At 70.1% G+C, this 51,297-nt stretch carries 44 protein-coding genes (1 of these 44 running past the window's edge); 17 read left to right on the top strand and 27 right to left on the bottom strand.

Going from position 1 to position 51,297, the window contains the following annotated elements:
- Nucleotides 1-307: 307 nt before the first annotated feature.
- A complete protein-coding gene (gene helR / locus ACIRGA_RS18090) occupies nucleotides 308-2,485 on the top strand; it encodes an RNA polymerase recycling motor ATPase HelR (protein ID WP_400942421.1) in 2,178 nt (725 codons plus the stop codon).
- Between the two features lie 57 nt (nucleotides 2,486-2,542).
- Here helR and ACIRGA_RS18085 read toward each other — a convergent pair whose 3' ends face one another.
- The 5 genes from ACIRGA_RS18085 to cbiE are packed head-to-tail and all read right to left on the bottom strand — an operon-like array spanning nucleotide 2,543 to nucleotide 9,310.
- On the bottom strand, nucleotides 2,543-5,647 hold the full coding sequence (locus ACIRGA_RS18085) for an arabinosyltransferase domain-containing protein (RefSeq protein WP_400942419.1): 3,105 nt from the start codon (nucleotides 5,645-5,647) through the stop codon (nucleotides 2,543-2,545).
- A 33-nt stretch (nucleotides 5,648-5,680) separates the two neighbouring features.
- The gene (locus ACIRGA_RS18080) at nucleotides 5,681-6,424 is read right to left on the bottom strand and encodes a cobalt-precorrin-6A reductase (protein ID WP_400942428.1); all 744 of its coding nucleotides are present in this window, start codon (nucleotides 6,422-6,424) and stop codon (nucleotides 5,681-5,683) included.
- Nucleotides 6,421-7,416 (bottom strand): Gfo/Idh/MocA family protein, encoded by a 996-nt coding sequence (locus tag ACIRGA_RS18075; protein WP_400942418.1) that lies wholly within the window; start codon nucleotides 7,414-7,416, stop codon nucleotides 6,421-6,423. The genes ACIRGA_RS18080 and ACIRGA_RS18075 overlap by 4 nt, the downstream gene beginning before the upstream one ends.
- Nucleotides 7,413-8,174, bottom strand: a complete 762-nt coding sequence (gene cobM / locus ACIRGA_RS18070) for a precorrin-4 C(11)-methyltransferase (protein ID WP_400942416.1) — start codon at nucleotides 8,172-8,174, stop codon at nucleotides 7,413-7,415. The genes ACIRGA_RS18075 and cobM overlap by 4 nt, the downstream gene beginning before the upstream one ends.
- On the bottom strand, nucleotides 8,171-9,310 hold the full coding sequence (gene cbiE, locus ACIRGA_RS18065; protein WP_400942415.1) for a precorrin-6y C5,15-methyltransferase (decarboxylating) subunit CbiE: 1,140 nt from the start codon (nucleotides 9,308-9,310) through the stop codon (nucleotides 8,171-8,173). Before cbiE ends, cobM begins: the two co-directional genes overlap by 4 nt.
- Nucleotides 9,311-9,371: 61 nt before the next feature.
- Here cbiE and ACIRGA_RS18060 point away from each other — a divergent pair, with 61 nt between their 5' ends.
- The 5 genes from ACIRGA_RS18060 to ACIRGA_RS18040 are packed head-to-tail and all read left to right on the top strand — an operon-like array spanning nucleotide 9,372 to nucleotide 15,069.
- The gene (locus ACIRGA_RS18060; RefSeq protein ID WP_400942413.1) at nucleotides 9,372-11,321 is read left to right on the top strand and encodes a putative cobaltochelatase; all 1,950 of its coding nucleotides are present in this window, start codon (nucleotides 9,372-9,374) and stop codon (nucleotides 11,319-11,321) included.
- Nucleotides 11,321-11,935 (top strand): cob(I)yrinic acid a,c-diamide adenosyltransferase, encoded by a 615-nt coding sequence (gene cobO, locus ACIRGA_RS18055; protein ID WP_240594838.1) that lies wholly within the window; start codon nucleotides 11,321-11,323, stop codon nucleotides 11,933-11,935. The genes ACIRGA_RS18060 and cobO overlap by 1 nt, the downstream gene beginning before the upstream one ends.
- Nucleotides 11,929-13,263, top strand: a complete 1,335-nt coding sequence (locus ACIRGA_RS18050) for a cobyrinate a,c-diamide synthase (protein WP_400942411.1) — start codon at nucleotides 11,929-11,931, stop codon at nucleotides 13,261-13,263. Before cobO ends, ACIRGA_RS18050 begins: the two co-directional genes overlap by 7 nt.
- The gene (gene cobC, locus ACIRGA_RS18045) at nucleotides 13,256-14,377 is read left to right on the top strand and encodes an Rv2231c family pyridoxal phosphate-dependent protein CobC (RefSeq protein WP_400942410.1); all 1,122 of its coding nucleotides are present in this window, start codon (nucleotides 13,256-13,258) and stop codon (nucleotides 14,375-14,377) included. The genes ACIRGA_RS18050 and cobC overlap by 8 nt, the downstream gene beginning before the upstream one ends.
- On the top strand, nucleotides 14,374-15,069 hold the full coding sequence (locus ACIRGA_RS18040) for a hypothetical protein (protein WP_400942408.1): 696 nt from the start codon (nucleotides 14,374-14,376) through the stop codon (nucleotides 15,067-15,069). The genes cobC and ACIRGA_RS18040 overlap by 4 nt, the downstream gene beginning before the upstream one ends.
- Here ACIRGA_RS18040 and ACIRGA_RS18035 read toward each other — a convergent pair.
- The 3 genes from ACIRGA_RS18035 to ACIRGA_RS18025 all read right to left on the bottom strand — a co-directional run bounded on the left by ACIRGA_RS18035 (nucleotide 14,982) and on the right by ACIRGA_RS18025 (nucleotide 17,525).
- A complete protein-coding gene (locus ACIRGA_RS18035; protein ID WP_400942406.1) occupies nucleotides 14,982-15,728 on the bottom strand; it encodes an adenosylcobinamide-GDP ribazoletransferase in 747 nt (248 codons plus the stop codon). The genes ACIRGA_RS18040 and ACIRGA_RS18035 overlap by 88 nt on opposite strands.
- Nucleotides 15,725-16,738 (bottom strand): nicotinate-nucleotide--dimethylbenzimidazole phosphoribosyltransferase, encoded by a 1,014-nt coding sequence (gene cobT / locus ACIRGA_RS18030; RefSeq protein ID WP_400942404.1) that lies wholly within the window; start codon nucleotides 16,736-16,738, stop codon nucleotides 15,725-15,727. The genes ACIRGA_RS18035 and cobT overlap by 4 nt, the downstream gene beginning before the upstream one ends.
- A gap of 181 nt (nucleotides 16,739-16,919) precedes the next feature.
- Nucleotides 16,920-17,525, bottom strand: coding sequence for a bifunctional adenosylcobinamide kinase/adenosylcobinamide-phosphate guanylyltransferase (locus ACIRGA_RS18025; protein ID WP_400942403.1), 606 nt, complete (start codon nucleotides 17,523-17,525; stop codon nucleotides 16,920-16,922).
- 36 nt (nucleotides 17,526-17,561) lie between these two features.
- Here ACIRGA_RS18025 and ACIRGA_RS18020 point away from each other — a divergent pair, with 36 nt between their 5' ends.
- Nucleotides 17,562-18,494, top strand: coding sequence for a cobalamin biosynthesis protein (locus ACIRGA_RS18020; RefSeq protein WP_400942402.1), 933 nt, complete (start codon nucleotides 17,562-17,564; stop codon nucleotides 18,492-18,494).
- Complete coding sequence (locus tag ACIRGA_RS18015; RefSeq protein ID WP_400942400.1) at nucleotides 18,491-19,948, top strand: cobyric acid synthase; 1,458 nt, start codon at nucleotides 18,491-18,493, stop codon at nucleotides 19,946-19,948. Before ACIRGA_RS18020 ends, ACIRGA_RS18015 begins: the two co-directional genes overlap by 4 nt.
- Here the strand turns inward: ACIRGA_RS18015 and ACIRGA_RS18010 are convergent.
- Nucleotides 19,945-20,706, bottom strand: coding sequence for a CbtA family protein (locus tag ACIRGA_RS18010; RefSeq protein WP_400942399.1), 762 nt, complete (start codon nucleotides 20,704-20,706; stop codon nucleotides 19,945-19,947). The two genes, ACIRGA_RS18015 and ACIRGA_RS18010, sit on opposite strands and share 4 nt — an antisense overlap.
- 15 nt (nucleotides 20,707-20,721) lie before the next feature.
- A complete protein-coding gene (locus ACIRGA_RS18005; protein WP_034312940.1) occupies nucleotides 20,722-20,928 on the bottom strand; it encodes a CbtB-domain containing protein in 207 nt (68 codons plus the stop codon).
- Nucleotides 20,929-21,157: 229 nt separating this feature from the next.
- On the opposite strand from ACIRGA_RS18005, the gene ACIRGA_RS18000 reads away from it, so the two are divergent.
- Nucleotides 21,158-22,051, top strand: coding sequence for an ROK family protein (locus ACIRGA_RS18000; protein WP_400942426.1), 894 nt, complete (start codon nucleotides 21,158-21,160; stop codon nucleotides 22,049-22,051).
- On the opposite strand, the gene ACIRGA_RS17995 is transcribed toward ACIRGA_RS18000, so the two are convergent.
- From ACIRGA_RS17995 to gltB, 4 genes are all read right to left on the bottom strand, one after another.
- The gene (locus ACIRGA_RS17995; RefSeq protein ID WP_400942397.1) at nucleotides 22,041-22,826 is read right to left on the bottom strand and encodes a DeoR/GlpR family DNA-binding transcription regulator; all 786 of its coding nucleotides are present in this window, start codon (nucleotides 22,824-22,826) and stop codon (nucleotides 22,041-22,043) included. The two genes, ACIRGA_RS18000 and ACIRGA_RS17995, sit on opposite strands and share 11 nt — an antisense overlap.
- Before the next feature lie 128 nt (nucleotides 22,827-22,954).
- Nucleotides 22,955-24,367, bottom strand: a complete 1,413-nt coding sequence (locus ACIRGA_RS17990) for a Dyp-type peroxidase (protein WP_400942396.1) — start codon at nucleotides 24,365-24,367, stop codon at nucleotides 22,955-22,957.
- A 300-nt stretch (nucleotides 24,368-24,667) separates the two neighbouring features.
- A complete protein-coding gene (locus ACIRGA_RS17985) occupies nucleotides 24,668-26,119 on the bottom strand; it encodes a glutamate synthase subunit beta (protein ID WP_400942394.1) in 1,452 nt (483 codons plus the stop codon).
- Complete coding sequence (gltB, locus tag ACIRGA_RS17980) at nucleotides 26,112-30,650, bottom strand: glutamate synthase large subunit (RefSeq protein WP_400942392.1); 4,539 nt, start codon at nucleotides 30,648-30,650, stop codon at nucleotides 26,112-26,114. Before gltB ends, ACIRGA_RS17985 begins: the two co-directional genes overlap by 8 nt.
- A 552-nt stretch (nucleotides 30,651-31,202) precedes the next feature.
- Between gltB and ACIRGA_RS17975 the strand changes: the two genes are divergently transcribed.
- Nucleotides 31,203-31,832: a YigZ family protein gene (locus ACIRGA_RS17975; protein ID WP_400942391.1), complete on the top strand. Its 630-nt coding sequence runs from the start codon at nucleotides 31,203-31,205 to the stop codon at nucleotides 31,830-31,832.
- A gap of 178 nt (nucleotides 31,833-32,010) precedes the next feature.
- On the opposite strand, the gene ACIRGA_RS17970 is transcribed toward ACIRGA_RS17975, so the two are convergent.
- From ACIRGA_RS17970 to ACIRGA_RS17960, 3 genes are all read right to left on the bottom strand, one after another.
- Entirely contained in the window at nucleotides 32,011-32,577 is a 567-nt protein-coding gene (locus tag ACIRGA_RS17970) for a GNAT family N-acetyltransferase (protein ID WP_400942389.1), read from the bottom strand.
- 41 nt (nucleotides 32,578-32,618) lie between these two features.
- Nucleotides 32,619-32,888: a hypothetical protein gene (locus ACIRGA_RS17965; RefSeq protein ID WP_400942388.1), complete on the bottom strand. Its 270-nt coding sequence runs from the start codon at nucleotides 32,886-32,888 to the stop codon at nucleotides 32,619-32,621.
- A gap of 132 nt (nucleotides 32,889-33,020) precedes the next feature.
- Nucleotides 33,021-33,500 carry an Lrp/AsnC family transcriptional regulator gene (locus tag ACIRGA_RS17960; RefSeq protein ID WP_016332097.1) on the bottom strand — a complete coding sequence of 160 codons (480 nt, stop codon included), beginning with the start codon at nucleotides 33,498-33,500 and terminating at the stop codon, nucleotides 33,021-33,023.
- Between the two features lie 111 nt (nucleotides 33,501-33,611).
- Between ACIRGA_RS17960 and ACIRGA_RS17955 the strand changes: the two genes are divergently transcribed.
- Nucleotides 33,612-34,670, top strand: a complete 1,059-nt coding sequence (locus ACIRGA_RS17955; RefSeq protein WP_400942386.1) for a Glu/Leu/Phe/Val dehydrogenase dimerization domain-containing protein — start codon at nucleotides 33,612-33,614, stop codon at nucleotides 34,668-34,670.
- Here ACIRGA_RS17955 and ACIRGA_RS17950 read toward each other — a convergent pair.
- From ACIRGA_RS17950 to ACIRGA_RS17920, 7 genes are all read right to left on the bottom strand, one after another.
- Complete coding sequence (locus tag ACIRGA_RS17950; RefSeq protein WP_400942385.1) at nucleotides 34,612-35,862, bottom strand: ABC transporter substrate-binding protein; 1,251 nt, start codon at nucleotides 35,860-35,862, stop codon at nucleotides 34,612-34,614. The two genes, ACIRGA_RS17955 and ACIRGA_RS17950, sit on opposite strands and share 59 nt — an antisense overlap.
- A complete protein-coding gene (locus ACIRGA_RS17945) occupies nucleotides 35,859-37,016 on the bottom strand; it encodes a branched-chain amino acid ABC transporter permease (RefSeq protein WP_400942383.1) in 1,158 nt (385 codons plus the stop codon). Before ACIRGA_RS17945 ends, ACIRGA_RS17950 begins: the two co-directional genes overlap by 4 nt.
- Nucleotides 37,009-37,887 carry a branched-chain amino acid ABC transporter permease gene (locus ACIRGA_RS17940; protein WP_400942381.1) on the bottom strand — a complete coding sequence of 293 codons (879 nt, stop codon included), beginning with the start codon at nucleotides 37,885-37,887 and terminating at the stop codon, nucleotides 37,009-37,011. The genes ACIRGA_RS17945 and ACIRGA_RS17940 overlap by 8 nt, the downstream gene beginning before the upstream one ends.
- Nucleotides 37,884-38,660, bottom strand: a complete 777-nt coding sequence (locus tag ACIRGA_RS17935) for an ABC transporter ATP-binding protein (RefSeq protein ID WP_400942379.1) — start codon at nucleotides 38,658-38,660, stop codon at nucleotides 37,884-37,886. Before ACIRGA_RS17935 ends, ACIRGA_RS17940 begins: the two co-directional genes overlap by 4 nt.
- Entirely contained in the window at nucleotides 38,657-39,466 is an 810-nt protein-coding gene (locus ACIRGA_RS17930; RefSeq protein WP_400942377.1) for an ABC transporter ATP-binding protein, read from the bottom strand. Before ACIRGA_RS17930 ends, ACIRGA_RS17935 begins: the two co-directional genes overlap by 4 nt.
- A 179-nt stretch (nucleotides 39,467-39,645) precedes the next feature.
- Nucleotides 39,646-40,287: a response regulator transcription factor gene (locus ACIRGA_RS17925; RefSeq protein ID WP_172843603.1), complete on the bottom strand. Its 642-nt coding sequence runs from the start codon at nucleotides 40,285-40,287 to the stop codon at nucleotides 39,646-39,648.
- A complete protein-coding gene (locus tag ACIRGA_RS17920; protein ID WP_400942374.1) occupies nucleotides 40,257-41,435 on the bottom strand; it encodes a GAF domain-containing protein in 1,179 nt (392 codons plus the stop codon). Before ACIRGA_RS17920 ends, ACIRGA_RS17925 begins: the two co-directional genes overlap by 31 nt.
- 94 nt (nucleotides 41,436-41,529) lie before the next feature.
- On the opposite strand from ACIRGA_RS17920, the gene ACIRGA_RS17915 reads away from it, so the two are divergent.
- Entirely contained in the window at nucleotides 41,530-44,295 is a 2,766-nt protein-coding gene (locus ACIRGA_RS17915) for an FAD-binding and (Fe-S)-binding domain-containing protein (RefSeq protein ID WP_400942373.1), read from the top strand.
- Between the two features lie 100 nt (nucleotides 44,296-44,395).
- Complete coding sequence (locus ACIRGA_RS17910; protein WP_400942371.1) at nucleotides 44,396-45,598, top strand: cytochrome P450; 1,203 nt, start codon at nucleotides 44,396-44,398, stop codon at nucleotides 45,596-45,598.
- Here ACIRGA_RS17910 and ACIRGA_RS17905 read toward each other — a convergent pair.
- The gene (locus ACIRGA_RS17905; RefSeq protein WP_400942370.1) at nucleotides 45,579-46,481 is read right to left on the bottom strand and encodes an aminoglycoside phosphotransferase family protein; all 903 of its coding nucleotides are present in this window, start codon (nucleotides 46,479-46,481) and stop codon (nucleotides 45,579-45,581) included. The two genes, ACIRGA_RS17910 and ACIRGA_RS17905, sit on opposite strands and share 20 nt — an antisense overlap.
- Before the next feature lie 41 nt (nucleotides 46,482-46,522).
- Nucleotides 46,523-47,089: a TetR family transcriptional regulator gene (locus tag ACIRGA_RS17900; protein WP_400942368.1), complete on the bottom strand. Its 567-nt coding sequence runs from the start codon at nucleotides 47,087-47,089 to the stop codon at nucleotides 46,523-46,525.
- 112 nt (nucleotides 47,090-47,201) lie between these two features.
- Between ACIRGA_RS17900 and ACIRGA_RS17895 the strand changes: the two genes are divergently transcribed.
- From ACIRGA_RS17895 to ACIRGA_RS17885, 3 genes are all read left to right on the top strand, one after another.
- Nucleotides 47,202-48,392, top strand: coding sequence for a cytochrome P450 (locus tag ACIRGA_RS17895; protein WP_400942367.1), 1,191 nt, complete (start codon nucleotides 47,202-47,204; stop codon nucleotides 48,390-48,392).
- A 2-nt stretch (nucleotides 48,393-48,394) separates the two neighbouring features.
- Complete coding sequence (locus ACIRGA_RS17890; RefSeq protein ID WP_400942365.1) at nucleotides 48,395-48,610, top strand: ferredoxin; 216 nt, start codon at nucleotides 48,395-48,397, stop codon at nucleotides 48,608-48,610.
- A 69-nt stretch (nucleotides 48,611-48,679) separates the two neighbouring features.
- Nucleotides 48,680-49,900, top strand: coding sequence for a GNAT family N-acetyltransferase (locus tag ACIRGA_RS17885; protein ID WP_400942363.1), 1,221 nt, complete (start codon nucleotides 48,680-48,682; stop codon nucleotides 49,898-49,900).
- Here ACIRGA_RS17885 and mtnA read toward each other — a convergent pair.
- Nucleotides 49,897-50,862, bottom strand: coding sequence for an S-methyl-5-thioribose-1-phosphate isomerase (gene mtnA / locus ACIRGA_RS17880; RefSeq protein WP_400942362.1), 966 nt, complete (start codon nucleotides 50,860-50,862; stop codon nucleotides 49,897-49,899). The two genes, ACIRGA_RS17885 and mtnA, sit on opposite strands and share 4 nt — an antisense overlap.
- A 57-nt stretch (nucleotides 50,863-50,919) precedes the next feature.
- On the opposite strand from mtnA, the gene ACIRGA_RS17875 reads away from it, so the two are divergent.
- Nucleotides 50,920-51,297, top strand: partial view of a RidA family protein gene (locus ACIRGA_RS17875; protein WP_400942360.1) — the 5' portion only. Its footprint extends 21 nt past the window's final position; only the first 378 of its 399 coding nucleotides appear in the window; the start codon lies at nucleotides 50,920-50,922; its stop codon lies beyond the right edge, outside the window.

Below are 51,297 nucleotides of genomic sequence, written 5' to 3'. Positions count from 1 at the left end.
CCACGGTTTGGATGAGCGACTGCCGCTATGGCGCCCCCGAAACAGCCCCCCCCGCCCGCCTGGGTACGGCGTCGCGAAAGCCACTTTCGGGACATCGCACGTCGCGAAAGTGGCTTTCGCGACACGTCCAGAGCACGCGCGCTCGCAACCTGTCGAACTGCGTGGACGTATGGCCCGACGGGGCCGAGAAGTAGACGGAGTAACTCCCTCCGTAATAAACATATAGCGCATGGGGGGACTTGCCACAAGACCCCGGTCATGCTTCAGACTCACTCGCCGTAGCCGAAACCTGGTGAAATGGGAGTCTGTGTCAACTCAGGGTCATGAAGAAGAGCTCCGGTCCGAACGCGAGTACGTCGCCGGGCTCTACACGCGCCTGGACGCCGAACGCGCGCGCGTGAAGGGGGAGTTCCAGGCCGCGCTGGGCGGAACGGGCGGGACGGCCATGGAACGCGACGTCGAGGTGCGCGCGCTGGCCAGGGAGTCACGCCGGTTGGACGTCGTCGACAACGGTTTGTGCTTCGGCAGGTTGGACAGTCTCGCGGGGGAGACGTCGTACATCGGCCGTATCGGTCTCTTCGACGAGGAGAACGACTACGAACCGGTGCTGCTCGACTGGCGGGCCCCGGCGGCGCGCCCGTTCTACACCGCGACCGCCGCGACGCCGGAGAAGATGCGCCGTCGCCGCCAGTTCCACACGCACGGGCGTGAGGTGCTGGGCTTCACTGACGAGGTGTTCGGCCGTCCCGGCGGCGACGCGGACGGTGACGCGGCGCTGCTCGCGGCGGTCAACGCGCCGCGCGGCGAGGGCATGCGTGACATCGTCGCGACGATCCAGGCCGAGCAGGACGAGATCATCCGGCACGAACACCCCGGCGTGCTGGTGATCGAGGGTGGTCCGGGCACCGGGAAGACCGTGGTCGCTCTGCACCGCGTCGCGTACCTGCTCTACACGCAGCGCGAGCGGATGGAGCGCCACGGCGTGCTCGTGGTCGGGCCGAATCCGGCGTTCCTGCACCACATCGGCCGCGTCCTGCCGTCGCTGGGCGAGACCGACGTGGTGTTCATGACCACCGGTGATTTCGTCCCCGGCAAGCACATCACCGCCGAGGACGGTCCGGAGGCCACGCGGCTCAAGGGCTCGCTGAAGATGCTGGACGTCCTCAAGGCCGCCGTCGCCGACCGGCAGCGGCTGCCGGAGGAGCCGGTGCTGATCGACCTCGCCGACGTCACCGTCCGGATCGACGCCGAGACCGCGGAATGGGCCAGGGACGAGGCGCGCAAGAGCGGCCTGCCGCACAACGAGGCGCGCGGGACGTTCACCGACATCGTCACCTACGTCCTGACCGAACGGGCGATCGCGCGCATCGGCCGCGGCTGGCTCAGCCGGGACGACCGCGACGAATGGGAGCGGCTGCGGAAGGACCTGCTCAAGGAACTGGCGGAGAGCGAGACGTTCACCGCCGCGCTCGACGCGCTCTGGCCGATCCTGACGCCCGAAAGCCTGCTGGGGTCGCTTCTCTCGTCCTCGGAGCGGCTTCGCGCGGCGGGGGCCGGCCAGGCGTTGCTGCGTGCCGACGGGGAAGCCTGGACGGTGTCGGACATGCCGCTGCTCGACGAACTCGTCGACCTGCTCGGCCGCGACAAGCGGGTGGAGCTGGCGGCGGAAAAGGCGCTGGCGCGAGAGAAGAAGGCCGAGGCCGAGTACGCCGAAGGTGTGCTCGACACGATGAAGCTCGACCGCGAGGAGATGGACGAGGACATCATGCTGTCGGCGGAGAACCTGCTCTTCGCCGACGAACTCGCCGACCGGTTCGTCGAGCACGACACGCGCAGCCTTGTCGAGCGTGCCTCGGCGGACCGGGACTGGACGTATCGGCACGTCGTGGTCGACGAGGCACAGGAACTGTCCGAAATGGACTGGCGGGTGCTGATGCGGCGGTGTCCCAACCGATCGTTCACCGTCGTCGGCGATCTGGCGCAGCGCCGGTCCGAGGCCGGGGCGCGTTCGTGGGACGCGATGCTGGCGCCGTACGTGCCGGGGCGCTGGGTCTACCGCTCGCTGACAGTGAACTACCGCACCCCGGCGGAGATCATGGCCGTCGCCGCGTCGGTGCTCGCCGAGTTCGCGCCGGACGTCCGGGCGCCGGAATCGGTGCGCTCCAACGGTGTCCGGCCGTGGGCGCGGCACGTCGACGCGGATTCGCTGGCCGGCGCCATCGAGGAGTTCGTCAAGGACGAGGCCGGGCGTGAAGGCACCAGCGTCGTCATCGGGCCGCCCGGGGTGCCGGGCACAGTGCCCGCTTCGGAGACGAAGGGGCTCGAGTTCGACGGCGTCCTCGTCGTGGACCCGGAACGGATCCTGGCCGACGGGCCGCGCGGTGCCGCTGAGCTCTACGTGGCGCTTACGCGCGCTACGCAGCGGCTCGGCGTCCTGCACGAAGGCCCGCTGCCGGAGGCGCTGAAGGACGCTTTCCCCGCATGAGACGTGACGAAAGCGTCCTTCACCGCGTCACATGCGGTGAAGGACGCTTTCAGCCCACTAGCGTGTCGGGTCCTTGCCGTTCGGTTGGCGCGGGCCGGGACCGGGCGACCACCAGCCGGGGACGACCTTCTCGCCGTGGACGATCGTCGGCGCGATCCCCTCGGTGAACGGTTCGACCTGCAGCAGCTGGCCCCAGGACTGGCTCGGCTGGCCGATCAGGTAGCTGGGCACCTCGGGTTCGGCCGCGACCTCTTCGAGCCAGCCGATCGGGCCGCCGTTGGTGCTGGACGCCCAGTTCGCCTCGTCGGCGACGGCGCCGGCGGTGATCCGGTAGTCGGGCATCTTCGAGATGCCGTCGTGCGAGGTCACCGGCTGCACGCACGGGTACACGAACGACGCCGGCCAGTCGACGTACACCTGCTTGCCCGCGATCTTCTCGGTCAGCGTGGTGAACGTCGGCACACGCGGCGCGGACGCGGCGATCCAGCCGTCCTCGGTGAGGTCGTTGTCGACGATGTTGATCCGCACGGACGTCGTCTCGGCCGGAAGGTCGCGCAGGTTGATCCGGGTGTCGTTCCAGCCGTTGGTCCCGGCACCGGGCGGCAGCACGAACTGGCTGCGGACGACCTTCACGCCTTCGCTGGTGTTGACGCCGTAGTCGAGGCTGACCGACGTCGGCCGTCGGGCCGCGCCCGCGGTGGCGACCACGATCTGGCCGTCGGCGGGCTTTTCGGAGAGGGCGTACCAGTCGCTGCGCAGTCGTCCGGCCCGCGTTTCGGGGTCGAGGAAGCTGCTCCACATCGGCACTTCGTCGGGTTTGAAGCCGTGCGGCGGTTCGGCGAGCGGATCCTTGTCGTCGATCGCGCGAGTGTGGAACCCGGTCTGCACGCGGCCGTTGTCCTTCTCGGGATCGGGCAGCGGCGGCGGGGTCTGCCCGGCGGGCGGCTCCTCCTTCTTCACCGGGACCGTCCGCTGTTCGGGCTGGGCCCGCAGGATGCTGGTCGCGGCGTCCCGTTCCACCATCACGTGGTCGGAGAGGTTGCAGCTCTTGCCGGACAGATGCCCGAAGTTCGCGGCGCCGAGGCTGTAGGAACCGGCCTGGTTGTGGATCGCCCACGCCATGCTGACGAACTCGCCCGTGGCCATCAGACCGCAGACGACCACCAGCGAGAGCGAACCGAGCCGCAGCGACCGGCTCCGCCCTTCCTGCGGTCCCGCCTGCAGGCCGGGCCGGTGCGCGCGGACGTTCTCCACGAACGCGTACACGCCGGAGATCGCGGCCGCGATCAGCAGGATCGTCGACAGCGGGATCCCGCCGATCGACGGCGCCACCGCGGTCCACTGCACACCGAGTTTCGAGACGAACCAGTACGAGTTGGGCCCGGTCGCGGCCAACGCGCCGACCACGAGCAGCCCGGCGAGGAACGCCGCCCGGTTGCGCCGTGACCTGAGCACCGTCGAGCTGGTCGCCAGCGCGGTCAACGCCGCCATGGCCGCGCCGACCGCGGCGAACGCGCCGAAGTGGTGCGTCCACTTGGTCGGGGTCAGCGCGAGCAGCAGGAAGAACAGCGCGACCGTGCCGATCAGGCGGCGGCTGGGGCCGAGCGCGGCGCCGGGGATCCGGCCGCGGCGCAGCAGCACCACCAGGCAGGTGCCGGTGCACAGCAGCACCAGCAGCACGGGGAACCGGCGTGGCACGGAGCCGTCCGGCAGGCTTTCGAAGAGCAGCTGGTAGCGCGCGAGTTCCTGGAACCACGACAGGTTCGGGCCGACCAGGGTGCGGATCCGGGTCGCTTCCTGCACGGTGGCGAAGGTCTGGTCGGCGAACACCACGACCAGCACCAGCAGCCCGGCGGCCAGCACCGGCGCGAGCACCGGCAGCCAGCCGTTCTCGGCGCGCTGGCGGACCAGTTTGTACAGCGGGCGCGCGGCGACCAGGAACGGGGCGACCGCGATCAGCCCGGTCGGCGTCGCGGCCAGGGTGAACCCGGCCGCGGTCAGCCCGAGGCACAACGGCAGCAGACGGCGCGTCACCAGCGCGCGCTCGACGGCGCAGATCGCCAGCAGCGAGCCCAGCGCGGCGACCGGTTCCGGCCGGACCCCGTTGTTGAACGGCATCCACCAGACCAGGAACACCGCGGCGGCGGCCCAGCCGGCCGCGCGGCTAGTGCGGACCTGCGTGCCCAGGCGCGGCATGACCTCACGGCTGATCAGCAGCCAGCTCAGCACGCCGAGCACGAACGACGGGAGCCGGATCCACGGCGGCACCGTGCTGACGTGCGCCATCAGCTGATACACGTGGTAGAACCAGCCGAACGGCGCCTCGGCGACCCCGAACCAGCGGTGGTAGTTCGTCAGGTAGCCGGTTTCTTCGGCCACTCTCGACATCGTGAGGATGTAGCCGTCGTCCGAGGTGACCGGGCCGATGAAGACCCACGCGCCGAGCGCGACGATCACCGTCGCGTCGCGGGCGGTCAGCCGCCACCAGCCGACCGGCGCCCAGCGCGGCGCGCGGCGGGCGAACCCGGAGTCCATCCGCCACACCGCGATCAGGCAGCCGATGAACGACAGCGCCGCGAGGACGCCGACGATCCACTTCCACACGGTCGGCGAGGTCTGGTAGCGGGTGTCCGGGACGACCGAAACGTGCAGACCGGCGATCGGGTCCTTGCCCGCGTTGATCGACGAGTAGATCCCGACCAGCCGCGGCCGGACGTCACCCTCCGCGTGGAACACCACGGTCTCGGCGACGGTGACGGTCATCTGGTTCGCGTCCGCACGGAGCTTGATGTCGCACTTGTTCTCCGGCAGCGGTTGCTGCACGATCTGCTGCCCCTGGCTGGAGGCGAGCAGCACGCCGTTGTCGATGCGCAGCTGCAGGCCGACCCCCTTGCCCGCGCGCGGATCGGTGCGGCCGTCGGGCACGGTGGAGAACAACAGCGCCTGCCCCTGCGAACGCGCGTCCAGTGAACGGACGGTCGTGCACGGCAGGTCGACGCGCAGGTCCTGCGCCCAGTACCCGGTCAAGGGCGCGTTGACGGAGCGGGTGTCGCCGCCCGTTGGCCAGACGACCTCCGCTGTGTCCTGCACCACCGGCAGGAAGGGGAAAGCCAATGCGCACAAGGCGGACAGCAACCCCAGCGTGACAGCGATCAAACGCATCGGCGCAACGCTAACGGGTCTGGTCCGAACGGCTTACGCAGGGCTGCCCTTCACCGTGCCGCCCAACCAGGTTATAGCGCCCTGAACTGTCGTTACGCTGGCCGTTTCCGGTCGTCGCGGCCGTTTCACGACCACCACCGGGAGGCCGAGTCCGCGAGCCGCGGTGAGCTTCGCCGCGGTCATCTCGCCGCCGCTGTCCTTGGTGACGAGGACCTCGACGCCGTGCCGCTCCATGAGCGCGCGTTCGTTCTCCACCGTGTACGGGCCCCGGTCCAGCAGGATTTCGTGACGGTGGGGGAGCGGCGCCTCGGGCGGGTCGACGCAGCGGATCAGGAACCAGAGATCCAGCTCGGCGAAGGCGTCGAGGCCTTGCCGTCCGCTGGTGAGGAACACGCGGTCGCCGAGCGCCGGGAGCAGCCGTGCGGCGTGGCCGAGGTCGTCGGCCCAGTGCCAGGTGTCGCCGGGCTGTTCGGTCCAGCCGGGCCTGGCGAGCCTGAGCAGCGGCGTGCCCGTCGCGCGTGCGGCTTCGGCCGCGTTGGCGCCGATGCGTTCGGCGAAGGGATGCGTGGCGTCGATCACCGCGTCGACGTCGTTCTCGGTCAGCCAGCGCGCGAGACCTTCCGGACCGCCGAAGCCGCCGACGCGGACTTCGCCGTCAGGAAGCTTCGGTCGCGCGACGCGGCCCGCTAGCGACGACACGACGTGCTCGCCGCGTGCTACCAGTTCCTTCGCGAGCTCGCGTGCTTCGCCGGTACCGCCCAGGATCAGCAGCTTCATCGGGTCACGGCCGCGCGCCACCGTTCCAGCGTGCGCAGGTTGGCGAGCGTCTCCGCCCAGGTGAGCTCGGGGGCTTGCCGGTCGGCGAGATGCGTGGCGACATGGTCGGCTTCGCGAGCGAAAAGGCCTTGTGTCGCTTCGACTTCGATCACCTCGGGCTCGCCGCCTTCCGGCGTGAGAACGATCTGCGACGTCTTCGGTTTGCGCATTTCGTGGATCCACGCCGGTTTCGGCACGTACAGCTGCCCGTCCGAGCCGTACACGCGGATGTGGTCGTCCTGCGTCAGCTGGAAACCGCAGGCCAGCTGCGCGAGGATCCCGCCCGGCAGCCGCAGCAGCCCGAACGCGACTTCGTCGACGCCGTTCTCGTCGAGCCTCGCCATCCCGAGCACCTCTTCGGGCTCGACGACGTCCTGTCCGGTCGCGGCCTGGGAGACCAGCCGCGCGAGCGAGGTGCAGTAACAGCCGACGTCGAAGATCCCGCCGCCGCCCAGCGCCGGATCGGTGAGCCGCGGGACGGCGAAGTTGTAGCTGAAGGAGACGTCCACGGCGCGGACCTCGCCGATGGCGCCGCAGGAGATCAGCTCGGCCAGCCGCCGGATCTGCGGATGCAGCCGGTACATGAACGCCTCCATGAGGAAGACGTCGTGCGCACGGGCGGCTTCGATGACCTTCTCGGCTTCGGCGACGGACATCGTCAACGGTTTCTCGCACAGGATGTGCTTGCCCGCTTCGGCCGCGCGGATCGCCCATTCGCCGTGCAGCGGATGCGGTGTCGAGATGTAGATCGCGTCGACGTCCGGATCGGCGAGCAGGTCTTCGTAGGCGCCGTAGCATTTCGGGATCTCGAAGCGGCTCGCGAACTCGGCCGCCCGGTCACCGGATCGTGCGGCGACGGCTTCGAGGACACCGTGTTTGCTCTCTTCGACCCCCGCCGCGAACTCGGCGGCGATGGTCCCGGCGGCCAGCAGGCCCCAGCGAAGGCTTTTCACAACGACTCCGGTTGACTAGCGCGATCCCTGGTGGCCGAGTACAGGAAACTGTCGGGAAACCCTTCGGCCGCAAGGACTTCCCCGACGAAGATCATCGCGGCGCGGCTGATCCCGGCCTCGCGGGCCTGCGCCGCGATGGTGCCGAGCGTGCCGCGCAGCACCTTTTCACCCGGCTGGCTGGCCAGCGCGACCACCGCCGCCGGGCACTCGTCTCGATAAAACGGCCGCAGTTCGTCGACTACTTGCTCGATGCGGTTGATCGCGAGATGCAGCGCGAGAGTGGTTCCGGTGCGCGCGAAGTTCGCCAGCGTTTCACCCGGTGGCATGGCGGTGGACCGAGCCTGGGCGCGCGTGATGACCAGGCTCTGGCCGACCTCGGGCACGGTCAGTTCCCGGTTGAGCAGCGCGGCCGCGGCGGCGAACGCGGGTACACCCGGCGTGACGTCGTACGGAACACCGGCCGCGTCGAGACGGCGCATCTGTTCGGCGACCGCGCTGTAGATCGACGGATCGCCGGAGCAGAGCCTCGCGATCTCGTGGCCGTTCTGGTGGGCTTCGACCATGCGCTCGACGATCGCGGGCAGGTCGAGGTTCGCGGTGTCGACGAGCACCGCGTCGTCCGGGCAGTAGGCGAGCAGGTCCGTGGGTGTCATGCTGCCGGGGTACAGGCAGGTTTCGCAGCGGCCGAGCAGGTCACGGCCCCGCACGGTGATGAGGTCGGCCGCGCCAGGTCCGGCGCCGATGAAGTGCACTGTCAAGGTTTGCTCCACTGGGTGACGACCCGCGCCGGGGTCCAGCCGGTGAACCCGCCCAGCGGCGCGGCCTGTTCGACGGCGACGCGGATCAGCTCCCCGCCGTGTTCGCCGTACGCGCGGGCCAGGGCCTGTTCGGATTCGAGGGTCACGCCGTGCGCGACGATCCGCGCGCCGGTCGCGAGGCAGGCGTCCAGGACGCCGGGCACGGTCAGCCCGCCGCCGACGAAGATCGCTTGCGGCGTGGCCAGTCCTTCGAGGGCGTCCGGTGCCGCGCCGGTCACCACGTCGAGTTCCGGGACGCCGAGCGCGTGCGCGTTCCGGGTGATCCGGGCGGCCCGCTCCGGCGACCGCTCGATCGCGATCGCCCGGTTCGCGGGATGGACCCGGGACCACTCGATCCCGACACTGCCCGCGCCCGCGCCGACGTCCCACAGCAGTTCGCCCGGCGTCGGCGCGAGCCTGGCCAGCGCGGACGCGCGGAGGTCGCGTTTGGTGAGCTGGCCGTCGTGCTCGAAGGCGTCGTCCGGGAGGCCGGTCAGCGGCAGCGCGGGCCCGTCGGCCTCGATGGCGAACACGGTCAGCGAGCCGGGCCCGACCCGTTCGTCGGGGCCGCCGAGGTCGGACAGCGCGGTGACGCGGCTCTTGCCGTAACCGCGGTTTTTGAGCAGGTCGAGCAGGTCTTCGGCGTTCGCGCCGAGGACGAGGATCTTCCGCCCGGGCGTGAGTACGCGGTTCACCCGGCCGATCGCGCGGCCGACGACGGTGACCACCTCGGTCTCCTCCGCCGACCAGCCGAGCCGCGCGCGGGCGAGCGTCACCGAGGACAGCGCGGGCAGGACCTCGACGTCGTAGCCGCGCTGGATCAGCGTCGTGCCGATGCCGGACAGCAGCGGATCGCCGCTGGCCAGCACGCAGACGCGGCCTTCCCGCTCGGCGAGGAAGGCGTCCAGGCCGGGCAGGAGCGGGCTCGGCCAGGGTTCGCTCTTCATCCCGGCGGGCAGGTACGCGAGCTGTCTCGGCGAGCCCACGACCACGTCGGCGCCGAGCAGTGCTTCCTTGGCCCGCTCGGACAGGCCGGGCCAGCCGTCGGCCCCGATCCCGACGACCGTCAGGGGTGATTTTTCGCGCACCTCGGTCACGTTAGATGACGGAATTCCTATGCGATGATCGGCCGGAGGTCGTCGACGATGAGGGAGTGCTGTGAAGCCGTACCCGTTCACCGCCGTTGTGGGGATGCCGGATCTGCGCCTGGCGCTGGTGCTTTCCTCGATCTCGCCCGCCGTCGGCGGGGTGCTGGTGCGCGGGGAGAAGGGCACGGCGAAGTCGACCATGGTGCGCGCGCTGGCCGGTCTCCTGCCCGGCGTCGACGTGGTGGACGCGTGCCGGTTCTCCTGCGATCCCGTCGAGCCCGATCCGGCCTGCCCGGATGGCCCGCATGCCGAAGGGTCGCCCGCGCACCGCCGTCCCGCGCGGCTCGTGGAGCTGCCGGTCGGCGCGGCCGAAGACCGCGTGATCGGCTCGCTGAACCTGGAGCGCGCGCTCGCCGACGGCGTCACCGATTTCCAGCCCGGCCTGCTCGCGGCCGCGCATCGCGGGTTGTTGTACGTGGACGAGGTCAACCTCCTGCACGATCACCTGGTCGACACGCTGCTCGACGCCGCCGCCATGGGCCGCGCGACCGTCGAACGCGAGGGCGTGTCGGTGTCGCACGCGGCCCGGTTCGTCCTGATCGGCACGATGAACCCCGAGGAAGGCGAGCTTCGGCCGCAGCTGCTGGACCGCTTCGGGCTCACCGTCGAGGTCGCGTCCAGCCGGGATCCCGAACTGCGGGTCGAGGTCGTCCGCCGACGGCTCGCCTACGAGGCGGACCCCGACGGTTTCGCCGGCCAGTACGCCGCGGCCGACGCCGAACTCGCCGCGGACATCGAGGCGGCGCAACGACTTCTGCCCTCGGTCAAACTGCCGGACGACGCGCTGCGGCAGATCGCCGAGGTCTGCGCGTCCTTCGAGGTCGACGGGATGCGCGCGGACATCGTGACCGCGCGGACCGCGGTCGCGCACGCCGCCTGGGCCGGGCGTACCGAGGTGACCACCGACGACGTCCGGGTCGCGGCGCGGCTCGCGCTGCCGCATCGCCGTCGCCGCAATCCCTTCGACGCGCCCGGGATTTCCGAGGAGCAGCTGGAGCAGGCGTTGCAGGATGCCGAGCCGGAAGGCCCGGGTCCCGACGACGACGGTCCCGGCTCGGGCGCCCCGCCGGAAGGTGAAGCTCCGCCTTCGGAAGGCGGCCAAGAGCCGTCGGGCGGCGGCCAAGGCGGTGACCAGAAGCCGGCCGGCGCCGGGGAAGCCTTCCGTGCCAGGCGTTTCGAGGTGAAGGGCACCGGTGAGGGTGCCGCCGGGCGGCGGTCGAGGGCGATCACCGACAACGGGCGGACCATCGGCGTCCAGCCGGCCGGGACCAAGGACGGGCATCCGCATCTCCTGGCGACCGTGCGCGCGGCCGCGCCGCACCAGCGGTCCCGCGGCCGCAGTGGCGCCGGACTCGTGGTGCGGCCCCAGGATCTCCGGTTCGCGCGGCGGGAAGGGCGCGAGGGCAACCTGGTGCTGTTCTGCGTCGACGCGTCCGGCTCGATGGGCGCGCGCCAGCGGATGCGCGAGGTCAAGACCGCCGTGCTGTCGCTGCTGCTCGACGCGTACCAGCGTCGTGACAAGGTGGGCCTGGTGACCTTCCGCGCCTCCGGCGCCGAACTCGCGCTCCCGCCGACGATCAGCGTCGACGCCGCGGCGTCCCGTTTGGACGGTCTCGCGACCGGCGGCCGTACGCCGCTGGCCGAAGGGCTTCTTGAGGCGGCGCGGGTTCTGCGGATCGAAGCGGTCCGTGATCCCTTGCGGCGTCCGCTGCTCGTCGTCGTCACCGACGGCCGCGCGACCAGCGGCGCCGACGCCGTCCAGCGCGCGAAGCAGGCGGCCGGGCTGCTGGCCGGGAACGTGACCTCGATCGTGATGGACTGCGAGAGCGGGAAAATGCGCCTCGGGCTCGCCGCCGAACTGGCGGAACACCTTGGCGCGGAACACGTTCCGGTCGCCGAGGTCGCCGCCGACACACTCGCGGGCGCCGTCCGCACGCGTATTTCCGGGAGGGCAGCGTAATGCCACAGGGCAAACCGGAGACGGTGCCGAACGACGGGCTCACCACGCGGCAGCGCCGCAACCGCCCGCTGCTCGCCGTGCACACCGGCGAGATGAAGGGCAAGTCCACGGCCGCGTTCGGGATGGCGCTGCGCGCGTGGAACCAGGGCTGGTCGATCGGCGTGTTCCAGTTCGTCAAATCGGCGAAGTGGCGCGTCGGCGAGGAAGCCGCGTTCCGCGCGCTGGGCAAGCTGCACGAGGACACCGGCCAGGGCGGCGCCGTCGAGTGGCACAAGATGGGCGAAGGCTGGAGCTGGGCGCGCAAATCCGGTTCCGAGGAGGACCACGCCGCCAACGCGCGTGAGGGCTGGGCCGAGATCAAACGCCGTCTGGCAGCCGAAACCCACGACTTCTACGTCCTCGACGAGTTCAGCTACCTGCTCAAATGGGGCTGGCTCGAGGTGGACGACGTCGTCTCGACGCTGAGCGAACGCCCCGGCCACCAGCACGTGGTGATCACCGGCCGGTACGCGCCGCCGGAGCTGATCGAGGCGGCGGACCTGGTCACCGAGATGACGAAGGTGAAGCATCCGATGGACGCCGGGCAAAAAGGCCAGCGAGGCATCGAATGGTGAACCGCGTGGTCATCGCCGCGCCCGGCTCCGGGCACGGCAAGACCACGATCGCCGCGGGCCTGATGGCGGCGTTGCGCGCGCGGGGGCTGAAGGTGTCCGGGCACAAGGTCGGGCCCGACTTCATCGACCCGAGCTACCACGCGCTGGCCACCGGACGGCCGCCGCGCAACCTCGACCCGTTCCTCCAGGGCGAGGATCGGCTGATCCCGTTGCTGCGGCACGGTTCCGCCGGCGCAGACATCGCCGTCATCGAGGGCGTGATGGGCCTGTTCGACGGGGCGCTCGGCACCGAGGGCTATGCGTCGACAGCGCACGTCGCCCGGTTGCTGGACGCGCCCGTGGTGCTCGTCGTGGACGCCTCGGCCGCGTCGCGCAGTGTCGCCGCGACCGTCCTCGGGTTCGCGCAGTACGACACGCGCGTCCGGCTCGCCGGCGTCATCCTCAACAAACTGGGCTCACAGCGGCACGCGGACGAGATCGTCACCGCGCTGGAGGCGACCGGCGTCCCGTTGCTGGGAACGTTGTACCGCAACGAAGAGATCCACGCACCCAGCCGTCACCTCGGCCTGGTCCCGGCGGCGGAGCGGGCGAGCGAGTCCGAACGGCTGCTGCCGGAGCTGGCCGCCTGGATCAGCGAAGGTGTGGACCTCGGCGCGGTCGTGCAGGTCGCTCGATCCGCATCCCGGCTTTCGGGGGATCCCTGGCGGCCTCCGTTTTCCCATGAGGGACGGCGTTCGGTGGTCGCCGCGGCGGCCGGTCCGGCGTTCACCTTCCGCTACACCGAGGCCGTCGAACTGCTCGCCGCCGCGGGCGTCGACGTCGTCGAGGTGGATCCCTTGCAGGACAAGGAGCTTCCCGAAGGCTGCGCCGGGCTGTACTTCGGCGGCGGTTTCCCCGAGGTGCACGCCGAAGAGCTGTCGGCGAATCTCCCGCTGCGGACGGCGATCGCGCGAGCCGTCGACGGCGGAATGCCCGTCGTGGCGGAATGCGCGGGGCTGTTGTACCTGTGCCAGGACATCGACGGCATGCCGATGACCGGCGTCCTCGACGCGTCGGCCACCATGACGAAACGCGGAAAACTGGGGTACCGCAAGGCTTTCGCGCCTGCCGACAGCGTGCTCGCCGTCGCGGGCCAACGCGTCACCGGGCACGAATTCCACCGCACGATCATCGAACCCGGCAGCGGCCCGACGCCGGCCTGGGGTTGGGACCGCACCCCCGACGGCTTCGCGTCGGCGTCACTGCACGCGTCGTACCTGCACGTCCACTGGGCGGGCTACCCGGAACTCGCCGAGCGGTTCGCCGCCGCGGTGCACGCCCATGGCTGACTACGACCTCTGGCACCACGGCGATCGCGAGGTCGGCGAAGGTCTCGTCGATCTGGCGGTCAACGTCCGCCTGCCGGCGCCGCCCGCTTGGCTGCGCGCCGAACTGGCGGCCGCCCTGGACGACCTCGCCGCCTATCCGGACGCCACCGCCGCCACGGCCGCGGTGGCCGCCCGGCATTCGCTGCCCGAATCCCAGGTGCTGGTGACCTCGGGCGCGGCCGAGGCCTTCACGTTGCTGGCCACGGCGTTGCGGCCGGCTCACGCGGTGGTCGTGCACCCGCAGTTCACCGAGCCCGAAGCCGCTCTGCGCGCGGCCGGCCACCCCGTGCACCGAGTGGTGTTGTCGCCCGACGACGGCTTCCGGCTGAGCGGCGTCCCGGAGGACGCGGACCTGGTCTTCGTCGGGAACCCCACGAACCCGACTTCCGTACTGCACCCGGCCGCGGACCTGCTCGCGCTGGGCCGCCCGGATCGGCTGGTCGTCGTCGACGAAGCCTTCCTCGACGCGGTGCCAGGGGAGACCGAAAGCGTTGCGGGACAACCGGGTTTCGTCGTCCTCCGCAGCCTGACGAAAACGTGGGGGATCGCCGGGCTGCGCGCGGGGTACGTCCTGGCGGATGAGTCCGTTGTGGACAGTCTGCGCGCGGTCCAGCCTCCGTGGTCGGTGTCGTCGCTCGCCGCCGTCGCCGTGGAGGCGTGCTGCCGTCCGGCGGCGCTGGAGGAAGCCGAGAAGCTGGCCGTGGCGGCGGAAGCGGATCGGGAGTACCTGGTTTCGGGCCTGACCGCGCTGGGCGTCGAGGTGCTGGGGGAGCCCCGCGGGCCTTTCGTGCTCGTGCGGCTCCCGGGTGCCGACGGCGTCCGGGAACGGCTGCGGGAGAACGGCTTCGCCGTCCGGCGGGGGGACACCTTCCCAGGGCTGGACGCGCGCTACCTGCGGATCGCCGTGCGGGACCGGGACACGGTGGACGCATTCTTGGCGGCGTTGGCCCGGTTGGGGGGGGGGGGGGGGGGGGGGGGGGGGTGGGGGGGGGCGCCCCCCCCCCCCCCCCCCCCCCCCCCCCCCCCACCAACCCGGCCGAAGGCCATGGCGACTTCTGGTTGGATGAGCGAGTGAACTTCGCGATCGGCGTCTTCGATCTCTTCGCCTACACCATCCCCGGCGCGTTGTACGTCGCGTTCTTCGGCTATCTCGGGGCGAAACTCCACATCCTGACCGCGGCGAGCATCGGCGGCGTGCCGACCGTGGTGCTGGTCGTCGTGATCGTGGTGCTGAGCTTCCTGCTGGGCTATCTGGCCTATCCGCTCGGGGAAGCGCTGGAGCGGATCGTGCCGCGCAGGCGGAACCGGAACGCGGCCGCGGAGTTCGTGCGCCGGAAGCCCGCGGCCAAGGATCGCGCGTTCCTGAAGGAGAACCCGCATCTCCTGCTGTGCGCGCTCCAACTGCACGACAAGGAGGTCGCGGTCGACGTCACCCGGCTGCGCGCGTCCGGGCTCATGGTGCGCAACTGCGCGCCGCCGTTGCTGCTCGGCGCGGTCGCCGCGATCGTCGACATCTTTGCGGGCAAACATCCGTTCATCGCCGCCGGGATCGCGGTACTGCTCATGTTCGCGTCGCTCACTTTGGTTTCGCAGAGCCGCAAACTCGCCCTCTGGGCCGGGATGAAGACCTTCGAGCTGTGTTTCTGGCTGCCGGAGATAGACGAGAAGCTGGCGGCTCCTCAGAACGACGAAGCCAGCAAGACTCCCGCGACGGCGACCTCGACACAGCCGCCCAGCACGTCCCCGGTGATCCCGCCCAGCCGCTGAACGCACCGCGCCAGCAGCGCCGCCGCGGCCAGATATCCCAGCGCCACCGCGGCGAGCCCTTGCCACCACGGAAGTACGAGCGCCGCCGCGCCCGCGAGTACGGCGAACACCACCGCGGCCGCCCACACCGGCACCGAACCGGCGACGGTCGCGCCCAGCCCTTCCGGCCGGGCCGACGGGACACCGCGCGCGCAGCACAGCGAGAGCACCCCGCGTCCGGCGATGACCGCGGCCGCGACCGCCGCGATCCCGTGTCCGGCCGAGATCGCCCCGGCCAGCGCGCCCGCCTGCACGAGCAGCACCAGCACCAGGGTCGCGATCCCGGTCGGCCCGGAATCCCCGCGCCGCATGACCTCCAGCGCCCGGGCGCGGTCGTACGAAGCGCCCAGCCCGTCGGCCGTGTCGGCGAGCCCGTCCAGATGGAGCCCGCGGCTGCCCAGCGCCACCGCGCCCAGCGCGAGCGCGGCCGTCGCGAACGCGGGCAGGCCGATCAGCTCGCCCAGGAAGACGATCACCGAAGCGACGGCGGCGAGCGGGACGACGGCCGGCGGGGCCAGCACCATCGCGCCGCCCGCCACCCGCCGGTCGATCAGCCCCGGCGCCGGCACCCGGACGGTGGTCAGGGTGCCGACGGCCATCTTCAGCGCGTCGGCGATCAAGCCAGATCCGCCAGCAGACCCATGTCCGCGAGGATCGCCCGCGCCGCCCTCAGCACCGGTACCGCCTGCACGGCGCCGCTGCCCTCGCCCAGCCGCAGCCCGAGGTCGAGGATCGGCTCCAGCCCGAGCGCCTTCAGCGCGTACGCCTGCGACGGCTCGGTCGACCGGTGCCCGGCCAGCCACCACCGCTCGGCGCCTGGCGCGATCTCGCGGGCGACGAGGGCCGCGGCCCCGGAGAACACGCCGTCGAGCAGCACCGGAACCCCGCGGACCGCGGCCTGCACGAGGAAGCCCGCCGTCGCGGCGAGACAAGCGCTGCCGAGCGCGGTCAACACCGCGAAGGGATCCTTCAGCGCCCCAGCCCTCGTCAACGCCGCCTCGACGACCGCGACCTTCCGCGCGCGCCCGTCCTCGTCGATCCCGGTGCCCGTGCCGACGACGTCGTCCGCCGCCAGGCCGAGCACCGAGGCGACCACGGCCGCGCAGATCGTCGTGTTGCCGATCCCCATGTCGCCGGGGATCAGCAGATCCGCGCCGCCGTCGATCTCCTCGTCCGCGATCGCCAGCCCGTGCTCGAACGCCGTCCGCGCCTCGCCCTCGGCGAGCGCGTCCTCGACGTCGATCGCACCGGAACCCCGGCGGACCTTGTGCGCGGTGACCTCGGCGGGCACGTCCGCGCCGTCCCAGTCCACCGCGATGTCCAGCGCCCGCACCGACGCCCCGGCAAGGCCGGCCAGCACACCGACGCCGCTCTTTCCGGCCAGGAAGACCCGCACCATCGCCGCGGTGACCTCGCGTGGATACGCCGACATCCCGGAAACCCCGTGGTCCCCGGCGAAAACGACCACCCGGACGTCGTCGAGCGGCCGAGGCGGGACGACCCCGTGCGCCGCGCTGAGCCAGGCGGCGAGGTCTTCGAGCCTCCCGAGTGAACCCAGCGGTTTGACCAGTCCGTCCAGTCTGGTGCGCGCGGCGGCTTCGGCGGCGGCGTCCGGGGTGGCGATACGCATGAGAGCTCCTAAGTGTCTGGTGAACCCGCGTCCGCGATCGACGTCGGCAGGGCGCTTCCTGGTCATCCACGTCACGGATGCGGACAGGGCGCCCTACCACCGCGATAGCGGGGCCTTCGGCCGGGGCGGGTTCACGCGTGTGCTTACTTTCCGGACAAACCTCAGCTCCGCCCACTGGCTCCTAAGGCAGGTCGAGCATCCGTCCGGCGACGACCAGCACGGTCCGGTCGGACACGGCGGACACCCGGTTGTTCAGCGCGCCCAGCACATCACGGAAAACGCGTCCCGACACCGTTGCGGGCACCACACCGCTGCCGACCTCGTTGCTGACCGCGATCACCGGCACGTCGGCCTGCGCCCACGCCGCCAGGAAGTCCTCCAGCCGGTCGTCGAGCCGCCGTTCCCAGCCCTTGCGCTGCTCCCAGGCGCCGACCTCGTCGAGTACCCGGCTGATCCACGTGCCGAGGCAGTCGATGAGCAGCGGATGCGTCGCCGTGCGCAGCACCGTGGCCAGGTCGGTGGTCTCGACCGTCTTCCAGTGGCTCGGCCGTCGCGCGCGGTGCGCGGCCACCCGGGCGGCCCATTCGGGATCTTCGGCGCTCGGCGGCAGCCCGGGCGCGACGTAGGTCAGGTGCGGGTGGCGGGACGCGAGCCGCTCGGCGTGGTGTGACTTCCCAGAGCGGACGCCGCCCAGTATCAGCACCTTGCCGTCGTCGCGCGAATAGCGGCGAAGTGCCCGCGCGAGGCTCTCCAGAGCCCTCGCGAGGCGATGCGTCAGCTTGGTCATACCCCGCATTCTCGTGCACGCGCTACCGTTCGCCACGTGCCACTCCGACAAGCCGCCACCGCAGCCGGACTCGTGACCGGTTACGTCGCCGACGCCGTGTTCGGAGATCCACGGAAGCGGCATCCGGTCGCGGGCTTCGGCCGCGCCGCGCAAGCCCTCGAACAGCGCGTTTACGCCGACTCGAAGGCGCGGGGCGCCGTGTACACCGCGATCTGCGCGGGCACCGTCACCGGATTGGGGGTCGCGGCCCAGTTCTGGACCCGGAAGCGCCCGTTCGCGCGGTTCGCGCTCACCGCGGCGTCCACCTGGGTGGTCCTGGGCGGCAAGGGGCTCGCGGCCGAGGGCACGCGCATGGCCCGGCTGCTCGACGACGGTGACCTGCCCGGCGCGCGGCAGCGGCTTTCGCATCTGTGCGCCCGCGACGCCACCGGGCTCGACATCGAACAACTCGCGCGTGCGACCACCGAATCCATCGCCGAGAACACCTCCGACGCGGTCGTCGCGCCGCTGTTGTGGGGCGCGGTCGCCGGGATCCCCGGTCTGCTGGGGTATCGCGCGCTCAACACGCTCGACGCGATGGTCGGGTATCGGTCGCCGAAGTACGTCAACTTCGGCTGGGCGTCGGCGAGGACGGACGACCTGGTGAATCTGGTGCCGTCCCGGGTCGGCGCGGCGCTCACCGTGGCGTCGGCGCCGCTGGCGGGCGGTTTCGCCAAACCCGCGTTCCGGATCTGGCGCCGCGACGGGAAGCACCATCCGAGCCCGAACGCGGGCCAGGTCGAGGCCGCTTTCGCCGGCGCGCTCGGGATCAGGCTGGGCGGGACGAACAGCTACGGCGGCCGCACCGAACGCCGCGGTGTCCTCGGTGACGGCCGTGAACCGGAACCGGTGGACGTGCGCCGCGCGGTCCGGCTGTCGAGGGCGGTCGGGCTCGCCGCGCTCGCGGTCGCGGTGGCGGTCACGCGGTGAGCGGCCTGCTCGTCGCGGGGACGACGTCGGACGCGGGCAAGAGCCTGGTCACCGCCGCGTTGTGCCGCTGGCTCGCGCGCCGGGGCGTGCGGGTCGCGCCGTTCAAGTCCCAGAACATGTCGAACAACTCGATGGTGTGCGCGGATGGCGCCGAGATCGGCCGTGCGCAGTGGCTGCAAGCGCGGGCGGCCCGCGTCGAACCCGAAGCCGCGATGAACCCGGTGCTGCTGAAACCCGGGAGCGACCGCCGCAGCCACGTCGTCGCGCTCGGGAAACCGTTCGGCACGCTGGAAGCGGGGGAGTACGCGACGGGCCGGGCCGGGCTCGCGGAGATCGCCTTCGACACGTTCGCCTCGCTGCGAAAGCGTTTCGACGTCGTGCTGTGCGAAGGCGCGGGCAGCCCGGCCGAGATCAACCTGCGCGCGGGCGACTACGTCAACATGGGGCTGGCACGGCGCTTCGGCCTGCCCGTGGTCGTCGTCGGCGACATCGACCGCGGCGGGGTCATGGCCGCGATGTTCGGCACCCTCGCCCTGCTGTCCGCCGAGGACCAGGCGCTGGTTTCCGGTTGGCTGGTCAACAAGTTCCGCGGTGACGTGGGCCTGCTGCGGCCGGGACTGGAGACGCTGGAGAAGCTCACCGGCCGCCACGTGTTCGGCGTCCTGCCCTGGCTCGACCAGGTGTGGATCGACTCGGAGGACGCGCTGGCCGCCGCGGGCTGGGGCGCCTCGGGCGGGTCTCTGCGGGTCGCCGTCGTGCGTTTTCCGCGCGCCTCCAACGCGACCGACGTCGACGCGCTCGCCGCCGAACCCGGGGTCTCGGTCGTGCTGACCGCCGATCCGGACACGGTGCTTTCCGCCGATGTGGTGATCATGCCGGGTTCCCGCGCGACCGTGGACGATCTGGCGTGGCTGCGTGCGCGTGGCCTGGCGGACGCCGTCCGCGCGCGGGCCGAAGCCGGGCGTCCGGTGCTGGGCATCTGCGGCGGCTACCAGATGCTGGCCGCCGAGATCGAGGACGACGTCGAATCGGGCGCCGGAACGGTCCCCGGTCTCGGGCTGCTGCCGACCCGGGTTTCGTTCAGCGCCGACAAGGTGCTGGCCCGCCCGTCGGGTGAGTGGCGCGGTCAAGCCGTGGAGGCGTACGAAATCCACCACGGCACGGTGACCGCCACCGGCCCCGCCGAGTCCTTTTTGGACGGATACCGGCGGGGCGCGGTATGGGGCACGATGTGGCACGGGGCCTTCGAGAACGACGGTTTCCGCCGCGCCTGGCTGGGCGAGGTGGCGGACTGGTCGCCGGCCGCCGGGGCTCCGGGGTTCGGCGCGCTGCGGGAAGCCATGCTCGACAGGCTCGCCGACGCTGTCGAGGAGCACGTCGACACCGAGGCTCTGCTGCGCCTGATCGAGGACGGTCCCGGCCGCGATCTGCCTTTCGTGCCGCCTGGAGCCTAAGTCTGAACGGCTTCCTTGTGCTTCAACGCCTTCTCGGCCAACGCCCCGAAGGCCAGGCCGAGCGCGGTCCACAGCACCACCTGCGTGCCGACCGACGCCAGCCGGAAGGACCACAGCGTGGAACCGGGGAACCCGTCGGGGACCTCGTCGATCGACGGGAGCAGCGCCGCCGCCACCGCGATCAGCACGACGTACCCGCCCGCGGCGATCAGGCCGCCGCGCCAGGCGCCGAGCTTGTCGGCCAGCTTCCGGCCGAACGCCGCGGCGAGGATGCCGATCAGCAGCGAAAGCGCGACGAAGCCGAAGTACAGCGAAGTCCGGCTCCCGATCGTGCCCGCCTGGCCGACCGCGGGCGGGTTCCCCGGGTACTTCAAGAACGGCACCAGGAACACGACCACGAAGGCGCCGCCGGCGAGCAGGGCCGCGGTCACTCTCGGTCGCAGCGTGCCGAGGCGGCCGTAGGTGAAGGCGAACGCGAGCGAGAACAGCCCGCCGACGGCGACGCCGTACAGGCCGACGCCGGTCAACAGGCCGACGGTGCTCTGCACACCGCGCGTGACGAGCTCTTCCTCCGCAGCCTCGGCGTCGGCCGGGGCGTGTTCGTGGGCGCCGGGCGCGCTGTGCGAATGCGCGGCGGTGCCCTCGAGCCCGATGGCGGTGTCGACCGAAGGCTCACCGAAGAAATACGCGAAAAGGGTCGCCAGGACACCGGCGACCAGGCCCGCGAGCATGCCGCGGACCAGCAAGGTCCTCATCATGGGGCGCTTGCCGCCCTAGTGACAGGGGAAGGCCAGCAGGTGCCGGCCGTCGTGGACGAACTCGTGGACGTACGAGTTCGCGAACACCGACACCGCACCCTGCTCGGCGCTGACGAAGTACAGCGTGATCAGCGAAAGGAGGATGACGAGCACCGCCCAGGGCAGGATCTCGCGGACGGGGATCCGGACGGGGACGGGTACTGCGGCTACCGCTTCGGACATGGCGGTGGGACCTCCTCGGGCTAGCGCGGCCTCTTCAGGGGTGACACGACGGCTCCGGGTCTGGCTTCCCCGATGGCTCGGGGTCACAGTGGCGCGACCGCGCGGATTCTCACCGCGTTCCGGGTGCCGTCGTCTAACTGGTCGAGCGTAGGTCGCCGTGGAGCGTCCGGTCAATGTGACCGAACCCAATCGGACCCCCGCATGCCAAAATCCAGCTATGACACCTGCGGTGGCGGCACTCGACGTCGGCGGCACGTCCATCAAGGCGGCCCTGTACGACGCGGACCTGAAAGACCTCGCCAGCCTGCGCGAGCCGACGGCGCGCGGGGCGGACGGCGAAGCACTCGCCGACCAGGTCGCGCGGATCGTGGAAACGCTGGGCAAGCAGGCGGGGACCGGGACGCCGGACGCCGTCGGCGTGGTCATCCCGGGCATCGTCGACGACGTCGAGCGGGTGGCCCGGTTCTCGGCGAACCTCGACTTCCGGAACGTGCCGTTCGGCGAGCTGCTCGACAGCAGGCTCGGGCTGCCCTTCGCGTTCGGGCACGACGTCCGCGCCGGCGGGCTCGCGGAGTTCCGGGTCGGCGCGGGCAAGGGCTGCACCGACGCCGCCTTCATCCCGGTCGGCACCGGGATCGCGGCCGCGCTCCAGCTCGACGGGAAGCTGTACGCCGCGGGCGGGCAAGGCGGCGAAATCGGGCATATCGACGTCGGTCACCGGCTGCTGTGCGGTTGCGGCGCGACGGGCTGCCTCGAAGCGATCTCCTCCGCGTCGGCCATCGCGCGCCGCTACAGCGAGCACACCGGACGTCCGGCCGAAGGCGCCCAGCAGGTCGTCGACGCCGCCCGCCACGGTGACGAGGCCGCGATCTCCGTGGTCAACGACGCGCTCGAGGGGCTCGGCCACGGCATCAAGACCCTGGTCACCCTGCTCGCGCCCGAAGTCGTCGTCCTCGGCGGCGGGCTGTTCACCGCGGGCGACTACGTCCTCGAACCGGTGCGGGCGTGGCTGGCGGCGAACCTGCAGTTCCAGCGGATGCCCGAACTGCGGATCGCGCAGCTCGGTGACGAAGCGGGCAGGCTCGGCGCGGCCCTGCTGGCGCTGGACAAGCTCAAGCCTTGACCACCCGCACGCCTTCCTCTTCGAAGGCGTGCACCCGCTCGGGATCGGCGCGGCCGTCGGTGACGAGGACGTCGACGTCGGTGGTCGCGCAGATCTTCGCGAAGGCGTGACCACCGAGTTTCCCGCTGTCGGCGAGGACGACCACCTGCCGGGCGCGCGCCGCCATCAGCCGGTTCGTGCTCGCGTCGCCCTCGTGGTGCGCCTGCGCGCCGTGCACCGGGTCGAAGGCGTCCACCCCGAGGAACACCAGATCCAGCGAGATCTGGTCGAGGAACAGATGCGACAGCGGCCCGGAGAGATCGAACGACTGCTGCCGTGCGACCCCGCCGGTGACCACGATCTTGATATTGGGCCGGACGGCGAGTTCGTGGGCGATGTTGAGCGCGTTCGTCACCACGGTGAGCGACGGCCCGCCGGTCGCCTCGCCCATGTCCGGCCGGGTCGCGAGCGCGCGGCCCACCTCGGTGCTCGTGGTGCCGCCGTTGAGGCCGACCACCATTCCCGGGTCGACCATTCTGGCCGCGGCCGCGGAAATCCGTTGCTGCTCGGGTGCGTTGCGCGCGGCCTTGTGCCGCAACGGAAGGTCGTAGGCGACATTGCTCGCGACGGCGCCGCCGCGGGTGCGGACCACGAGATTGCGGCCCGCCAAATGATCGAGGTCGCGGCGGATCGTCGCGGGGGAGACGCCGAGTTCGCCCGCCGAAACCTCGACGTCGACTTTTTCCCGCTCTCCCACCATGTCCAATAAAGCCGTCAGCCGTTCATGCCGATTCATCTCCAGCTCCCTCCCCGAAGCTCGATGTCGCTCACCGCACCGGACAAAGTACTACGCGTCGCGATACGGACGGAGAGAAGGGAGAAAGCGGGCGCCGACCACCCCCAGTATGACCGGCGCCCGCCAGATCAGTTCTTCCCGCCGAGCCCGCGCAAGAAGGCGAGTGAAGGCATGAAGAAGTAGTCACCGCCCTTCAGCGTCACCGCCTGCGGGATCGGATCCGCGGTCACCGTCCGCTCGCCCGCCCATTCCGTGGTGTACTCGGATTCCGGACGCGGGCCCTGGCCGATGACCGGATCGAGGCCCGGTGGCTTGACTCCCACCGGCGGGATCGGGAACCCGGGGTTGTTCGCCCAGGTCGCCTGCGTGAACTCGAATTGGTTGCCCAGTACCGAATTGAACGCCATGAACAGCAGGCCGACCCCACCGCTGGGCCGGGCGGACGGCGGCAGGTCGGCGTTCGGATCGTCGGCCCGTTCGCCGTATGGCACGCCCCGCCGCACCATCAGATGAAGGCGTTCCTGCGGCGGTTGCTCCGCGCCGCCGCTGCCGCGCGGATTCGTCTTCCGGATATGCGCCTGGAAGGGACATTTGGCGCCGGCGACGTCGTTTCCGTAGTCGAAGTTGTTCGGTACCGGACTTTCCGCGCCCTCTTCCCGCTGCGCGGTCACCGGCGTGCCGTCCTCGAACCGGCCGACGATCATCGCGCCCGCCCGTTCCCGGTCTTCGCCGACGAGTCCCAATCGATCCGCCAGCGCCTCTTCCGACTGCTTGAATCGCCGCACATTCTGTTCCAATTTGCGGAAAACGAAGTAGCTGCCGAAGTGGACTTCCGGATCGGGAGCCGCGTGATCCGGAACGAGCACCTGGTTCAGCGGAGCGGTCGGATCCCAGACATTGATCCCGTCCGTTTTCGTCTTTTCCGCGTGGATGTCTTCGACCAGGAACAGTGGCTGGCTCCGGCCGTCGACGTAACCGAAATGCTCGATCCCCTCGCCGTCGGCGTTCACCCGGCCCAATCCGGTTTCCTCGGCGACGACGGAAACGGTCGACGGAATCAGCGCGAGAACCGCGTTCCGGCGGGCGGTCATCGGAGCGTCGGCACCGTCGCCGATGATCACGACGGCGTGGATCTCGTCGTGGTAACCGCTGTCGAAGGTGGAGCGGGGCGGGTCGTTCAGCCTCTCGCGGGTCTCCTGCGCGCGCATGCCCTGACGGAAGGATTCGTCTTGCGGTACCTCGATGTTCAGGAATCGGTAGCCGGCCGAGGTGAGCCCGGTGCCGACGTAGGGCGACCCCTTCACGCCCTCGGTCTTGAAGCGCTCGACCTCGGTCAGGTGGGTCTTCGCGGACTTCATCAGCGGGACGAGCGAGGCGAGGAACGTCATCGCGCTCGCGGGCTCCGAAAAACGGAGGAACAATGCGGAAAAATGGTCGCGAGCGTGGGCTTTGAGGATGTTCGGCTGTAGTTCTTCGAGCATCTTCGCGGCGTCGCCGGTCGCGGTCTTCCATTCCAAGGGCACGGTCAGATCGACGGACATGTTCAAGGAACCCCCTCTTGGGAACCCGTACGGCGGCCCCGGCAGGTCTTGCCGGTCCCCGCCGCCGCACGGGACTTACCCCTTGATACAACCGATACCGAAACCTCGCTGTCATCACCCGGAAGTACGCCCTTTTGGCGGTTCTTTCACTCGAAAGAACCAATGCGCCGATCACGCAGAGGGACACGCGAGTTACGCCTTCGCGCACGCCGCGCCTGTGGGCCCAGGCCGTGAAGGCCTCCTTGAGGGACTCAGGGTCCCTCAAGGAGGCCTTCACGGACTTCGGACTTCGGACGCGGCCTAGGTGAGGGGCCGGTCGGTCGGCGCGATCGGGGCGGGCAGCACGTCCCGTCCGGTGAGGAACGCGTCCACGCCGGCCGCGGCGGACCGGCCTTCGGCGATCGCCCACACGATGAGCGACTGGCCGCGGCCCATGTCGCCCGCCACGAACACGTTGTCGACGCTGGTCTTGAACGCCTTGTCGCGGGCGACGTTGCCACGCTGGTCCAGCTCGACGTTGAGCGACTCCAGCAGGCCTTCCCGCTCCGGGCCGACGAAGCCCATCGCGAGCAGCACCAGCTGCGCGGGCAGTTCGCGTTCGGTGCCTTCCACGGGGACGAACTTGCCGCCCTCGTTGCGCACCTCGACCAGCTTCAGCGCGCGCACGCGCCCATCGGCATCGGCCAGGAATTCCTGGGTGTTGACCGAGTACAGCCGCTCGCCGCCCTCTTCGTGCGCGGACGAGACACGGTAGATCATCGGATACGTCGGCCACGGATGCGCGTCGGACCGCGAAAGCGGCGGCTTCGGCATGATCTCCAGCTGCGTCACCGACTTCGCGCCCTGGCGGTGCGAGGTCCCGACGCAGTCCGCGCCGGTGTCGCCACCGCCGATGACGACGACGTCGAGGCCCTCGGCGCTGATCGGCGAGACGTCCAGCTCACCGGCGGCGACCCGGTTGGCGTGCGGCAGGAACTCCATCGCCTGGTGGATGCCGTCGTGCTCGCGGCCGTCGATCGGCAGGTCACGCCACGCGGTCGCGCCACCGGCGAGGACCACGGCGTCGTAGGACGACTTCAGCTCCTCGACGGTGAGGTCGACGCCGACGTTCACCGAGGTCCGGAATTCCGTGCCCTCGGCGCGCATCTGGTCCAGACGGCGATCGAGACGGTGCTTCTCCATCTTGAATTCGGGGATGCCGTAGCGCAGCAGCCCGCCGATCTTGTCGGCCCGCTCGAAGACCACGACACTGTGGCCCGCGCGCGTGAGCTGCTGCGCCGCGGCGAGTCCCGACGGGCCGGATCCGACCACCGCCACCTTCTTGCCGGTGAGCGCCACCGGCTTCTGCGGCGTGACCCAGCCTTCTTCGAAGGCCCGGTCGATGATCGAGATCTCGACCCGCTTGATGGTGACGGGATCGTCGTTGATCCCGAGCACACACGCCGTCTCGCACGGCGCCGGGCAGAGGGTCCCGGTGAACTCCGGGAAATTGTTGGTCGCGTGCAGCCGCTCGGCCGCCTCGCGCCAATCGTCGCGCCAGGTCAGCGTGTTCCACTCGGGGATGAGGTTCCCGAGCGGGCAGCCCTGGTGGCAGAACGGGATGCCGCAGTCCATGCAGCGTCCGGCCTGCTTCTGCAGTTTCGACGTCGCGAAGTCCTCGTACACCTCGCGCCAGTCCATCAGGCGCAGGTCGACGGGACGGCTCTTGGGCGTCTCGCGAGTGGTGGTCAGAAAGCCCTTGGGGTCAGCCATGTGCGGCCTCCATGATCGCCTCGTTCACGTCACGCCCATCGCGCTCGGCTTCAGCCTGCGCCGCGAGCACGCGCTTGTAGTCCTTCGGCATGACCTTGCCGAACCGGTCGACGGCGGCGTCCCAGTCGGCGAGCAGTGCACGCGCGACCGCGGACTCCGTTTCGTCGTAATGCTTTTCGAGCGCCTCGCGGAGGAAGTCCACATCGGACGAATCCAGCGGGTCGATGTCGACCATCTCCGGGTTGATCCGGTGCGCGGGCAGGTCCAGCACGTAGGCGACGCCGCCCGACATCCCGGCCGCGAAGTTGCGGCCCACGCCGCCGAGCACGACGACGCGGCCACCGGTCATGTACTCGCAGCCGTGGTCGCCGACGCCTTCGACGACGGCCAGCGCGCCCGAGTTGCGCACGCAGAACCGCTCGCCGACCTTGCCGCGGATGAAGATCTCGCCGCTGGTCGCGCCGTAGCCGATCACGTTGCCCGCGATGATGTGCTCTTCGGCGTTGTACCGCGCCACCTTCGGCGGCCGCACGATGAGCCGCCCGCCGGACAGGCCCTTGCCGACGTAGTCGTTGCCGTCGCCGTAGAGCCGCAGCGTGATGCCCTTGGGCACGAACGCGCCGAACGACTGGCCGGCGGTACCGGTGAAGGTCACGTCGATCGTGTTGTCCGGCAGGCCTTCGCCGCCCCACCGCTTGGTGAGTTCGTGGCCGAGCATGGTGCCGACGGTCCGGTTCACGTTGCGGACAGGCAGTTCCAGCCGCACTTTGTCCCCCGAGGACAGTGCGCCCTCGGCGAGCTGGATCAGCGTGTTGTCGAGCGCCTTCTCCAGCCCGTGGTCCTGCACGGTCTGCTGGTGACGCAGGCCGGCGGGGGCCATGTCGGGCACGTGGAAGATCGGCGTCAGGTCGAGCCCGGCGGCCTTCCAGTGGTCGATCGCCTTGCGCTTGTCGAGCATCTCCGCGTGGCCGACGGCCTCGGCGATGGACCGGAAACCCAGCTCCGCCAGGTACTCCCGGACCTCCTGCGCGATGAACTCGAAGAAGTTCACCACGTACTCGGCCTTGCCGCTGAACTTCTCGCGCAGCTTCGGGTTCTGCGTCGCGACGCCGACCGGGCAGGTGTCGAGGTGACACACCCGCATCATGATGCAGCCGGACACCACGAGCGGCGCGGTCGCGAAACCGAACTCCTCGGCACCGAGCAGCGCGGCGATCACGACGTCACGGCCGGTCTTGAGCTGGCCGTCGGTCTGCACGACGATCCGGTCACGCAGCCGGTTGGCCAGCAGCGTCTGCTGCGTCTCGGCGAGCCCGAGTTCCCACGGGCCACCCGCGTGCTTGATCGACGACAGCGGGGAAGCACCCGTGCCGCCGTCGTGCCCGGAGATGAGCACGACGTCCGCGTGCGCCTTGGAGACACCGGCCGCGACCGTGCCGACGCCGACCTCGGACACGAGCTTCACGTGGATGCGCGCGGCCGGGTTGGCGTTCTTGAGGTCATGGATCAGCTGTGCCAGATCCTCGATCGAGTAGATGTCGTGGTGCGGCGGCGGGGAGATGAGCCCGACCCCTGCCGTGGAGTGCCGCGTCTTCGCGATCCACGGGTACACCTTCGCGCCGGGCAGCTGGCCGCCCTCGCCGGGCTTCGCGCCCTGCGCCATCTTGATCTGGATGTCGTCGGCGTTGACCAGGTATTCGCTGGTGACGCCGAACCGTCCACTCGCGACCTGCTTGACCGCGCTGCGGCGCTCGGGGTCGTAGAGCCGTTCCGGATCCTCGCCGCCCTCACCGGTGTTCGACTTGCCGCCGAGGCGGTTCATCGCGATGGCCAGGGTTTCGTGCATCTCCGCCGAGATCGACCCGTAGGAGATCGCGCCGGTGGCGAACCGCTTGACGATCTCGGAGACCGGCTCGACCTCGTCGATCGGCACCGCGGGCCGCTGTCCGACCTTGAAGTCGAACAGGCCGCGCAGCGTGTACAGCTTCTGCGCCTGGTCGTCGACGGCCTTCGTGTACTCCTTGAAGACCTCGTACTTCCCGGCACGGGTGGAGTGCTGCAGCTTGAACACCGTCTGCGGGTTGAACAGATGTGGCTCGCCCTCGCGGCGCCACTGGTAGTCCGCGCCGGTCTCCAGCTCGCGGTGGTTCGCCCGGAACCCGTCGCGCGGGAACGCGCGGCGGTGCCGTTCGGCGACTTCCAGGGCGAGCGTGTCGAAGCCGACGCCGCCGAGCCGGGAAGTGGTGCCGGTGAAGCAGTTCTGGACGACCTCTTCGCCGAGCCCGACCGCTTCGAAGATCTGCGCGCCGGTGTAGGAGGCCACTGTGGACACACCCATCTTCGACATCGTCTTGCGGACGCCCTTGCCCAGCGCCTTGATCAGGTTCGCGGTCGCCTGCTTGGCGGTGGCACCGGCGATCAGGCCCTGATCGGCCATCTCCTCGACGGTCGCCATCGCCAGGTACGGGTTCACCGCGGCGACGCCGTAGCCGATCAGCAGCGCGATGTGGTGCACCTCGCGCGCGTCGCCCGCCTCGACGATGAGGCCGACCTGCGTGCGGGTCTTCTCGCGCACCAGGTGGTGGTGCACCGCGCCGGTGAGCAGCAGCGACGGGATACCCGCGTGGTCTTCGTCGATCCCGCGGTCGGACAGCACGATCAGCCGCGCGCCCTCGGCGATGGCCGCGGACACCTCGGCGCGGATCTCGTCGAGCCGCCGCACGAGCGCCTCGCCGCCGCCGTGGACGTCGTAGGTGCCCTGCACGGTGACGGCCTGGAACTCCGGCAGGTCGCCGTCGTCGTTGACGTGCACCAGCTTCGCGAACTCGTCGTTGTCCAGCACCGGGAACGGCAGCACGATCCGGCGGCACGACTTCGCGTCGGCCTCCAGGAGGTTCGGCTCCGCGCCGAGCTGGGTGCCCAGCGAGGTGACCAGTTCCTCGCGGATCGCGTCGAGCGGCGGGTTGGTCACCTGGGCGAAGAGCTGGATGAAGTAGTCGAACAGCAGCCGCGGGCGGCTGGACAGCGAGGCGATGGGGGAGTCGTTGCCCATCGAGCCGATCGGCTCCGCGCCGGTGCGGGCCATCGGTTCGAGCAGGACGTCGAGCTCCTCCTCGGTGTAGCCGAAGGCCTGCTGACGGCGGACGAGCGCGGCGTGCGGCGGGATCTCGCGCTCACGCTCGGGAAGCCCGGCGAGCGGGAGCAGGCCGTCCTCGACCCATTCGTCGTACGGGTGCTCGGTGGCGAGGTCGTTCTTGATCTCCTCGTCCTCGACGATCCGGCCGGCGGCGGTGTCCACGAGGAACATGCGGCCCGGCTCCAACCGTCCTTTCCGGACGATCGTGGACTGCTCCAGCTCCAGCACGCCGACCTCGCTGGCGAGGACGACGAGGCCGTCTTCGGTGACCCAGTACCGCGCGGGACGCAGGCCGTTGCGGTCGAGGACCGCGCCGATCTGGGTGCCGTCGGTGAAGGAGACCAGCGCGGGGCCGTCCCACGGCTCCATCAGCGTCGAGTGGAACTGGTAGAACGCGCGGCGCGCCGGGTCCATCTCCTGATGGTTCTCCCAGGCCTCCGGGATCATCATCAGCACCGCGTGGGGCAGCGAGCGACCCCCGAGGTGGAGCAGCTCCAGCACCTCGTCGAAGGACGCCGAGTCGCTCGCGCCGCGCGTTATGATCGGGTAGATGCGCTTGAGGTCGCCCGGGATCAGCTCGGATTCGAGCAGCGCCTCACGCGCGTCCATCCAGTTCCGGTTGCCGCGCAGGGTGTTGATCTCGCCGTTGTGGGCGACGTACCGGTACGGATGCGCCAGCGGCCACGACGGGAAGGTGTTGGTGGAGAAGCGGGAGTGCACCAGGCCGATGGCGCTGGTGACGCGCTCGTCGGTGAGGTCGGCGAAGAACTTCTCGACCTGCGGCTCGGTGAGCATTCCTTTGTAGACGATCGTGCGCGAGGACAGGCTCGGAAAGTAGACGTCATCTTCGACGAGCTCGTGCTCGGCGCGTTTACGCACGACGAAGGCGGCGCGTTCCAGCGCCAGGCCCTCCAGCGCGTCGTTGCCCGCCAGGAACAGCTGGCTGAAGTACGGCATCGTCTCGGCCGCGCCGGTGCCGACGTGTTCGGTGTGGACCGGAAGGTCACGCCAGCCGAGCACGCGCATGCCCTCTTCGGCGGCGACGCGCTGGATGGTCGTCATCGCGCGGCCGCGCCGGGTTTCGTCCTGCGGAAGGAAAGCCGTGCCGACGGCGTACGCGCCGGGCGCGGGAAGGTCGAAGTCGACGACCTCGCGATAGAACTCGTCGGGGACCTGGATGAGGATCCCGGCGCCGTCGCCGGTCTCCGGGTCTGCGCCGCGGGCCCCGCGATGTTCCAGGTTCCGCAGCGCGATCAGCGCTTTGGCGACGATGCCGTGATCGCGTTTACCGGAGAGATCGGCGACGAACGCGACACCACAGGCGTCGTGTTCGAACTCCGGGTCGTACAGGCCTTCGGGGGCCTTGCTGCCCTTGTAGCTGGCATGGTGGGTCACGGCTGGCCGCCTCCCAAGGCGTCGGCGCGACCGGTAACACTCCGTTCGGGTGGTTCGGACGTGAACCAGTTAACGAAGTGGTCCGGGACCGCGATGGTCAGTCGAGAGGGAACGATCCCGCCCGCGGAAACGGGGGCAGGCCTCGTAGAGCCGCACTGCATTGGGCGGCCGATGCGCATATCGGTACTGCTGTGCACGTGGGTGCCGCGTTGCCGCTGTGGTGGGTGGCTGGCGGGTACACGTGTTACTCCCGGGTTCGCCGGTCTTATGACGATAGTGTGAAATCGCTGTTATCGACATACGTCGCTTGGTCGGGGTGGGAAATGCCACGCGGGCGTTGACTTCAAACATCATCTGCCCACTGGCTGGAATGACGTGTCCACTGAGTGGAGCATCAGTGCTCTGACCTGCGGTTACCGCTGCCAGGCTGCTCCGAAAGTGTGACCTGGGTCGCGCGGTCGAGTGGGTTTCGCCGGTGTTGCGGTGACCCCGGGTGAGGAGTCGAATCGCCCGAACGGCAGAGCGACCTGCCCGGTTTGAGAGGCTTGGCCGATGGCGGATCGTTATCTCACCGTGGCGGGTACCGGGGTCCACGAGATCGAAATCCGGCGGTCGCGCTTCCTCTGCGCGCTCGCGCCGGTCACCTCGGAAGAGGCCGCCCGTGAGGTGATCGCCGCCCGGAAGAAGGCCGATCCGGCGGCGCGGCACCACTGTCACGCGTTCGTGTTGGGCACCGACGGACGCACCCAGCGATCGAGTGACGACGGCGAGCCAGCAGGAACCGCGGGCACCCCGATGCTCGAGGTCCTCCGCCGTCGCGAACTGACCGACACCGTCGCGGTGGTGACCCGCTACTTCGGCGGGGTCCTGCTCGGCGCCGGCGGTCTGATCCGCGCGTACGGCCAGGCGGTCTCCGAAGCCGTCGACGTCATCGGGGTCCGGGAGTACCGGCGGCTGCGGCTGGTGGAGGTCGTCGTCGACTACGACCGGGCCGGACGGCTGGAGAACGACATCCGCTCGTCGCCGTACCTGCTGCACGCGACGCGGTTCGAGGACGTCGCGCACTTCGACGTCGGGCTCGCGCCGGATCAGGGGGACGCGTTCCACGCCTGGCTCGCCGACCTGACCGGCGGTGAGGCCGTCGCCGAGGAAATCGGCGAGACCTGGCTGCCCGCCCCGTGACCAGACCCGTCACTCACGTGCTTGAACGGCGAACTCGCGTGATTGAAGGCGTAACTCACGTGATTGAAGGCGGAACTCGCTGATCGCCGCCCAATCACGCGAGTTCGCCGTCTGATCACGCGAGTTACGTCTCTGATCACGCGAGTTACGGGTCTGAGCACGTGAGTGACGGGTTCGGTCACGGGTGGGGGCGGGCCTGCCACTCCTCCAGGGTGATGGCGTACTCGACCTCGCCCTCCTCGGTGCCGGGGATCGGGTGGTCGAACTGCTCGTGATATGTCCGGACGTGCCGCATCCCGACCTTCTCCATGACCCGCCGGGACCCCAGGTTCACCGCCATGGTCGCCGCCCAGATCCGCTTGGCCCCGAATTCGGTGAACCCCTTCTCCAGGAGCGCGAGCGAACCTTCGGTCGCGTACCCCTTGCCCCAGCAGGACCGGTTCAGCCGGTAACCCAGTTCGGGATCGTCGTTGTGATGGCCGCGCAGCGGGCGGAAATGGAACCACCCCAGGAAATCCCCGCTCGATTTCTCGATCGCCGCCCAGAACCCGTAACCGGGGAAACGCTCGTAGTAACCGAGAAAGGCGGGAAGGTCGACGTTTTCGATCTCCGCCCGGTCGGCGGGTTCGCCCCCATTGAGGTACCGCATGACTTCGGGATCGTCGTAGAGCGCGAACAGGTCGTCGACGTCGGCGCCGGTGAACTGCCGCAGCACGAGCCGCTCGGTCTCCAGAAAGACACGCATCACGAGATCGTGGCGCTCCCGGCGCGCACCCGCAAACGCTTTTAGGCCGCGGCCAGCGGCGGGAAGGCGCCTTTCAGTGCCACCGCTCCGGCCTCGGTGAGCAGGGCGGGGACACGCTCGCCCCACCGGCCGCCCCGCGCGGCCCGCACCAGGCCGAGGTGGGCGAGGCGATGCGCGGTGTGCTGGTCGCAGCAGGCGAGGCCGTCGACGAACAGATCCGGCTCGCAGCTGCAGCTGATCTCGGCGTGGCCCTCGGCCACGGCTCTCAGGGTGGCCCGCTCACGATGGTTCAGGCCTGTCCGAACGTCCATGGCGCGCCTCCTTTCCGTTTCCGCTGTGAACAGTGAAACCCATACCCCCGACAGTTTCCGTCTCCTACGATGCGAAGTCTCGGATTTCGGGCGTACTTAGGGGTGGTGTGTCGCGTATTCCAGGGTGAAGACCTAGGGGGTGTCACCCGGTATTCGACGCGGAAGCGGTTCCAGCTCGGTCTTGCGAAGATGCCGGAAAATGATCGAACTCCGGAAGCCGATGATCTCTTTGCGCTTCGCCAACCGATCCACCAGGAATGCGTGGAGCTGATCGACGTCCTGCGCGGCGACGTGGATCAGGAAATCGTCGCTGCCGGCGGTGACGAAGACCGAAAGGACCTCCGGCAATTCCGCGACCGAACGCTGGAAGGAGTCGATCACCTCCCGGCTCAGCGGCCGCACCTGCGCCGAGACCATCGCCTGCACGCCGCGGTTGAGGCTGCGCAGGTCGATGTCGGCGTGATACCCGCGGATGACGCCGCGCTCCCGGAGCAGCCGCGTCCGTTCCAAGCAGGTCGACGGCGCGACGCCGACCTTGCGGGCGATGTCCCGGTTCGACTGCCGCGCATCCGCCTGGAGTTCGCGGATGATCGCCGAATCAAGTTCGTCCACGCCCACCCCTTTCGTCCGTCTGCCGAATAACGTTCGGCAGATCTCCTGCAAGCCTGCGAATCAGCCTAACTTCTGCGCATTCAGTCGACTAAGTGCGTGGGAGGAAGCGAGATGTCCGTACAGGAGCTGGTCGTCCGGCGGGGGCGCCGGTCCGGGGTGACGACGATGGTGGCCGTGCACTCGCGCGCGCTCGGCCCGGCCGTCGGCGGCTGCCGGTTCAAGGTCTATCCGCGCGTCCACGACGCGATCGACGACGTCCTGCGGCTGTCCGCGGCGATGACCCGCAAATGCGCGGTCGCGGGCCTGGACTTCGGCGGCGGCAAGAGCGTCGTCGCGCTCGAAGGTTTGCCGACCCCCGAGCAGCGGCGCGAGATCCTGCTCGACCACGCCGACCTCATCGCGTCACTCGACGGCGCGTATCTCGCCGGGCCGGACGTCGGCACCGGCCCGGAGGACATGCGCGTCTTGCGTGAACGGACCCCGCATGTCTTCTGCCTGCCCGAGGAGCACGGCGGCACCGGTTCGTCGAGCGGGCCGACCGCCGTCGGAGTGCTCGCCGCCCTGCGAGCGGGCGCCCGGGCGGTCTTCGGTGACGACGACCTGACCGGCCGCAAGGTGGTCATCAGCGGCTACGGCTCGGTCGGCGCCCACCTGGCCGCCGACCTGGTCAAGCAGGGCGCGAAGGTCATCGTGTCCGATGTGGATGAACGACGCCTCGCTGCGGCAGAAGGACAGGGCTTGAAGCGGGTAGAGCCGGATCAGGTACTCGGCGTCGAGGCCGACGTCCTGATCCCGGCCGCCGTCGGCGGGGTCTTCGGCCCGGGGACCGAGGTCGCCGCGCCGCTCGTCGTCGGCCCGGCGAACAACCAGCTCACCAACGACACAGTCGCGGCGAACCTCGCCGCTCAGGGAGTCCTGTGGATCCCGGACTTCGTCGCGAGTGCCGGAGGAGTCGTCTACACGCTCGGCCGCGAAGCCGAGCACCTCACCCACGATGAGGCACTCGCCCGCGTCGAAACCCTGGAGGAGACCACGCGAAGGATTCTCGACGCCGCTTCGGCCAACGGCACCACGCCGTTGGCCGAAGCGGAAGCGCTCGCCGAAGCGAGGCTCACTTCTGGTGCGGAGCCACGTACTCCTTCGCCTCGGGAGCCTCGAACAGCGGCTTGACGTAGCGGACCCCGCCCTCGGCCGACGCGTCCGGTGTCGCCGCGTACACCTGGCGCGTCGCCGGGGTGCCCGCCTTCGAGAAGTCCAGTGCCGCCACCAGATCGTCGGTGCTCGCCGACGTCGTCTGCTTCAGCGCCGCGGCGATGCCGTCCCGGGTGAGATCCTTGTTCTCGCAGGCCTTCTTGAGCACCGCGCCCCACACCTCGCCGACCGCGTAGCCATAAGGGATCCCGCCGTTCGGGGTCTCCTTGTACGCCGCCTTGTACTTCGAGGCGACGTCCTTGGCCTTGGGGAGGTCCGCGGAGAACGGGACACTGCTGGCGACGATCGTCAGCTTGTCGAGCGCGTTCGCGGCCGGGCTCTTGAGCAGCACGGGATCGAAGGTCGGGTTGTTGCCGAGCACGGGAACGTTCAGCCCGAGCGCCTTGTTCGCCGCGAGCGCGGAACCGGTCTGCGCCGGGGTCGTGGTCAGGACGATGGACTTCACCCCGGCGCCCTTGAGCCCGGTGATGATGTTGGTGAGGTCGTTGTCGGTCGAGGTCACCTTGACCTCTTTGACCGTCAGATTGTGCTTCTTGGCGTAGAACTGCGAGCCGCGCAGGCCGTTCTTGCCGTACTCACCGTCGATGTAGACGTGCCCGATCGTGTCGCCGTCCTTCACCAGCCCCTTTTCCTGGAAATACGACAGCCCGTCGATGATCTCCAGGTCGTACGTCGTCCCGACGATCATCACGTACGGGTTGTCGAGCAGTTCCGAAGACCACGACGCGGGCGCCGCGACGGTCTTGTCCGAGGCGATGTTCTGCTTCAGCGCGGCGACCACCGGCGAGCCGAGCAGTTGTACGAAGCCGAGGACCTTCGGCTCGATCTGCGGATACAGCGTCTTCGCCGTGTCCGCCTTGTAGCCATGGTCGACGGTCTCGAGTTTGACCTGACGTCCGCACGCCCCGCCCGCGGTGTTGAAGTCCTTGGCCCACAACTCGTTCCCCTGTGTGATGCCGAGCCCGAGGTTCTTGAACACCCCGGTCTTGTCGGTCATCACACCGAGGGTGATCTCCGAGGACGTCACCCCTTTGTCGGTCTTGACGCCCGAACCGTCCGCCCCCGAGGACCCCGAGTCGCCCGCTTTCGTGCTGCACGCCGAGAGGGCGAGGACCGCCGCCAGCGCGACGGCCGGATATGTGCGCTTCATTTGTCTTGCTCCTCCGGGAGATGAGGTTTCTTGGCGGGGGTGATGCGTCGGCCGATCGCGGCGAGCCCGCCCGGTTCGAAGAGCACCACGAGGATGATCGCGGCACCGTAGACGAACGAACTGACCAGGATCGGGGTCAAGGCGCCGTCCCCGGTACCGGAGAACCAGCCGAGATCGGCGGAGTACAGCGAAAGCACCTGCGGCAGCCCGTTGACGATCAGCGCGCCCACCAGCGCGCCGGGCACCGAGCCGAGTCCCCCGATGATCACCATGGCCAGGAAGGCGATGGAGATGTTGATGCCGTACGTGCCGAATTCGCTCTCGTCGGGTTTGAGGATGTCGAACCACAGCACGGTCATCGCGCCGGCGAGCCCCGCGTACGCCGAGGAGACCGCGAACGCGCCCGCCTTGGCCCGCGTGACGCTGACGCCCATCACGGACGCGGCGGCCTCGTTGTCGCGCACCGCCCGCCACGACCGGCCGACCCGGCTGCGCACCGCCGCCTGCGCGACCACGAACGCGAGCACGGTCAGCAGCAGGAACAGGTACCAGAGCCGTTCCGCCTGCCGGATCGGCACGCCCATCAGCTCGATCTCCGGGCCGCCGTTGGTGAACGGGAAACCGAACAGCGAGAACGGCTGGGGCGCGCGCCCGGTCGAGGTCCCGCCGGTCAGCGTCTCGGCCGACTGTCCGAAGTAGAGCCCGAGGAACACCAGCGACAGCGACGCGACACCGAGGTAGATCCCGCGCAGCCGTCCCGAAACCGGCGCGAACGCCAGCCCCAGCAGCGCGGTGACGACCACCGCGCCGACCAGCGAAAGACCGGGATCGAGGCCGAGCCCGAACACGCGCTCGTCGTCCGACGGTCCGGAAAGGACGGTGTAGCCGGTCGCGCCCGCCAGCAGGAAGAACGCGTGTGCCAGCGAAAGCTGCCCGGCCTGCCCGACCAGCAGCGTGAGCCCGATCGCGCCGACCCCGCCGATCATCATGTACTGCCCGGCCTTCAGCCAGGCGGCGTCGAGATATAGCGGGATCGCGAGCAGGACGACCAGCAGCGCGACCCAGGCCAGTGCCTTGAGCAGGCGTCCCCGATCGCGTTTCGCGGGCGGTGACTGGGGAGCCGCGGCAGGGGTTTTCACGGCGGTGTCAGACACGGGTGCTCTCCCTCGTCCCGAACAACCCCGACGGCCGCACCACGAGGACCACGAGCATCACCAGGAAGACCGCGCTCTTGGAGAAGTCGAACGACACGTACTGCGCCGAAAGCGCCTCGACCAGCCCGACGACCAGGCCGCCCACCACCGCGCCCGCCGTCGAGTCCAGCCCGCCGAGGATGGCCGCGGGGAACGCCGCGAGCGCGATGGAGTGCGTACCGCGGGACAGGCCCGCGCCGGAGAAGTCCTGCGTGGCGATGAAGAGCACCGCGACCCCGGCGAGCACCCCGGCGACCACCCACGCGGTCGCCGTCACCCGGGAACTGCGGATCCCCATCAGCGCGGCGGCTTCGCGGTTCTCGGCCTGGGCGCGCATGGCGATACCCCAGTTCGAGTACTTGAAGGCCAAGGTGAACGCGGTGATCAGCACGGCGGCGACGAGCAGCGCCACCAGATGTGTCCGGAACAGCGTGATCCCGCCGAGCTGGAACGGCTTCGCGTCCCAGGCGTCGCCGAGGAACGGCAACGTGACGCCGAGCCGTCGCACGATCTCCTCGGTGATGATCACGTCGACGCCGATGGTCAGCAACGCCAGGCTGTTCGCGTCCGCGTGCCGCGAGCGGGACAGCAGAAGTCGTTCCAGCAGCAGGGCGAGCAGGCCCGCCGAGACGATGCCGGCCAGCGAGGCGCCCAGCCAGCCGAGGGATTCGCGGGTCACGACGACCAGGTATCCGCCGAAGAGCACGAGCGAGCCGTGCGCGAAGTTGACCACCTCGGTGGCCTTGAAGATGATCACGAAACCCAGCGCCAGCAACGCGAACACCGCGCCCTTGCCGAGCCCGTTCACCACGAGTTGCAGGAAAGTGTTCACGCCGTGGCCTCCGTGCCGAGATATGCCCTGATCACGTCCGGATCCGACTGGACCTCGGCGGGGGTGCCGTCGGCGATGCGCCTGCCGAAGTCCAGGACGGTGACCCGGTCCGCGATGCCCATCACCAGCCCCATGTCGTGTTCCACCAGCAGGATCGAGATGCCGAGCTCGTCACGGACGTCGCGGATCGTCCCGGCCAGTTCGGCGGTCTCGGTCGCGTTCATGCCTGCCGCCGGTTCGTCGAGCAGCAGCAGCACCGGTTCGACGGCGAGCGCGCGGGCCAGGTCGACGCGTTTCACCGCGCCGTAGGGCAGCGCGCCCACCGGGAGATGCACCAGCGCGCCGATGCCGAGGAAGTCGCAGATCTCCCGCACCCGCGCGGAATGGCGGCGTTCGGCCCGGACCGTCCACGGCAGACGGAGCCCGCAGGCGAGGAAGCCGCCCTTGGTCAGCGCGTGGCGGCCGAGCATGACGTTGTCGAGCACGGTGGAGCCGGGGGAGAGGGCGGCGTTCTGGAACGACCGGCCGACCCCGAGGCCCGCCAGCCGGTGCGGCGGGAGTCCGGAAAGGACGGCGTCGCCGAGCCGGACGCGGCCGGTGTTCGCCCGGTAGAGGCCGCTGATGACGTTGAAACAGCTGGACTTCCCGGCACCGTTCGGACCGATGAGCGCGTGCAGCGAACCGGAACCGACGGTGAACGAGACGTCGTCCAGCGCCCGGATCCCGCCGAAGCGCAGGGTCACGTTCTCGACGTGCAACTCGGGCGGCGTCATCCGGCCCACCTCGACAGGCTCCGGCCCGCGAGCTGTTTGCGGGCGTCGGCGGCCTCGGCTTCGGCGGTGGCCTGCGATTCGGCGTGGCCGCCGAGGTAGAGCCGCTGGACCTCCTCGCTCGCCGCGAGCTCGGCCGTCGTCCCGGCCAGCGCGACCCGGCCCACTTCGAGGACGATCGCGTGATCGGCGACGCGCAACGCCATCACGGCGTTCTGCTCGACCAGCACCACGGCGGTGCCCTGCTCGTGGATCTCGCGGATGATGTCGCCGATCTGCTCGACGATCTTCGGCGCGAGACCGAGCGAAGGTTCGTCGAGCAGCAGGAGCCGCGGGCCGGACATCAGCGCGCGACCGATCGCGAGCATTTGCTGCTCACCGCCGGAAAGCAGGCCCGCACGCTGGTTGGCGCGTTCGGACAGGACCGGAAAGAGCTCGTCGACGCGTTTACGGGCGGCGGCGCGCTGGCCGGGGTTGCGGGCGCCGATCCCGCCCGCGCGCAGGTTCTCCTCGACCGTCATCCGCGCGAAGACCTGGCGGCCTTCGGGGACGCCGACCACGCCGAGACCGACGATGCGGGCCGGGTCGAGTTTGGACAGTGGTTTGCCGTCGTAGCGCACCTCGCCGGCGGAAACCGAGCCCCGGTGCATGCGCAGCGTGCCGGAGACGGTGCGCAGCAGGGTCGACTTCCCGGCCCCGTTGCTGCCGAGGACGGCCAGCACCCCATCAGGTGAAACGTCGAGGTCGACCCCGTGCAGTGCGGCCACCGATCGGCCGTACCGCACCTGGAGATCACGAACACTCAGCAAGCCGCCTCCTCCGTTCGTGTGACGCGAGTCACGATCGGTGGCGGTCATCCTGCGTGGGCACCCTCCGCCGCGTTACCCCCACCTGGAGACCCACCCGGCAACAAAACGGACACGACGCATTTCGTCCTCTAAATGCGGTAGTTGCACGCGCAAGTACCGCATTTAGAGGACGAAACGCGTCAGAGGAGGCCGGCTTCGGAGGCTTTGCCGATGGCCTCGACGCGGTTCCGGGCGCCGAGTTTGTGCAAAGCGGACTGCAGGTAGGTCTTCACCGTGTTCCGCGCCAGCCCGGTCGATTCCGCGATCTCCGGATTCGTCTGCCCCTGCGCCGCCAGCCGCAGGACCTCGTACTCACGCCGCGTCAGGCCACTACGGGCCAGCGCGTCGGACCGCTGGCCGTCGTCGGGGAAGATCCGCGGATCGACGACGCGCTCACCCTTGAGCACCTGCCGCAACGCCGCCACCAGATCCGTCCCGGCGACGTCCTTGAGCAGGCAACCGTGCGCGCCGGAGTCCAGCGCGGCCCGCACGCCCTGATGGTCACCGTGCGCGGTGAACACCACGATCCGCCCGGCCGGATGCACGCGGCGGAGTTCGGCGATGACCTCGGGCGCGAGCATGTCCGGCAGCCGCAGGTCCAGCAGGATCAGCACCGGCTTCAGCTCACCCGCCCGCCGGATCGCGGACCGGCCGGTCTCGGCCGAGCCGACCACGGTCATCGCCGGGTCGTAGCGCAGCAGCAGGCTCACCCCGTCGCGGACCACCGGATGGTCGTCCACGACGAGCACCGTCACCGGCGACGGCACGGTTCCGGCACCCATGCGCGCAGCGTGCACCCGTCGTCCTCGTCGCGGACCAGGCTGACCCGGCCGCCGAGCCGCGCGGCGCGTTCGGCCAGCGCGCGCAGCCCCATCCCGGTGCCCGGTTCGGGCTCCTCGGCATCTTCAGTGCGATGGCCCGTCCCGTCGTCGGCGACGACCACCTGCACGCCGTCGTCACTGGGCAGGAGACTGACCACGACGGACAACGCGTCGGCGTGTTTCTCCACGTTGAGCAGGCCCTCGCGGACGGCCGCCACCAGCAGCCCGGTGCGTTCGGCGTCCAGCCGCGGCACCGGCGCGAGCTGCACGAACCGCGCCGGGACGCCGCAGCGGGCCTGAAACGACCGGCAGTGCTCGGCCAGTTCCACCGGCAGCGCGCGCTCCGGGCTCGACTCCGACAACGCCAGCAGCGACTCGCGCAGCGCTCTCGACGCGGCCGACACGTCGCCCTCCAGCCGCCGCAGCCGCGATTCGAGCGCCGGGTTGTCGCTGATGTCCTCGTGCAGGTTCCGGACCTGGACGCCGATCGAGAACAGCAGCGCGCCGACCGAATCGTGCAGCGCGCTCTGCATCCGGAGCCGTTCGGAGGACAGCGCGGTTTCCCGGTCGGCTTCGGCGACCGACGCCAGTTTCAGCGCCCGGCCGGCCTCGGTGGCGATGTCTTCGAGGGACTGGACCGCGTCGTCGCCGAAGTCGCGACGCTCGCGCATGGCGGCGTACGCGATGGCGACGGTCTCGGTCCCGCTGACGATCGGGACGGCGATCATCGCGGCGAGGCCCTCGCCGCGGACCTGCGCGTCGAACTGGTGGGTGATACTCGGCGAGTTGACGTAGTCGTTCACCCTCACCGGCTTGCCCAGCGCGAGCACTCGCCCGCCGATGCCCTGGCCGATGGGCACGGCGAGATCCTGCAATGCGTCCGTCCTGGTGCCCGACATCCAGCGGATCACCGCCACTTCGGGCCCGGCCAGCTCGGCGACGAAGCCGGAATGCGTGCCGATCGACTCGCGGATCAGCCGCGCGGTGCCGTTGAGGGCCGCGACCCGGTCGAGGGTCGCGAGCAGCTCTTCGCGCTCGCGAAGAAGCCCGCCGAGCACCGCGCTGTGCTCGGCGGCGAGCTCTTCAGCGGCGTGCCGTCTCGCCGTCACGCGCTCACGATCGCATACCGGACGTGGTTTCCGACACACCCGTCCGGAGAGGTTCGCCGATGCGTTTCCGGCCGCGGTTGTCTTGAATGGACCCGTGGAGATCCTGGCCGACGCCGCGACACTGGCGCTGTACACGACCGACGCCTCCAACTACCGGCACGTGCCGAAGGGTGTGGTGCTGCCGCGGAGCGTCGACGAGGTGATCGAGGCCGTCGCCGCCTGCCGCCGGGCCGGGCTGCCGGTGATCGCCCGCGGCGGCGGCACCAGCGTCGCGGGCAACTCGTGCGGGCCGGGCGTCGTGATCGACACCTCGCGTCACCTCAGCGGGGTCCTCGGCCTCGACCCGGCGGCGCGCACGGCGAGGGTCGCGCCCGGGACCGTCCTCGACGACCTCCAGCGGCTCGCCGCGCCGCACGGGCTCCGGTTCGGCCCCGATCCGTCGACGCATTCGCGCTGCACGATCGGCGGGATGATCGGCAACAACGCCTGCGGCTCGCATTCGGTGGCCTGGGGCCGCACGGTCGACGTGGTCCGGGAGCTGGACGTGCTGCTCTACGACGGCACGCGGCTGACCGTCGGGCCCACCTCGCCGTCCGAAGTGGACGCCCGGGCGGCCAAGCCCGGCACCGAAGGCCGGGTCTTCTCCGAGTTGCGCGCGCTGGTCCGGGACAACCTGGCGTTGCTGCGCACCGAACTGTCGTCCTTCAGCAGGCGGGTCTCCGGATACGGGCTCGAACACCTGTTGCCGGAGAACGGTTTCGACGTCGCCAAGGCGCTGGTCGGCAGCGAGGGCACCTGCGTGACCGTCCTGGAGGCGACGGTCTCGCTGGCCGAGGTCCCGGCGCGCAAGGTGCTCGCGGTGCTCGGATTCGAGTCCGACATCGCCGCGGCCGACGCCGTCCCGGAGATCCTGCCGTGGTCGCCCCTGACCGTCGAAGGCGTCGACGCGGATCTCGTCGCCCTGCTGGAGCCGGGCCGTGCCGACGGGCTTCCGCCGGGCGGCGCCTGGTTGTTCGTCGAAATGGCCGACCCGGACAAGGCACGCGAGCTGATCGCCGGACTGCGTGGCGCGTTGACCGGATCCGCGCTGCTGGACGACGCGGTCGCGCAGAAGCGGCTGTGGCGGATCCGGGAGGAGGGCGCCGGTCTCGCGACCCGGTTGGCCGGAGGCGAGGAGGCCTGGCCCGGCTGGGAAGACGCTGCCGTGCCGCCCGAGCGTTTGGGTGCCTACTTGCGGGAATTCAAACAGCTCATGCGCGAGCACGGCCGCAAGAGCGTGGTCTACGGCCACTACGGTGAAGGCTGCCTGCACCTGCGGCTGGACTTCGATCTTCTTTCGCCGCAAGGGATCGCCGGGTTCCGGTCGTTCCTCGAAGAGGCGGCGGACCTGGTCGCCGCACACGGCGGCTCGCTGTCCGGGGAACACGGCGACGGCCAGGCCCGCTCGGAGCTGCTGTCGCGGATGTACAGCCCGGAGATCCTCGCGCTTTTCGCGCGGTTCAAAGGGATCTTCGATCCGGCGGGCATGATGAACCCGGGCATCCTGGTGAACCCCAGGCCGGTCGACGCCGATCTTCGCGTGCGGCGCGCGCCGCTGGCGCTGGAAGACGTCACCGCGCTCGCGTACCCGGAGGATCAGGGGAGCTTCGGGCAGGCGATGCGGCGTTGTGTCGGCGTCGGGAAATGCCGCAACACCACCGGAGCGGGCGTGATGTGCCCGAGCTACCGCGCCACGCGGGAGGAGAAGCATTCGACGCGGGGCCGCGCGCATCTGCTCGCCGAGATGGTGAACGGCGAACTGATCACCGACGGCTGGCGTTCGGAGGAGGTCGCCGAGGCGCTGGATCTCTGCCTGTCGTGCAAGGGCTGCCTGTCCGATTGCCCGGTCGACGTCGACATGGCGACGTACAAGGCGGAATTCCTGCACCAGCACCACAAGGGCCGGATCCGGCCGGCGTCGCACTATTCGATGGGCTGGCTGCCGGTGTGGCTGCGCGCCGCGTCGCTGGCGCCGCGGCTGGCGAACACGGTGTCGCGCCGGTTCTCCGGGCTGCTGAAGAAGTTCGGTGGGATCGCGCCGGAACGGGACCTGCCGACGTTCGCCACGGCTCCGTTCACCCGGCGCCGCGCCGATCTCAAACGCTGGGCGACCGGCTCCCGGCCCGTGGTGCTGTGGCCCGACTCCTTCAACAACTACCTCACGCCGGACGTCCTCGACGCCGCGGCCGAGGTGCTCACGGCCGCGGGCTACGACGTCGTCCTGCCGGATCGCGGCGTTTGCTGTGGCCTCACCTGGGTGTCGACCGGGCAGCTCGACGTGGCGAAGAAAGTGTTGCACCGCACGCTTTCCGTGCTCGAACCGTATCTGCGATCGGGTTACCTGGTCGCCGGACTGGAGCCGAGCTGCACGGCGCTGTTCCGCGGTGACCTCCCGGCTCTCGTGCCCGACGACCCGATCGCGAAACTGCTGGCCGAACGGACGAGGACCTTCGCCGAACTCGTCGAGGACTCGCCGCTCGAATTCCGGTCGCTGGACGTCGAAGCGCTCAGCCAGGTGCACTGCCATCAGCACGCCGTGCTCGGTTTCGACGCCGACGAGGCCGCGATGCGCGCCGCGGGTATCCACAATTCCACAATGGACTCCGGTTGCTGTGGACTGGCGGGCAACTTCGGCTTCGAACGCGGGCACTACGACGTTTCCGTCGCCTGCGCCGAAGACCGCATGCTGCCCGCGATCCGTGCCGCGGCCGAGGGCACCGAAGTGGTCGCGGACGGCTTCAGCTGCCGGACGCAGATCGAGCAGCTCGACGGACGGAAGGCCGTGCACCTGGCGGAACTCTTGCGGCGCGCGCTGCCCTAGCCGGCGGGATTATCACCCGGTGATAAGGATCTTCGGCTCTTCGGGCGGGTGATCGGGCGGAGCCTTCCGGCCGCGCTCAGCGCCGCTCATCATCGGCTCCATGACAGCCACTTACCCCGCGGCGAAGGACGACCCCGCGACCCCGATGGGCGCGATCTACGCCGAGTATCCCCCGATGTCCTGGGTCGTCTTCCCCAGCGGCTGCGAAGGCTGGTTGGTGACCCGTTACGAAGACGTCCGCCTGATCTTCTCGGACACGCGGTTCTCCCGGAACCTGCTCGCACCGGGCGCGCCGTGTCTCATCGAACCGGGTGACTTCTCCACCGGAGAGCACAGCATCCTGAACATGGATCCGCCGGATCACACGCGCCTGCGGAAACTGACGGCGCGGGCCTTCACCGTCCGCCGGATCGCCGGGCTGCGGCCGCGGATCCAGGAGATCGCCGGCACGCTGCTGCGGGCGATGGCCGAGCACGGCCCGCCGGTGGATCTCGTCGAGATGTTCGCCTTTCCGCTGCCCACCGCGGTCATGTGCGAGATCCTCGGCGTCCCGTTCGAAGGCAGGGAACGGTTTCGTCAGTGGTCGCGTGTGATCGTCACGCCGATGGCGTACACCCCGGCGGAAGTGGCACAGGCCCGGCGTGACGGGGCGGACGACATGGCGGCGCTCGTCGCCGTCAAGCGCGCGACGCCGGGGGAGGACCTGCTGAGCGTCCTCGTGCACGCTCGCGACGAGGACGGCGACCGGCTCACCGAGGCCGAGCTGATCGATCTCGCCACCCAGCTCCTGCTCGCCGGGCACGAGACCACGGTCAGCCTGATCGCGACCGGGATCGTGCTCCTGGCGGGAAATCCCGATCAGCTCGCCGCGCTGCGCTCGGATCCGGGTCTGACAGAAGGGGCCGTCGAGGAGATCATGCGGTTCGACGGGCCCGCCGACGCGTCGCTGCTCCGGGTCGCGTTGGAGGACGTCGAGCTGAGCGCCGGTCAGGTCCGGCGCGGTGAGGCGGTGCTGGCGCACACCGGTGCGGCGAACCGCGACGAAGCGGCCTTCCCCGGCGCGTCACGGTTCGACATCCGGCGCCGGAACGCGCCGCAACTCGGCTTCGGGCACGGGCTCCACTTCTGCCTCGGCGCGGCGCTGGCCCGGCTCGAAGGGGAGATCGCGTTCCGGACCCTGCTCGACGGACTTCCGGGGCTGGATCTGGCGGTTCCCGCTTCGGCCATCGCCTGGCGTCCGCCGCTTTCGATCCGCGGCCCGGAGGCGGTGCCCGTGACCTGGGCTACCACCAAGCGCGGCTGAGGCTTTCCAGCGTCGGTTCCTCCGGCGCGGGAAGGACCCCGAGGTACCAGGTGAAGTTGCTGTATACGTGCAAAAGCGCGTACGCCAGGCAGCGCCGGGAGAAGTCCTCGTCCGGATCGGCGCCGTATCCGGCGAGCAGCCGTCGCAGGAAGTCCTTGTCCCCGCCGGAAACGAACAGGCCCACGGCGACGAAGTCGTAGTCGGCCGCGCCCCGCATGGCCGGCTCGAAGTCGAAGAGCCCGCTCAGCCGCGGACGTCCGCCGTCGTGGGTGACCATGAGATGGTCGCGCATGAACTCGGTGTGCAGCGGGACGACCGGCGGGCTGCCCAGCTCGACGGAATCGAGGAACGCCGGGATCTGCGCGATCCAGCTTTCGCCGAGCCCGGTCCGCCGGTGATGCTCGACGACGTTCGCGCGCTGCTCGGCGACGAACGCGGCCCAGTCCGGCGGGTCCAGGACGTCGAGCCGCGGGTCGTGCAGCGTATGCAGGGCGGCCAGCGCCTCGCCGAGTTCGGGAGCGAGCCGGTGTTTGTCCTCTGTGGACAGTTTCGGCCAGGCGTCCTTCAACGTTTCGCCGCGAAGGCGTTCCATGAGCGCATAGCCCCAGCCGTCCCGCTCGCCGACGTCGTGCACGGCGGGGGTCGGGATCGGCAGTTTCCCGTGCAGGACCTCGAGCATCGTCCGCTCGGTGGGGAGTTCGTCGAGATGCACCGGCGGGAACAGCTTGAGGACCAGATCGTCGCCGACGGCGTAGACCGGCAAGGAGCCTTCGGTGAACGGGACGGCTTCGCCAAGACCGAGCGACCTCACGGCGGGGAGCAGGTCTTGCCTGGTCAGCGCGCCGAATTCGGCTTCGGTGCCGGCGGGCGGGAACGGGGTCACGGGCACGACCGTAGAACAGCGGGCCGTGGATCGCGACGCGATTATCCGCTGCGTTCCAGCAGCGTCCGCGCCGCGCCGAGCACCAGGCGGCAGACGTCGTCGGGATCCGCGCTGGCCAGAGGTTCCTTGCCGGTGATGTCGCGGACCAGGCCGATCCCGAGCAGCCAGGCGAGGATGAGGTCGGCCCGCAGGTCCGCGTCGTCGGCGTCGGTCAGCGTGGCGAGCACCTTCGCGTACTCCTCGCCGAGCTGCCGCCGGACCGCGGCCGCGGCGCTGTCGTGTCCCGTCGAGCGCAGGTACGCGTCGAGGGTGCGGTCGCGGCCGGTGTCGGACTCCAGCATGCTGCGCAACGCCGTTCCGAGCAGGGCGTCCGGTGGGGTGGTGGCGATCTGCTCGCGTCCACCGCGCGCCAGGACCTCCTCGAACAGCGCGTCCTTGGATCCGAAGTAGCGGAACAACAGGGCCTGGTTGGCTCCGGCGAGCTTCGCGATGTCGCGCACGGTCGTGCGGTCGAAGCCGCGTTCGGCGAAGAGAGCCGCCGCCGCGTCGAGCAGGGCCGCCCTGGTCGCGGCCGCGTCGCGCTTGCGGACCTGCGGTTCTTCCGTCATCGGCAAAGGCTAGCCGGGCGTCGCACGGTAGGCGCATTGACGCTCACCGTGATCATGGTTAGCGTTGTAAGCAGTTGCTTACAAACCGCCGAGCCGGGGGGTTTCCGGACAAATGACCACCACTGACACCGAATTCGTCGCCTATCCCTTCAATGAGGACGCCGGACTCGAGCTCAACGAGGCGTACGCGGCGGCCCGCGCCACCAAGGGCATGCTCCGCGTCCGGCTTCCGCACGGTGAGCCGGCGTGGCTCGCCACCCGCTACGCCGACGCGCGCTTCGTGCTGGGCGACCGGCGATTCTCCCGTGCGATGGCGGCGGACAAGGACGAGCCGCGGATGGCGCCAGGCAGGCGGCCCGGCGGGATCCTGAGCATGGACCCGCCGGATCACACCCGGCTGCGCACGCTGGTCGCGAAGGCGTTCACCATGCGCCGCGTCGAACTGCTGCGGCCGCGTGTCGCCGAGCTGGCGGCCGGCCTGATCGAGGACATGAAGGCGAAAGGACAGCCCGCGGACCTGGTCGAGGACTACGCGCTGCCGATCCCGGTCGCGGTGATCTGCGAACTGCTCGGCGTCCCCGTCGAGGACCGGCCGAAGTTCCGCGTCTGGAGCGACGCCGCGCTGTCGACCAGCCCGCTGACCACCGAAGAGATGATGGCCAACCAGGACGAGCTGCGGGCGTACATGCACGTGCTCGTCGAGCAGCACCGCGCCGAGCCCCAGGACGACCTGATGACCGCGCTGATCGAGGCGCGCGACGTCCGCGACAGGCTGAGCGAGCTGGAACTGGTCGACATGTGCATCGGCATCCTCATCGCCGGGCATGAAACGACCGCCAGCCAGATCCCCAACTTCGTCTACGCCCTGCTCGAACAGCCGGAGCAGCTCGCCCGCCTTCGCGCGGACCTGGACCTGATCCCGGCCGCGGTGGAGGAACTGCTGCGGTTCATCCCGTTGGGTGCCGGAGCCGGGTTCGCCCGCTACGCCACGGAAGACATCCAAGTGGGTGACGTGCTGGTGAAGGAGGGGGAACCGGTGATGGTGGCGATCGGTGCCGCCAACCGGGACGCGCTCCAGTTCACGGCGGCGGAAACCCTCGAATTCGGCAGGGAGGCCAACCCCCACCTCGGTTTCGGGCACGGCGTGCACCACTGCCTCGGTGCCCCGCTGGCCAGGCTCGAACTGCAGGAGGCCCTGAAGGCGCTGCTGCGAGATCTCCCCGGACTGCACCTCGACGGCGATATCGTGTGGAAGACCCAGATGCTGGTGCGGGGGCCCCGCTCCATGCCGATCGGATGGTGAGCATGAGCTGGAAAGTCGAGGTCGATGGCAACACGTGCATCGGCTCGGGGATGTGCGCGGCGTTGATGCCGGAGGTCTTCGAACTCGAAGGAGCCACGGCGACAGTGGCCAAGGGAGAGATGGATCCGGGCGAGACGGTGCTCGACGCGGCGGATTCCTGTCCCGCGATGGCCATCGAGGTGACGGAAAAGGGTGAGGTGATCGGGCCGCGGCCCTGAACACCGCCCATCTGTGCTTGCTTCGGAAAAGGCGTGGCGGTCGTCGGTGAAGAGGCGTAGGACGACAGGGTGAGCGATGAAGGCTTGACCCTCCGCACCCTGACCACCGACGACCTGCCCGCACTCTCGGACATGCTGGCGCACGCTTTCCTCACCGACCCTTCGGAAGGGTTCCAGTACCGCGAAGGGCTGGTGTTCGAACCCGAGCGTTCACACGGAGTCTTCGACGGCGACGAGCTGATCGGGATGGGGGAGATCCTCACCCGGAAGATCACCGTTCCCGGTGCGGGGCCGACGCCGTTCGCGGGGATCACGTCGGTCGGCGTCGCTCCGGGGCATCGGAGGCGGGGCGCGCTCACCCGCGTCATGCGGGCGCAGCTGCACGGCCTGCACGACGACGGCGCCGAACCGATCGCCGCGTTGTGGGCGTCCGAAGCCGTCATCTACCCCCGCTTCGGATACGGGCTCGCGGCGCAGTTCTACCGCGCGAAGGTCCGCGCGAAATCCGCGTTCCGGCCCGGCGTCGAACTCGAAACCGAGCGGGTGCGCGAAATCGGGCGTGAGCAAGCGATTCCGCTGATCAAGGCGATCTACGACAAGGAAGCACCCCAACGGGTCGGCGCACTGGACCGGCCCGGGGCGACGTGGGAGTTCAACCTCGACGACCCGGAGCGGCGGAGGAACGGCGCGACCTCCATGAGGTTCGCCGTGCTGCCGGACGGCTACGTGATCTACCGGCTGAAGAGCGACTGGAGCGAAGAGGGCCCGCGGGGGACTCTGAGCGTGCAGGAATTGGTCGCGACCACGCCGGAGGCGTACGCGACGCTGTACCGCTTCCTGCTCGACTACGACCTCGTCTTCACGGTGGAGGTGTCCGCCGCCCTCGACGAACCGCTCATCCACCTGCTCGCCGACCCCCGCGCGATGAGCCGGACCGGCGGCGACTCCCTGTGGGTCCGGCTCGTCGACGTCGATCGCGCCCTGGTCACCCGGCGCTACAACGCCCCGGTCGACCTCGTTTTCGGCGTACGCGACGCCTTCTGCCCGTGGAACACCCGGAACTGGCGGCTCGTCACCGACGCCGCCGGCCACGCGGAGGTGACGCGAGTGGAGGACGAGCCGGATCTCGAACTGGACGTCACCGACCTCGGCGCGATCTTCCTCGGCGGGACCAGGCCGAGCACCCTGGCCGCGGCGGGCCGGATCAAGGAGCGGACCGCCGGCGCGGTTTCGCGGGCGACGGCGGCGTTCGCCACCGACCGCGAGCCGTCCTGCCTGGAATCGTTCTAGCCGCGCAGGATTCCGTGCTCGGTCACCACCGCGGTGATCAGCTCGAACGGCGTCACGTCGAAGGCCGGGTTGAACACCTCCGCGCCTTCGGGGGCGACCTTTGTGCCGCCGAAGCTCAGGACCTCGCCGGGATCGCGTTCCTCGATCACGATCCCGGCTCCGTCCGGCATCGCGGTGTCCACAGTGGACGAAGGGGCGACGACCACGAACGGGACTCCGTGGTGCTTCGCCGCGATCGCCAGGCCGTAGGTGCCGATCTTGTTGGCGACGTCGCCGTTGGCGGCGATGCGGTCGGCGCCGACGAGCACGCAGTCGACCAGGCCGCGGCTCATCGCCGCGGCGGCCGCGCCGTCGGGCTGGATCCGGTACGGGACACCGGCTTCGGCCAGTTCCCAAGCGGTCAGGCGGGCACCCTGCAGCAACGGCCGGGTCTCGTCGACCAGCACGGACTCGACCAGCCCGCGGGCTTGCAGATGCCAGACGACGCCGAGCGCGCTGCCCCAGGCGACCGTCGCGAGGTGGCCCGCGTTGCAGTGGCTCAGCAACCGCAATGGCCGCCGTTCGCAATGTTCGAGCACGACTTCGGCCGCCAGCCGGGACGCCTCGTGGTTGATCCGCTCGTCCTCGTCGAGGATCGCGAGGGCTTCGGCGAGGACGGCTTCCGGCCCCTCCGGGAGCTTCGCGAGAGCGCGCGAAACGCCCCAGCTCAGGTTGACCGCCGTCGGCCGGGCCTGGGCGACGCGCTGCGCTTCGGCCTCGACGTCGCCTCGTGCGCGGGTCGCCAGCACGACGCCGAGCGCCCCCGCCGCACCGAGCGCCGGTGCGCCGCGCACCGCGAGCCGCTGGATGGCGCCGACGAGTTCCCCGACCGTGCGCAGCTCGAGCACGCGGTACTCGGCGGGAAGGACGGTCTGGTCGATGATCGTGACCGCGTCACCGGTCCAGTCGATCGTCCTGCGCATGGCTCCCCCGTGAAATCCGGTTGTCCCGTCGCGACCGCCTCGGTGAGGATGCGGTGCGTGACCATTGAACGCCACCATCCGCCCGGTCTGCACCCCACGCCCACCTACCACCACGTGACCATCGTCGAAGGCCGGAGGGACGTCCACCTCGCCGGCCAGTGCCCGCTCGCCGAGGACGGCAAGGTCGTCGAGGGCGACGTTCTCGCCCAGGTCGACCAGGTCGTCGCGAACACCGCCGCCGCGCTCGCCTTCGCCAAGGCGACCCCCGCCGACGTGGTGCGCACGGTGATCTACGTGGTGACGCCGGACGCGGACGTGCTCTCCGCCGTGTGGGACCGGTTCGTCGAGTCGGAGATCGGGGAGGCGTTCACCACCGCGAGCACCCTGCTCGGCGTCGCGCAGCTCGGCTACTCGGGGCAGCTCGTCGAACTCGAC

Source organism: Amycolatopsis sp. NPDC102389 (genome assembly GCF_044765885.1).
GTDB lineage: Bacteria > Actinomycetota > Actinomycetes > Mycobacteriales > Pseudonocardiaceae > Amycolatopsis.
Note: the sequence above shows the minus strand (reverse complement) of the source record. Positions and strands in the feature narration are given on the sequence as shown.

Excerpts from the sequence above, each read along its gene's own strand:
- ACIRGA_RS17890 (WP_400942365.1), top strand. The coding sequence starts at position 48,395 with ATGAGCTGGAAAGTCGAGGTCGATGGCAACACGTGCATCGGCTCGGGG.
- ACIRGA_RS17970 (WP_400942389.1), bottom strand. The coding sequence starts at position 32,577 with ATGCGTGTCTTTCTGGAGACCGAGCGGCTCGTGCTGCGGCAGTTCACC.
- ACIRGA_RS17935 (WP_400942379.1), bottom strand. The coding sequence starts at position 38,660 with ATGACGCCGCCCGAGTTGCACGTCGAGAACGTGACCCTGCGCTTCGGC.
- ACIRGA_RS17965 (WP_400942388.1), bottom strand. The coding sequence starts at position 32,888 with ATGGACGTTCGGACAGGCCTGAACCATCGTGAGCGGGCCACCCTGAGA.
- ACIRGA_RS18025 (WP_400942403.1), bottom strand. The coding sequence starts at position 17,525 with ATGACCAAGCTGACGCATCGCCTCGCGAGGGCTCTGGAGAGCCTCGCG.
- ACIRGA_RS18085 (WP_400942419.1), bottom strand. The coding sequence starts at position 5,647 with ATGCGTTTGATCGCTGTCACGCTGGGGTTGCTGTCCGCCTTGTGCGCA.
- cobT (WP_400942404.1), bottom strand. The coding sequence starts at position 16,738 with ATGCGTATCGCCACCCCGGACGCCGCCGCCGAAGCCGCCGCGCGCACC.
- ACIRGA_RS17975 (WP_400942391.1), top strand. The coding sequence starts at position 31,203 with ATGGCGGATCGTTATCTCACCGTGGCGGGTACCGGGGTCCACGAGATC.
- ACIRGA_RS17955 (WP_400942386.1), top strand. The coding sequence starts at position 33,612 with ATGTCCGTACAGGAGCTGGTCGTCCGGCGGGGGCGCCGGTCCGGGGTG.
- ACIRGA_RS17990 (WP_400942396.1), bottom strand. The coding sequence starts at position 24,367 with ATGTCCGTCGATCTGACCGTGCCCTTGGAATGGAAGACCGCGACCGGC.
- ACIRGA_RS17910 (WP_400942371.1), top strand. The coding sequence starts at position 44,396 with ATGACAGCCACTTACCCCGCGGCGAAGGACGACCCCGCGACCCCGATG.
- ACIRGA_RS17995 (WP_400942397.1), bottom strand. The coding sequence starts at position 22,826 with ATGAATCGGCATGAACGGCTGACGGCTTTATTGGACATGGTGGGAGAG.
- ACIRGA_RS18005 (WP_034312940.1), bottom strand. The coding sequence starts at position 20,928 with ATGTCCGAAGCGGTAGCCGCAGTACCCGTCCCCGTCCGGATCCCCGTC.
- ACIRGA_RS18010 (WP_400942399.1), bottom strand. The coding sequence starts at position 20,706 with ATGATGAGGACCTTGCTGGTCCGCGGCATGCTCGCGGGCCTGGTCGCC.
- ACIRGA_RS17925 (WP_172843603.1), bottom strand. The coding sequence starts at position 40,287 with ATGGGTGCCGGAACCGTGCCGTCGCCGGTGACGGTGCTCGTCGTGGAC.
- ACIRGA_RS17950 (WP_400942385.1), bottom strand. The coding sequence starts at position 35,862 with ATGAAGCGCACATATCCGGCCGTCGCGCTGGCGGCGGTCCTCGCCCTC.
- ACIRGA_RS17985 (WP_400942394.1), bottom strand. The coding sequence starts at position 26,119 with ATGGCTGACCCCAAGGGCTTTCTGACCACCACTCGCGAGACGCCCAAG.
- ACIRGA_RS17895 (WP_400942367.1), top strand. The coding sequence starts at position 47,202 with ATGACCACCACTGACACCGAATTCGTCGCCTATCCCTTCAATGAGGAC.
- cobC (WP_400942410.1), top strand. The coding sequence starts at position 13,256 with ATGGCTGACTACGACCTCTGGCACCACGGCGATCGCGAGGTCGGCGAA.
- cobO (WP_240594838.1), top strand. The coding sequence starts at position 11,321 with ATGCCACAGGGCAAACCGGAGACGGTGCCGAACGACGGGCTCACCACG.
- mtnA (WP_400942362.1), bottom strand. The coding sequence starts at position 50,862 with ATGCGCAGGACGATCGACTGGACCGGTGACGCGGTCACGATCATCGAC.
- ACIRGA_RS18050 (WP_400942411.1), top strand. The coding sequence starts at position 11,929 with ATGGTGAACCGCGTGGTCATCGCCGCGCCCGGCTCCGGGCACGGCAAG.
- ACIRGA_RS17900 (WP_400942368.1), bottom strand. The coding sequence starts at position 47,089 with ATGACGGAAGAACCGCAGGTCCGCAAGCGCGACGCGGCCGCGACCAGG.
- ACIRGA_RS18080 (WP_400942428.1), bottom strand. The coding sequence starts at position 6,424 with ATGAAGCTGCTGATCCTGGGCGGTACCGGCGAAGCACGCGAGCTCGCG.